The organism is Acidobacteriota bacterium (assembly GCA_039683095.1).
In the GTDB taxonomy this organism is placed as follows: domain Bacteria; phylum Acidobacteriota; class Aminicenantia; order Aminicenantales; family Saccharicenantaceae; genus RBG-16-66-30.
Genome location: JBDKSB010000006.1, coordinates 1 through 57,671 on the forward strand (window position 1 = coordinate 1; position 57,671 = coordinate 57,671).

General features: G+C 65.7%; 42 protein-coding genes and 3 tRNA genes (1 of these 45 running past the window's edge). 13 read left to right on the forward strand and 32 right to left on the reverse strand.

Annotated features, from left to right (window positions below; all coding sequences use genetic code 11):
- The 5 genes from ABFD52_05055 to ABFD52_05075 all read right to left on the reverse strand — a co-directional run.
- On the reverse strand, window positions 1-529 hold a 529-nt coding region (locus tag ABFD52_05055; GenBank protein MEN6560127.1), incomplete at its 3' end, for a zf-HC2 domain-containing protein.
- Between the two features lies 1 nt (window position 530).
- The gene (locus ABFD52_05060; protein ID MEN6560128.1) at window positions 531-1,133 is read right to left on the reverse strand and encodes a sigma-70 family RNA polymerase sigma factor; all 603 of its coding nucleotides are present in this window, start codon (window positions 1,131-1,133) and stop codon (window positions 531-533) included.
- A gap of 64 nt (window positions 1,134-1,197) precedes the next feature.
- The gene (locus tag ABFD52_05065) at window positions 1,198-1,722 is read right to left on the reverse strand and encodes a multiheme c-type cytochrome (protein ID MEN6560129.1); all 525 of its coding nucleotides are present in this window, start codon (window positions 1,720-1,722) and stop codon (window positions 1,198-1,200) included.
- 13 nt (window positions 1,723-1,735) lie between these two features.
- Window positions 1,736-2,524 (reverse strand): cytochrome c biogenesis protein CcsA, encoded by a 789-nt coding sequence (ccsA, locus tag ABFD52_05070; GenBank protein MEN6560130.1) that lies wholly within the window; start codon window positions 2,522-2,524, stop codon window positions 1,736-1,738.
- Window positions 2,521-3,858, reverse strand: a complete 1,338-nt coding sequence (locus tag ABFD52_05075; protein MEN6560131.1) for a cytochrome c biogenesis protein ResB — start codon at window positions 3,856-3,858, stop codon at window positions 2,521-2,523. Before ABFD52_05075 ends, ccsA begins: the two co-directional genes overlap by 4 nt.
- A 239-nt stretch (window positions 3,859-4,097) precedes the next feature.
- Between ABFD52_05075 and thiF the strand changes: the two genes are divergently transcribed.
- Window positions 4,098-4,703 (forward strand): sulfur carrier protein ThiS adenylyltransferase ThiF, encoded by a 606-nt coding sequence (thiF, locus tag ABFD52_05080; GenBank protein MEN6560132.1) that lies wholly within the window; start codon window positions 4,098-4,100, stop codon window positions 4,701-4,703.
- A 144-nt stretch (window positions 4,704-4,847) separates the two neighbouring features.
- Here thiF and ABFD52_05085 read toward each other — a convergent pair.
- A tRNA-Thr gene (locus ABFD52_05085) sits at window positions 4,848-4,920 on the reverse strand.
- An 88-nt stretch (window positions 4,921-5,008) separates the two neighbouring features.
- Window positions 5,009-5,737 (reverse strand): energy transducer TonB, encoded by a 729-nt coding sequence (locus ABFD52_05090; GenBank protein MEN6560133.1) that lies wholly within the window; start codon window positions 5,735-5,737, stop codon window positions 5,009-5,011.
- A gap of 261 nt (window positions 5,738-5,998) precedes the next feature.
- On the opposite strand from ABFD52_05090, the gene smc reads away from it, so the two are divergent.
- The 4 genes from smc to ABFD52_05110 all read left to right on the forward strand — a co-directional run bounded on the left by smc (window position 5,999) and on the right by ABFD52_05110 (window position 14,330).
- Window positions 5,999-9,706 (forward strand): chromosome segregation protein SMC, encoded by a 3,708-nt coding sequence (gene smc / locus ABFD52_05095; protein MEN6560134.1) that lies wholly within the window; start codon window positions 5,999-6,001, stop codon window positions 9,704-9,706.
- A gap of 31 nt (window positions 9,707-9,737) precedes the next feature.
- Entirely contained in the window at window positions 9,738-11,210 is a 1,473-nt protein-coding gene (locus tag ABFD52_05100) for a sodium:solute symporter family protein (GenBank protein MEN6560135.1), read from the forward strand.
- 15 nt (window positions 11,211-11,225) lie between these two features.
- Window positions 11,226-12,290: a histone deacetylase gene (locus ABFD52_05105; GenBank protein ID MEN6560136.1), complete on the forward strand. Its 1,065-nt coding sequence runs from the start codon at window positions 11,226-11,228 to the stop codon at window positions 12,288-12,290.
- 108 nt (window positions 12,291-12,398) lie between these two features.
- A complete protein-coding gene (locus ABFD52_05110; protein MEN6560137.1) occupies window positions 12,399-14,330 on the forward strand; it encodes a DUF6600 domain-containing protein in 1,932 nt (643 codons plus the stop codon).
- A gap of 68 nt (window positions 14,331-14,398) precedes the next feature.
- On the opposite strand, the gene ABFD52_05115 is transcribed toward ABFD52_05110, so the two are convergent.
- Window positions 14,399-16,807 carry a PBP1A family penicillin-binding protein gene (locus ABFD52_05115; GenBank protein ID MEN6560138.1) on the reverse strand — a complete coding sequence of 803 codons (2,409 nt, stop codon included), beginning with the start codon at window positions 16,805-16,807 and terminating at the stop codon, window positions 14,399-14,401.
- 88 nt (window positions 16,808-16,895) lie between these two features.
- Window positions 16,896-17,498 (reverse strand): dTMP kinase, encoded by a 603-nt coding sequence (gene tmk, locus ABFD52_05120; GenBank protein MEN6560139.1) that lies wholly within the window; start codon window positions 17,496-17,498, stop codon window positions 16,896-16,898.
- 175 nt (window positions 17,499-17,673) lie between these two features.
- Between tmk and ABFD52_05125 the strand changes: the two genes are divergently transcribed.
- Window positions 17,674-19,191, forward strand: a complete 1,518-nt coding sequence (locus tag ABFD52_05125) for a Do family serine endopeptidase (GenBank protein ID MEN6560140.1) — start codon at window positions 17,674-17,676, stop codon at window positions 19,189-19,191.
- Window positions 19,192-19,235: 44 nt separating this feature from the next.
- On the opposite strand, the gene thiL is transcribed toward ABFD52_05125, so the two are convergent.
- From thiL to ABFD52_05150, 5 genes are read right to left on the reverse strand one after another with little or no spacing between them, the layout of a single operon-like run.
- Entirely contained in the window at window positions 19,236-20,210 is a 975-nt protein-coding gene (thiL, locus tag ABFD52_05130; GenBank protein ID MEN6560141.1) for a thiamine-phosphate kinase, read from the reverse strand.
- A 25-nt stretch (window positions 20,211-20,235) separates the two neighbouring features.
- Window positions 20,236-22,692, reverse strand: coding sequence for an endopeptidase La (lon, locus tag ABFD52_05135; GenBank protein ID MEN6560142.1), 2,457 nt, complete (start codon window positions 22,690-22,692; stop codon window positions 20,236-20,238).
- A gap of 16 nt (window positions 22,693-22,708) precedes the next feature.
- Entirely contained in the window at window positions 22,709-23,158 is a 450-nt protein-coding gene (locus ABFD52_05140; protein MEN6560143.1) for an Hsp20/alpha crystallin family protein, read from the reverse strand.
- A 12-nt stretch (window positions 23,159-23,170) separates the two neighbouring features.
- Window positions 23,171-23,626 carry a transcriptional regulator NrdR gene (gene nrdR / locus ABFD52_05145; protein ID MEN6560144.1) on the reverse strand — a complete coding sequence of 152 codons (456 nt, stop codon included), beginning with the start codon at window positions 23,624-23,626 and terminating at the stop codon, window positions 23,171-23,173.
- Window positions 23,623-24,651 (reverse strand): lysylphosphatidylglycerol synthase transmembrane domain-containing protein, encoded by a 1,029-nt coding sequence (locus tag ABFD52_05150; GenBank protein ID MEN6560145.1) that lies wholly within the window; start codon window positions 24,649-24,651, stop codon window positions 23,623-23,625. Before ABFD52_05150 ends, nrdR begins: the two co-directional genes overlap by 4 nt.
- 253 nt (window positions 24,652-24,904) lie before the next feature.
- Here ABFD52_05150 and ABFD52_05155 point away from each other — a divergent pair.
- Window positions 24,905-24,978, forward strand: a tRNA-Gln gene (locus ABFD52_05155).
- A gap of 307 nt (window positions 24,979-25,285) precedes the next feature.
- Here the strand turns inward: ABFD52_05155 and ABFD52_05160 are convergent.
- The 9 genes from ABFD52_05160 to ABFD52_05200 form a co-directional block, all read right to left on the reverse strand.
- On the reverse strand, window positions 25,286-25,675 hold the full coding sequence (locus ABFD52_05160; GenBank protein MEN6560146.1) for a S16 family serine protease: 390 nt from the start codon (window positions 25,673-25,675) through the stop codon (window positions 25,286-25,288).
- Between the two features lie 377 nt (window positions 25,676-26,052).
- Window positions 26,053-27,174 carry a beta-propeller fold lactonase family protein gene (locus ABFD52_05165; protein ID MEN6560147.1) on the reverse strand — a complete coding sequence of 374 codons (1,122 nt, stop codon included), beginning with the start codon at window positions 27,172-27,174 and terminating at the stop codon, window positions 26,053-26,055.
- 550 nt (window positions 27,175-27,724) lie between these two features.
- Window positions 27,725-28,678, reverse strand: a complete 954-nt coding sequence (locus ABFD52_05170; GenBank protein ID MEN6560148.1) for an alpha/beta hydrolase — start codon at window positions 28,676-28,678, stop codon at window positions 27,725-27,727.
- A gap of 61 nt (window positions 28,679-28,739) precedes the next feature.
- A complete protein-coding gene (locus ABFD52_05175; protein MEN6560149.1) occupies window positions 28,740-29,993 on the reverse strand; it encodes a hypothetical protein in 1,254 nt (417 codons plus the stop codon).
- 60 nt (window positions 29,994-30,053) lie between these two features.
- Window positions 30,054-31,217, reverse strand: coding sequence for a galactokinase (gene galK / locus ABFD52_05180; protein MEN6560150.1), 1,164 nt, complete (start codon window positions 31,215-31,217; stop codon window positions 30,054-30,056).
- Window positions 31,218-31,219: 2 nt separating this feature from the next.
- A complete protein-coding gene (locus ABFD52_05185) occupies window positions 31,220-32,512 on the reverse strand; it encodes a pentapeptide repeat-containing protein (protein ID MEN6560151.1) in 1,293 nt (430 codons plus the stop codon).
- A 42-nt stretch (window positions 32,513-32,554) separates the two neighbouring features.
- Window positions 32,555-33,667 (reverse strand): metallophosphoesterase, encoded by a 1,113-nt coding sequence (locus ABFD52_05190; protein ID MEN6560152.1) that lies wholly within the window; start codon window positions 33,665-33,667, stop codon window positions 32,555-32,557.
- 33 nt (window positions 33,668-33,700) lie between these two features.
- Complete coding sequence (locus tag ABFD52_05195; protein ID MEN6560153.1) at window positions 33,701-35,554, reverse strand: retroviral-like aspartic protease family protein; 1,854 nt, start codon at window positions 35,552-35,554, stop codon at window positions 33,701-33,703.
- Window positions 35,555-35,616: 62 nt separating this feature from the next.
- The gene (locus ABFD52_05200; GenBank protein ID MEN6560154.1) at window positions 35,617-36,798 is read right to left on the reverse strand and encodes a hypothetical protein; all 1,182 of its coding nucleotides are present in this window, start codon (window positions 36,796-36,798) and stop codon (window positions 35,617-35,619) included.
- A 259-nt stretch (window positions 36,799-37,057) separates the two neighbouring features.
- Between ABFD52_05200 and ABFD52_05205 the strand changes: the two genes are divergently transcribed.
- Window positions 37,058-38,737, forward strand: a complete 1,680-nt coding sequence (locus ABFD52_05205) for a S41 family peptidase (protein MEN6560155.1) — start codon at window positions 37,058-37,060, stop codon at window positions 38,735-38,737.
- A gap of 669 nt (window positions 38,738-39,406) precedes the next feature.
- Here the strand turns inward: ABFD52_05205 and ABFD52_05210 are convergent.
- From ABFD52_05210 to ABFD52_05220, 3 genes are all read right to left on the reverse strand, one after another.
- Window positions 39,407-40,639, reverse strand: coding sequence for a hypothetical protein (locus ABFD52_05210; protein ID MEN6560156.1), 1,233 nt, complete (start codon window positions 40,637-40,639; stop codon window positions 39,407-39,409).
- 133 nt (window positions 40,640-40,772) lie between these two features.
- A complete protein-coding gene (locus tag ABFD52_05215; GenBank protein MEN6560157.1) occupies window positions 40,773-40,964 on the reverse strand; it encodes a DUF2158 domain-containing protein in 192 nt (63 codons plus the stop codon).
- 27 nt (window positions 40,965-40,991) lie between these two features.
- Window positions 40,992-42,107 (reverse strand): hypothetical protein, encoded by a 1,116-nt coding sequence (locus ABFD52_05220; protein ID MEN6560158.1) that lies wholly within the window; start codon window positions 42,105-42,107, stop codon window positions 40,992-40,994.
- Between the two features lie 221 nt (window positions 42,108-42,328).
- Here ABFD52_05220 and ABFD52_05225 point away from each other — a divergent pair, with 221 nt between their 5' ends.
- Window positions 42,329-42,472 (forward strand): hypothetical protein, encoded by a 144-nt coding sequence (locus tag ABFD52_05225; protein ID MEN6560159.1) that lies wholly within the window; start codon window positions 42,329-42,331, stop codon window positions 42,470-42,472.
- 157 nt (window positions 42,473-42,629) lie between these two features.
- Here ABFD52_05225 and ABFD52_05230 read toward each other — a convergent pair.
- The 4 genes from ABFD52_05230 to guaA form a co-directional block, all read right to left on the reverse strand.
- Window positions 42,630-42,705, reverse strand: a tRNA-Glu gene (locus tag ABFD52_05230).
- Between the two features lie 38 nt (window positions 42,706-42,743).
- Window positions 42,744-43,439: a hypothetical protein gene (locus ABFD52_05235; protein ID MEN6560160.1), complete on the reverse strand. Its 696-nt coding sequence runs from the start codon at window positions 43,437-43,439 to the stop codon at window positions 42,744-42,746.
- Between the two features lie 10 nt (window positions 43,440-43,449).
- The gene (locus tag ABFD52_05240; GenBank protein MEN6560161.1) at window positions 43,450-45,189 is read right to left on the reverse strand and encodes a hypothetical protein; all 1,740 of its coding nucleotides are present in this window, start codon (window positions 45,187-45,189) and stop codon (window positions 43,450-43,452) included.
- A 44-nt stretch (window positions 45,190-45,233) separates the two neighbouring features.
- The gene (gene guaA / locus ABFD52_05245; protein ID MEN6560162.1) at window positions 45,234-46,166 is read right to left on the reverse strand and encodes a glutamine-hydrolyzing GMP synthase; all 933 of its coding nucleotides are present in this window, start codon (window positions 46,164-46,166) and stop codon (window positions 45,234-45,236) included.
- A gap of 399 nt (window positions 46,167-46,565) precedes the next feature.
- Here guaA and ABFD52_05250 point away from each other — a divergent pair, with 399 nt between their 5' ends.
- The 4 genes from ABFD52_05250 (at window position 46,566) to ABFD52_05265 (ending at window position 52,389) form a co-directional block, all read left to right on the forward strand.
- Window positions 46,566-47,888 (forward strand): M20 family metallopeptidase, encoded by a 1,323-nt coding sequence (locus ABFD52_05250; protein MEN6560163.1) that lies wholly within the window; start codon window positions 46,566-46,568, stop codon window positions 47,886-47,888.
- Between the two features lie 79 nt (window positions 47,889-47,967).
- Entirely contained in the window at window positions 47,968-48,642 is a 675-nt protein-coding gene (locus ABFD52_05255) for an OmpA family protein (GenBank protein MEN6560164.1), read from the forward strand.
- Between the two features lie 73 nt (window positions 48,643-48,715).
- On the forward strand, window positions 48,716-51,520 hold the full coding sequence (locus ABFD52_05260; GenBank protein MEN6560165.1) for a sugar-binding domain-containing protein: 2,805 nt from the start codon (window positions 48,716-48,718) through the stop codon (window positions 51,518-51,520).
- Window positions 51,517-52,389 (forward strand): polysaccharide deacetylase family protein, encoded by an 873-nt coding sequence (locus ABFD52_05265; GenBank protein ID MEN6560166.1) that lies wholly within the window; start codon window positions 51,517-51,519, stop codon window positions 52,387-52,389. The genes ABFD52_05260 and ABFD52_05265 overlap by 4 nt, the downstream gene beginning before the upstream one ends.
- 64 nt (window positions 52,390-52,453) lie before the next feature.
- Here ABFD52_05265 and ABFD52_05270 read toward each other — a convergent pair whose 3' ends face one another.
- Both ABFD52_05270 and ABFD52_05275 read right to left on the reverse strand, forming a co-directional pair.
- On the reverse strand, window positions 52,454-54,544 hold the full coding sequence (locus ABFD52_05270) for a GWxTD domain-containing protein (GenBank protein MEN6560167.1): 2,091 nt from the start codon (window positions 54,542-54,544) through the stop codon (window positions 52,454-52,456).
- A 105-nt stretch (window positions 54,545-54,649) separates the two neighbouring features.
- On the reverse strand, window positions 54,650-57,671 hold the 3' portion of the coding sequence (locus ABFD52_05275) for a TonB-dependent receptor (GenBank protein MEN6560168.1). Its footprint extends 104 nt past the window's final position; only the last 3,022 of its 3,126 coding nucleotides appear in the window; its start codon lies off the right edge, out of view; its stop codon occupies window positions 54,650-54,652.

The following is a 57,671-nucleotide window of genomic DNA, read 5'->3' on the forward strand; positions in this document are numbered from 1 at the left end:
CCGCGGACTGGACGCGCTTGATCCGGGCGCTCGACGACGAGGCCTTCCGCTTGGCCGGCGGCGGCGGGGGCGGGGGGGGCGGCGGCGGCGGCGCCAGGAACGCGCTGTAGACCTCGACCGTGGGCAGCGCCCCGGTCTTGAGAAGGGGCAGGACGATGAGCAGGATGAGCATCGCGGCGTGCAGCACGACGGAGATCGGCAGCACGAAGGCCCGCTCCCTGGCCTGGCTCATCGGCCGATAGAAGGAATCCTGGAACATCTTGGCCTCCGCGGTACGTGATGCGGGGGCTCCGGCTTGGGCGCGGACGATCCCGGCCCGGACGCGCCCGGGGAAGGAATCCCAGTAGCCCGGTTCCGGCGGTCCCGGCGGAGACATCCCGGCCCTGGTCGAGAGCTGACGGAGGAACTCGAGGTCCCGCCGGCAGGCCGGGCATTTCTTGAGATGCTTCTCCACCCGGGGCCGGTCGGCCGCACGGAGCTCGCCGTCGGCCAGGGCCCCGATGAGTTCCTGGAGTTTGCGGTGTCTCATCTCAAGCTCCCCTTCCCAGGGAATCCGCCAGAAGGTCCTTGAGCTTCTGGCGGGCCCGGTTGAGCCGCGACATGACGGTGCCGAGCGGCAGGTCGAGCGTCCGCGAGATCTCCTCGTAGCTCAGGCTCTCGTGGAACCTCAGGACGAAGACGCTTTTCTGGTCGGCGGGAAGGGATTCCACCGCCAGGTCGAGCCTGGCTTGGAACTCGGCCTGCTCCAGCCGTTCCTCGGGGTCGTCGCCCCGGGCCGCCGCCGGCGCGCGCCGGTCGCCGAGCGGGCCGTCCTCGATCGGCCTCTCCCGGCCCCGGGCCTTGAGGTAGTTCAGCCCGGAGTTGACGGCGATCTTCCTGAGCCAGGGGTAAAGCGGCCATTGAGCGTCGAACCGGCCCAGCGCCAGATAGGCCTTGATGAACGTTTCCTGGGCCAGGTCGTCGGCCGACTGGTGCGCCCCGGTCAGGCGCCGGCACAGGCCATAGATCCTGTGCTGGTACTTCCGGACCAGGTCCTCGAAGGCGTCCATGTCTCCCTGCTGGGCTTTCCTGACGAGGGCGGCATCCTCCGGATGCTCGTTCGGTCTCGCCGGAGCTCCCACAGGTTCATACATCGCGCCGCGGCCCTTATTCCCCTGACATGATACTCTTTTTTTCGGCTTCCGCGCAGGGAGATCGTCACCTGGCGGGCACGGGGTGCTTGATCATGCCCCAGGCCTTTTCGAAGTCGAAGGCCTTTCCGTGGGCGCTCTCGTGGCAAGCCCGGCAGCCGGCCTCGATGGCCGACGCGCTGGGATAAGCGACGAGACCGTTCTCGACCGCCTTGCCGTGGTCCTCCATGATGAAGAGCTTCTTGTAAGCGCGGCCGGGACCGTGGCAGGCCTCGCAGCTCACGCCCTCGGCCTTGAGATCCGGCGCACTGTCCGCGAGCGGGGCGTGGCAGCCGAGGCAAAGGGGGCTTCCGGCCGCGTCGGCGACGCCGGCGCCGTTGGCGATCGAGGCGGCCGCCGCCGTGCTCAGCGCGGCGAACGACCTGGCGTGCGCGCTCTCCTGCCAGATGACGTACTGACGCCCCTGAGGCTCGGACTTATGGCAGAGCTTGCAGGCGGAGGCGCCGGCGTATTTCCGGTCCTGGGCGGCCAGCAGGAGCGCCAGGAAAACGACGGCCAGGACGACGATGACGGAAAGGAGTACCTTCTTCATCGGCGGCTCTGCGTCAGGCGTAGCTGTGGAGACCGGTCAGGAGATAATTGACCCCGAAGTAGGTGAACAGCGCGGCCAGGAAGCCGACGATGGCGATGACGGCCGACCTCTTCCCCTTCCAGCCCATGACGATCCGGGTGTGGAGGTAGAGCGCGAACACGAGCCAGGTGATCAGGCTCCACACTTCCTTGGGGTCCCAGGCCCAGTAGCGGCCCCAGGCCCGGTAGGCCCAGATCATGCCGAAGATGAGCCCGCCGAGGGTGAAGAGGGGGAAGCCCACGGCCACGGCCCGGTAGGCCAGGGCGTCGAAGCGCTCTTTCTTGTCCGGGGCCGGGGTTGCGATGTAGAGGATGCTGGCGACGAAGGCCACGGCGAAGAAGGCCTCTCCGAGCAGGGTCACGGAGACGTGGAGCCAGAGCCAGTAGCTCTGGAGGGCGGGGACGAGCGGCGCCGCCTCCTTGGGCATGAGCGGCGACGAGGCCAGGGCGACCAGGCCGACGACGATCAGCATCAGGCAGGGGCCGAGCCGGGGCGCCCGCGAGGGCCGGGCGAAGACGAGCAGGGCCAGGACGATGGCCCAGGACAGGAACGACAGCGACTCGTACATGTTCGTGAACGGCGCGTGGCCGCTGGCCGCGGTCCGGACGGCCAGCGCCGCGGCATGGAAGAGGAAGCCGCCGAGGGCCAGGACGTAGGCCGCCCTGGATCCTTTGTCCCGCTTGACGAGGAGCGTGACGAAGTAGATCACGAGCGAAACGGCGTACAGGGCGAAGGCGATGGTGAAAAGCGTCGACTCGGTCATTCGGGCCTCCTGATCGCTCCGAACAGGGCGTCGAACTCGGCCTGGAACGGATCCCGGCTCTTGTCCGCCTGGCCGCCGGCGGCCAGCTCGACCCGTCCCTGGGCCTCTTCGAGGACGACCCTGATCTCGCGGGGCGGCCAGTAGAAGGCCAGGAAGAACCCGGCCGTGACCAGGGCGCAGCCGAGCCAGATGAGGCCCACGCCGGGGTCCTTGGCCGCCTCGAGAACGGAATAGGGCGCGGCCGCATAGTCTTTCAGGACGAGCGCGATCCGGGCCGCGGGCCCGTGCCCGAAGTCCGGGTACTTGGCGAAGATCCAGCCGGAAAAGACCTTTTCTTCCCCTTTCCAGGCTTCGGCCAGCGCGGCGGGGTTGTTCGGCGCCTCGGACCGGCTCCGGACCTGGTTCCCCTCGCCGATGACGAAGTCGGGCACGAACCGGCGGACCAGGATCCGGGTGACGTCCTGATCGTTGATCGCGGCCGGCTCGCCGACGCCGAGGGCCACGGCCCGGGCGAAGGCCGGGTCGCCGGGCTTATGGATCTCGAGGCCCAGGCGCGCGGCGTCCCAGTTCAGGCCGTAGGCCGACTGATAGAAAGAATAGCCCTTGTAGCGGAGCGGCTCGTTGACCTTGACGATCCGGGTGAGGACGGCCGCGCCGCCCTCGACCACGGTCACCGTGCTCTTCCAGGCCTTGACCCCGCCCCGGGGATAGTACTCCGTTTCGAACTTATCCAGGCGCACCTGGAAGGAGGCCCGGGGAACGCCGGAGGTCTGGCCCTCCCGAAGCGCCAGGTCGGACCGGCGGCCGCCGAGACCGCTGGCCAGCCCCCCGGCCAGGACGACGAGCAATCCAAGGTGGACGACGTCCGAACCGAACCAGCCCAGGCGTTTCTTCCGGGCCAGGACGACGACCTTCCCGTCCCGGGCGGATTCGTCCAGGACGTAGCGTCGGGCCCGTAGAGCGGCGGCGACCGCGGCCCGGGCCTCGGGGAGCGGCCCCGGCAGCCGGAACCTGACGCCCGGCCGCATGGCCGAGAGCGCCTTGGCGTCCATATCCCGGGCCGGGCCGAAAGCCCGCCGCCACTTGGGGCCGAGCCGGGTCAGGGTGCAGACGACGGTGTTCACGGCGAAGAAGAAAAGGAGGGCCAGGTACCACCACGATTGATAGAGGCCGGTCAGACGGAGCCCGGTGAAGAGCCCCGCGAGGCCGCCGTAGCGGGCGGCGTATTCGGCCGCGCCCCGGTTCTGGGGGATGAGCGTGCCGACGATCGAGGCGGCCGTGATGACGATGATCAGGACGATGGCCAGCTTGACCGACGAGAAGAGCTTCTTCATGGCTCGAACAATCTTAGGTGATTTGGCCCCCGGGCGCAACCTTCGGGCGGGGGGGATGCCGTGACGTCCCCCTTGAGCGGATCGGCCCGGCGGACGTAGAATGGGGCGGGTCGCGCCTGGATAAATTAGAGACGGAGCGCTATCCCCAGGGCGGGGTCAAGGCCTGGAAGAGCACGGTGACCGTGGTCGAGGGCGGCGCGGCCCCGGCGCTTCCCAGCGCGCGCCCTTTTTGCTAATCTATGGCGGTGCGAACGCCCCTGCGGAACCGTCTCATGGCCCGGACCGTCGGGATCGCGGGCGCGGGCGGCCTGGGATCCAACGCGGCCGCGGCTCTCGCCCGGGCCGGGGTCGGACGCCTGGTGATCGCTGACTTCGACGTCGTCCAGGAACCGAACCTGGACCGCCAGTTCTACTTCCTCGACCAGGTGGGGAAGCTCAAGGTCGAGGCCCTGGCGGAGAACCTCCGCCGTATCGACCCTTCCTGCCGAGTGGAGATCCATCCGGTCCGCCTCGACCCCGATTCCGCGGAACGCATCTTCCGGGACTGCGACCTGGTCATCGAGGCCCTCGATTCGGCCGAGGCCAAGGCCATGCTCATCGGCACTCTCCTGACGCGCCATCCGGAGAAGCCCCTGGTGGCGGCCAGCGGGCTGGCCGGCTGGGGGCGGACCAACGACATGGAGGCCAGCCGCATGGGCGGTCTCACCGTCGTCGGGGATCAGCGCACCGGGATCTCCCCGGAGATGCCGCCCATGGCCCCGCGGGTCTTTATCGCCGCCGGCATGGAGGCTAACGAAGCCCTGGAGATCCTGCTGGGGCCGATGCCGGAAGACCGGAATAAGTAAAACCCCGATAATGGTCAACGGGGCCCCGACAGCGAGCCTCCCGGACAGGATGCAACAGGCCGTGGACACAAATCTGGACACCGGCATGTTGATTCAAATGGGCCCAGTCACGCCTAACCCATTCATCATCAGGGATATAACGAGAGCCAGCGAGAGGGATCGAACCTCCGACCTGCTGATTACGAATCAGCTGCTCTACCGACTGAGCTACGCTGGCTTGGAGGCTCGATTAAGTTAATCGAAACGCGCCGTTCTGTCAAATTAGATAGGGGGACACGCACCTGGGGGTACGTGTCCCCGATCGATCACTTCTTGAGGACGAACCGCACGGTCACGGTGAAGGTCACCGGCCGGGGCCGGCCGTTGACCAGGAGCGGCTCGTAGACCCATTGCCGGACCGCGTCGATGGCCGCCGCGTCGAGCAGCTGCACGGAGCGCAGGACGCGCACGGCCGTGACGCGCCCGTAGATGTCGGTCGTGGCCTCGAGGATGACGGTCCCTTCGATCCGGGCTTCCTGGGCGACTTTCGGATAGTCGGGCTCGATCCTGCGGACGAGCCTGGGCGGCTTGACGTCGCCGACCGCCAGCACCGGGGCCGCCGCGGGCGCGCCGACCAGCTGGAAGAGCTCCGCGCCCAGCAGGTTGGCCGGGACGCCCTCGCCGGCGCCGTAATCGACGCCGCCCTCGATGCCGTTCCCGGCGCCACCCTCTCCCAGGCTCTCCTCGACGATGCCTTCGGGGACGGCGACCGGGGCCAGCCGCCAGGTCTCCCCGGCGGGAACCGCCGCCCGCCGGACCCTGACCTTGCCGCCGGGATTCCCGGCTTTGGCCTTCGGCGGCGGCAGCGGGGTCGCCGGCAGGGCCGGGGCCACGATGACGTTTTCCACGCCGATCTGCGGCGGCTTCACCGTTTTCATGAGAGGCAGGGCCACGAGCAGCGCCAGCGCGACCCCGTGGAGGAGCGCCGCCGCCGGCAGCGCGGCCGCCCGGGACCGCCAGTTCCTCTCCGGAACGAACATCGCGTCCTGGAACATCTTCGCCTCCTTGCCGCGAATTCCCGGGAGCTTGTCGCTTCCATCCGGTATACAATCGACGGCGGCGTAAATTCCGATAATAGGGGGGACACGTACCGGAGGTACATGTCCCCTGCCGTCGAGAGGGACGGCCCCGCGCAGGGACGGTCATTATCCTTCGTCCGGAACCCTTTAAAAACGGGAGCGAATCGCATACAATACGCGTTCCGACCGGCCCCGCGGCCGGACCCAATCGACCGAAAGCGTTTCGCCACCATGAGCATGATCATCAAGAAGCTAGAATTGCAGGGTTTCAAGTCCTTCGCCGAAAGGACCAAGATCGCCTTCCATCCCGGCATCACCGCCATCGTCGGTCCGAACGGCACGGGCAAGAGCAACCTCGTCGACGCCATGCTCTGGTCCCTCGGCGGCCACCGGCAGGGCGTCGTCCGCGGCGACCGCACCGACGAGGTCATCTTCTCCGGCAACTCCAAGCGGCCCGCCCTGAGCATGGCCGACTCCGTCCTGACCCTGTCCAGCGAGGACGAGGAGATGGTCATCTCCCACCGGGCCTTCCGGTCCGGCGAGAACGAATACCGGATGAACGGCAAGACCGTCCGGCTCAAGGACATCCAGGACGAGCTGTGGAAGCACGCCATCGGCGAGAAGGATTATTTCGTCATCAAGCAGGGCTCGATCGGCAACTTCGTCACCTCGAAGCCGAACGAGAAGCGCACCTTCATCGAGGAAGCCGCCGGGACGGCCTACTACAAGGACAAGAAGCGCCAGGCCCAATCGAAGCTCGACAGCACCGAGCAGAACCTCATCCGCCTCGAGGACATCGTCATCGAGGTCGAGAAGGCCAAGAACTCGCTCCAGCGCCAGGCCCAGGCCGCCAACCGCTATCGCCGCCTGCGCGAGCGCGTCCGCGAGCTGACCTCCCACCACTACCAGAGGAAGCTCGTCGTCCTGGAAAAGGCCCAGCAGGAAGCCTCCTCCCTCTACGACGAGGCCGCCGCCCGCGAGGCCGAAGCCACCTCCCGCCTGCGGAACGAAGAGAAGGACGCCGCCGCGCGGCGCAACGACCTCTGGGCCCTCGAGAAGGTCCTCAAGGAGGGCCAGGAAAAGCTCTTCGGGCTGAAGTCCAGGGCCGCCCGCTTCGAGAGCGACATCGACCGCGAATCGAAGCGGGTCGAGTTCTTCGAGGAGAAGAAGACCCGGGCCGAGTCCGACCGCAACGAGCTGCTCGAGGACGTCCTCCATCTGACCAGGGAGATCGAGGATCTCAAGTCCCGCCTGGCCGAATTCGAGGGATCGCTCGAGGCGAGCCGCGCCGAGGCGGCCGGCTCCGAGACCGACCTGGCCGCGGCCCGCGAGAGCCGGATCGCCGCCGGCCGGGGCGTCGAGGAGCTGCGGGCCGGCTACCTCCGGGCCCTCCAGTCCCTGACCGAGGCCAAGAACGAGGGCGTCCGGGCCGAAAAGGAGCTGGAACTGCTCGTCCGCCAGGAAGAGAAGCTGGTCGCCCAACTCGGCGACCAGGACGCCGTCCTGAGGGAGAACGCCGAGCGCACCGCGGCCATCGAGCGGGGCATCGCCGAGGCGCGGACCGCCCGCGAGGAGTTCATCGGCCGGGCCGAGGACATCAAGACCGCGCTCGTCTCGGCCCAGTCGGCCGTGGACGAAGCCCGCGGCCGGCTCGAGGCCCTGCGGGCGCGCCGCGAGGAGGCCGCCTACCACCTCCAGGCCCTGCGCAAGATCGACGAGAAGGCCCGCGAGGAGAGCCCGGCCGACGTCCCGGGCGGCCTCGGCATCCTGGCCGATCTCATCCGGACCAGCCCCGAGAACGCCGCTCTCTTCGACACGTTCTGGCGCGAGGGCGCGAGGGCCCGGGTCGTCCCGGCCGAGGAGTTCCTCAGCGGCCTGCCGGCCGGGTTGCGCGGCACCTACCTTCTCGTCCCGGCCGCGGCCCGGCCCGCCGTGCCGGCCGACGTCCTGGAGCGGCCCGGCGTCGTCGGCCAGCTGAAGAGCCTCATCGAGCCCGACGAGCGGCTCCGGGGCCGTCTGGCCGGGCTCGAGGACGCGGTCATCGTCCGCGAGGCCGCCGAGGCCGTGCGCCTCTGGATCGATCATCCCGACCTGAACTTCCTGACCCCCGCGGGGGACCTACTGCTCTCGTCCGGGCTGCTCAGGCTCGGCGAGAAGGCCGACGGCGCGGTCGCCCTGGCCGCGGAGATCCGCCGGCTCGAGGCGGAGATCGACCGGGTCGAGGCCGGGTCGGTCCCGGTCGCGGCCGAGATCGAGGAAAGAACGAAGGCCGCCGACGGCCTCGGAGCCGACCTGGCGGCTGTCCGCGACGAGATCGACCGGACCGAGCGCGCCCTCCAGGACCGCGAGCGCGAGCAGCGCTACGGGATCGGGGAAGGCGAAAGGATCCGGACGACGCAATCCCTGCTCGGCCGCGAGCTCGAGGTCCTGCACGGCGAGAAGGAGAGGCTCCGGGAAGCGCTCCGGGCCGCGAGCGAAGGACTGACACTCAGGGAATCGGAGGTCCAGGGCCTCCGGGAGCGGATCGAGGGCGAGGAGCAGGCCCTGGCCGCCCTCGTCTCCGGCGAGGCCGCGCTCGAACGCCGGTTCTTCGAGACCAAGTCCGGGCTCGACCTGGTCCGGGAGAAGATCAACGGCCTCGGCGACCAGGTCCGGGCCGCCGAGAAGAGGAAAGAGGCGGCCGCGGCCAAGATCCAGGCGCTCGAGGCCGACATCCGGCAGGGCGATGAGGACAAGGACCGCCTGCGCGAGGAGATCGCGGCCATGCGTCAGAGCGCCGCGGCCCTGGCCGGGGAGCGGGCCGCCGCCGAGACCGGCCTGGAGGAGACGGAAGGCGAGCTCGAGAAGGCCCGCGGGGCCCTGGCCTCGTTCGAGGCGGCCCTGGAGAAGAGCCGCGAGGAGGAGGAGGCCGCCAAGAACGAGCGCGTCCGCCACGAGATCCGCAAGGCCGAGGTCGAGCGCGACCTGGTCAACCTCGACGAGACGTGCTGGCAGGAGCTCAAGAAGACCCTGGCCGAGCTCCGGGCCGAGGCCCTGACGGCCCAGGCGCCGGGCGCTCCCTCCCCCGCCCCCGAGGAGGCCGAAGCCGAGGAGCTCGTCGAGGACGAGACCGGGGAGAACGGCGAGACCGACGAGGCCGCCCCCGCGGAAGCGGCGGCGGAGCCGGCCGCGGAGGCCGGCGCCGGCGAAGCCGCCCCGACGGCCGGGGCCGCCGTCAAGCCCCGGCGGGCCATGAAGAAATGGCGGCCCCTGGCCGAGATGACCGACGAGGACGTCGAGAAGGAGCTCGAGGAAACGCGCGAGGCGCTCAATCGCTTCAAGGCCGTCAACCTCATGGCCGAGGAGGAGTTCGTCGAGCAGAAGAAGCGCTTCGAGTTCCTGACCACGCAGCGGCAGGACCTCCGCGATTCCATCACCTCGACCGTCGAGGCTATCAAGAAGATCGACGAGGAGAGCAAGGACCAGTTCCTCAAGGCCCTGGAGCAGGTCAACCAGAACTTCAGCGAGCTCTTCACGGCGCTCTTCAAGGGCGGCAACGCCGAGGTCAAGCTGCTCGAGCCGGACAACCCCCTCGAGAGCGGCGTCGAGATCGTGGCCCAGCCGCCGGGCAAGCGCGTCCAGAACCTGTCGCTCCTGTCGGGCGGCGAGAAATCGCTGACCTCGCTGGCCTTCCTCTTCGCCCTGTTCCGCTACCGGCCCTCGCCCTTCTGCTTCCTCGACGAGGTCGACGCGGCCCTCGACGAGGTCAACCTGACCCGCCTCCTCGACCTGCTGAAGACGATCAAGAACCAGACGCAGTTCATCATCATCACCCACAACTACAAGACGATGGAAGTGGCCGATTACATCTACGGAACGACCATGGCCGAGCCGAACATGACCCGTCTGCTGTCGGTCAAGCTCGCGCGCAAGGGCGGCCCCCTGCCGCCCGATCTCCAAGTCTAGAACCGGCCATCCCGGCCGGAAGGAGGGCGGCATGTCGATCTATCTCGTCATCATCCTCGCCTATCTCGTCGTCCTGACCGTCTTCAACTTCGTCCGGTCGAGGCGGATCAAGAGCCAGGAGCAGTTCATGGTCGCCGGCCGGAGCCTGAAGTGGCAGGTCATGGTCTTCACCCTGATCTGCACCTGGATCGGGTCGGGGACCTTCATCAGCGGGGCCGAGTTCGCCTCGAAGGCCGGCTTCTCCGCGCTGTGGCTGGCCGCCGGCGCCTGGGTCGGCATCATCTGCATCTACTTCCTGGCCGCCAAGATCCACACCTTCGGCCAGTACACGGTGGGCGACGTCCTCGAGGTCCGCTACGGGCCGGCGGCCCGTCTGTTCGGGGCCGTGGCCCTGATCCTGTCCTTCATCTCCATCGTCTCCTACCAGTTCGTGGCCGGCGGCTTCATCCTCAACGTCATCACCGACGGCAAGATCTCGGAGGCGACCGGGACGTTCATCGCCGCCGTCTTCGTCATCCTGTTCACGGCCCTCGGCGGCATGGTCGCCATCGCCTACACCGACCTGCCCAACGGCATCATCATCGTCCTGGCCTGCCTGCTGGCCGTGCCCTTCGTCATCGCCGCGGCGGGCGGGCTGCCCGCGGCCAAGGCGGCGCTGCCGCCCGGCTACTTCGCCGTCGTCAACAGCCAGTTCGGCGCCTACCCCTGGCTCAAGGCCATCGGTTACTTCCTGTCGACGATGTTCCTCCTGCTGGGCGTCCAGAGCATGTACCAGAAGTTCTACAGCGCCAAGTCGGCCCGGGACGCCAAGAAGGCCGTGGCCTGGTGGACGGTCGGGACGATCATCGTCGAGTCGATCGTCGTCGTCATCGCCGTTTTCGCCTACAGCAAGCTCCAGGGCCAGATCGACCTGAGCGTGCCCAAGGCGGGCGGCAAGATCGTGCTCATGGCGGCCCGGCAGATGGTCCCCTTGCCCGTGGGCGTCCTGCTGCTCGCGGCGGCCTGCGCCGTCGTCATCTCCACCGGCATGAACTACCTCCTGTCGAACTCGACGACCATCATGCGCGACATCTACCAGCGCTTCCTGAAAAAGACGCCGGGAGAAAAGAACCTCGTCGCCCTGCAGAAGGTCTTCGTCGTCGTGATCGGCGTGCTGGCCTTCCTGCTGGCCACGCAGCTCAAGTCGGTCCTGGCGATGAGCTTCTTCGCCTACACCATCTACGGCGTGGCCATCACCCCGGCCCTCATCGCCGCCCTGGCCTGGAAGCGGGCGACCAAGGCGGGCGGCCTGGCCTCCATCATCTCCGGGACAGTCGTCTCCCTGGCCCTCTATATCCCGACCACCCTGAAGAACCCGCCCATGCCGGTCATCGACGGGGACCCCTGGGGCATCCCGCTCATCTTTCCGGCCCTGTTCGTCTCGCTCGCTTCCCTGATCGTCGTCAGCCTGCTGACGCCGAAGCCGAAGGCCGAGGAGCTGGGAAAGTTCTTCCCGACGAAATAGGAGGGTGGAGGCGCGATGAAGCCGGGCCTGGTCATCGACGGGCGCTATAGGGACCACGACGCGGGCGCCGGGCACGTCGAATCGCCGGCCCGGATCGGGACGCTCCTGCGGCTTCTCGAGGAGGAGCCGCCGGTCCCCTGCATGTCCATTCCGCCGCGGCCGGCGACCGAAGAGGAGCTCGCCTTCGTCCACGAGCGCGGCTACATCGACCTGGTCAGGTCCACGGCCGGCCAGACCGTCCCCCTTGACGACGACTCCGTCGCCGGCCCGGCGACCTGGGACACGGCCCGGCTGGCCGCCGGCGGCTTCCTCGAAGCGATCGACCGGATCATGGACGGGGCCGCGCCGAACGCCCTGGCCCTGGTCCGGCCGCCCGGCCACCACGCCGAAGCCTCGCGGGCCATGGGCTTCTGCTTCTTCAACAACGCCGCGATCGGCGCCGAGCACCTGGTCCGTCGGCACGGCCTGCGGCGCATCCTCGTCGCCGATTGGGACCTCCATCACGGCAACGGCACGGAGCAGGCCTTTTACGAACGCCGGGACGTCCTGTATTTCTCGACCCACCAGTCGCCGCTCTTCCCCTGGACGGGCGCGGCCCGCTTCTTCGGGAGTGGCGAAGGATACGGCTACAACCTCAACGTGCCGCTCCTTCCGGGCAAGGACGACGCCGATCTCCTCGGCGTCTACCAGGACATCCTGGCCCCCGTCGCCGCGGAATTCCAGCCGGAGTTCATCATCGTCAGCGCCGGCTTCGACATCGCCGCCGGAGACCCCCTCGGCCGGATGCTCGTGACGGCGCGGGGCTTCGGGCTCCTGACCGCGTCCCTGATGGCCATGGCCGAAAGGACGGCCGGCGGACGGCTGGCCCTGGTCCTCGAGGGCGGCTATGACCTGACGGCCCTCCGGGACGGGGTCGGAGAAGTCCTTAGGACCCTGGCCGGAGGGCCCGAAAGGGCGGCCCGGGGCGGAGACGGCCTCCGCGAGAGCGTCTCCCCGTCGCTCCTGGTCGAGCTCGAGGAGCCCCTGCGGATCTTCCGCCGGAAGTGGGACATCCCTCCCCTCCGTGGTGTCCTCGCCTGACGAAAGCGTCCCTTTTTCAGGACAAAACCGGTCCCCGTTCTCCCCTGTTATCAGGCGGGGGCCTTGGCACACTTCTTGCACGATTGAAAGTCGGTTAGGAGAAGGACCATGAAGAAGGCATTGATCATCGCGGCGTCGGTCATCCTGGTCGCGGCGGCCGTCTTCGCCCAGGAGGCGCAGACGCCGACCCCGCAGAACACCCAGGAGATCAAGGACGCCAAATATACCAACGAATCGATCGCCCGCCTGAGCTTCGTCGAGGGCAAGGCCTTCGTCCAGAGGGCCTCGGACCTCGGCTACGAGGAGGGCGCCCTCAACATGCCCGTCAGCGAAGGGGACCGCATCGGCACGTCCGACGGCCGGGCCGAGATCCACTTCGGCAAGGGCAACTACCTGCGCCTCGACAGCGACACCAAGGTCGACGTGTTGAACCTGCCCAAGAAGGACGACGACATCGCGCGCTTCCGCGTCTGGTCCGGCCATGTCTTCGTCGTAGTCGGCACGCTGAAGAAGGAAAAGGGCATCGAGATCCACACCGCCGACTCCTCGTTCTACGTCCTCGACCGCGGCGTTTACCGCGTCGACGTCCGCGAGAACCGGGACACCGAGATCATGGTCTACAAGGGCCTCATCGAAGCCGCCGGCGAAGACGGCTCGACCCTGCTCAAGGCTTCCCAGCGGCTGGAGATCGCCGAGGGCCGCCTGGCCTCGAAGCCGTCGTCCTTCATCGCCGTGGCCGACGACGCCTTCGACAAGTTCAACGAATCCCGCACCTCGATCACCGGGCGGGAATTCGCCAAGGCCAGGCTGCCCGAGGACCTCTCCGACTACGAAGGCGAGCTCGACGAGAACGGCCGCTGGACCTACCTCGCCCCCTACGGCAACGTCTGGATGCCCAACGGCATCGACGCGGACTGGCGCCCCTATTATGACGGCCGCTGGACCTGGCTGCCCCTGTCCGGGTGGACCTGGTGGCCCTACGAGCCCTGGGGCTGGTGCACGTTCCATTACGGCCGCTGGCACTGGGCCATCGACCTCGGCTGGTACTGGATCCCCATGAACATGTGGGGCCCGGCCTGGGTCGATTGGTGGTGGGATGACTACTACTTCGGCTGGGCGCCCCTTAGCTACTGGGGCTACCCCGGCGTCATCATGGACGGCATGTACTACGGCCACTACTACGGGCCGTATTACCCCTACGGTTCGCGGGCCCTCACGGTCGTCCGGCGCGACCAGCTCAAGGACCCGCACATCGCCGCCAACGCGCTGCGCGGCGATTCGCTCAAGGGCTTGAACAGGATCAGCCTGAGCCATCAGACCCTCAGCGTCAGGCCGGCGGGGACGAAGATCTCCGTCCAGCCGCTCAACGGCAACCGCGTCATGCTCCGGAACGAAGGCTCGTCCGGCCTGGCGCGCGACGCCCGGACCGGCGGCCGGAGCGCCGCCGGCGGCGCGGCCGCCGCGGGCAGCCCGCGGGCCATCCGCAACCCCGACGAGCCGTCCAAGGGCGGGGCCGCGACGAAGGGCAGTCCCCAGACGGTCAAGAGCCCGGCCAAGGGCGAACGGTCGTCCGGCCCGTCCAAGTCGTCGGGCTCGGGCGGACGCAGCACCCGCAAGAAGGACAGCGAGCCGGCCGCGTCGGCGCTGTCGTCCACAGGGTACCGGAGCGACCCGTCCATCGCCGGGACGCGCTCGGGCGCGGGCCAGGAGCGCACGGCTTACGGCTATCCGTCCTCGCCCAGCATCCGGGGCCGCATCTCGTACGGCGACGGAGGCAGCGGACGGGCCCGGACCTTCTCCGGCCCCTACTCCCGGCCGTCGTCTTCGAGCGGCTCGTACGCGCGGCCCTATTCCGGCCGGTCGAGCGGCTCGTCCGTCCGGTCGGGCGGCTCCCGGTCCGGTTCTTCGTCGGGCAGATCGAGCGGCTCCTCGCGCTCGGGTTCGTCTCGCGGCAGCTCTTCACGCAGCTCCGGGTCCTCGTCCCGGGGCTCATCGTCAGGTTCCCGCGGCGCCTCGGGCGGAGGCGCCCATAGAAAGTAGCGACCCCTTTCCAACGGGGGGCGTTCCTCTCTTCATGGCCGGTTAGGGAGGAACGCCCCTTTTTTTTGCTAGTGTTCTTCGGTCGCCTTGTCGCTCGAATAATAATCGAAGACGCGAAGGTGGTCGGCCAGCGTGCAGTAGCGCGACGGCTCGGTGCCGGGAAAGAAGACCTCGCGGAACGGATACCTGCAGGCCGGCGTCGCCAGCAGGCCCGTCTTCTTGTCGATCTCGACGAAGACCAGGTTCGGCGGCACCTCGAAATCAGGCGGCGCGAAATCCTCGATCCCCTCGTCCCGGGCTTTCTTGCGGGCGTCCTGGACGACCCGGGAGAAGAAGTCCTGCCAGATGGGCAGGGCCGCGGCCGCACCGGTCTGCTTCTCGCCGAGCGGGATGGGCTTGTCGTGGCCGACCCAGACGCCGGCGCACAGGTCGGGCGAAAAGCCGATGAACCAGGCGTCGGAATAATCGTCGGTCGTCCCGGTCTTGCCGGCCAGCGGCCAGTTCAGGACGCTGACCGCACCGGCCGTGCCGCCCTCCGACTCGACGACGCCGCGCATGAGATAGGTCATCATGTAGGCGGTCTGCGGCGGGACGACCTCCTGCGATTCGACCCGGGCCTCCTCCAGGACGTTGCCGTCCTTGTCCTCGACCCTGGTGATGAAATACGGCGTGTAGCGGACGCCCTTGTCCGGGAAGGTCGAGAAGGCCGAGACCATCTCGAGCAGGGTGATCTCGAAGGTCCCCAGGCTGAGCGACAGGTACGGATAGACCGGCGAGGTGATGCCGAAGCGCCGGCAATAATCGACCCCGACCTGGGGCGAGATGTTGTCGAGCAGGGTGGCCGTGACGACGTTGCGGGACTGCTCGAGGCCGGTCCGGAGCGTGATCGCGCCCTTGTACTGCCGGTCGTAGTTCTTGGGCGACCAGGGCTCGTTGTTCCAGCGGTCGATGAACGTCACCGGCTCGTCCTTGATGACGCTGGCCGGGGTGAAGCCGTGTTCCAGGGCCGCCGTGTAAAGCAGGGGCTTGATGACCGAGCCGGTCTGGCGCGGCGCCTGGACGGCCCGGTCGAACTGGCTGTCGCGGAAGGCGTAGCCCCCGACCAGGGCCCTGATCTGGCCGGTCCGCGGATCGATGGCCACGAAGGCGCCGTTGCGGACGGGCTTCTGCGTCAGCGAGACCACGGCCTCGTTCGCCGCGGCGTCGAAGGACAGGACGTTCACCTGGATGACGTCGCCCTTCCTGATGATGGCGTCCAGGCGGCCGGCCTTGGTCCAGCCGATGTCCTTGGAGGTCATCCGGCCCAGGGAGTTCTTGAGGCGGACCGTGGCCTCGGTCCGGGAGGCGGCCAGGACGATGGCGTCGTAGGCGTCTCCCGGCTCGACGGCCTGGTTCTCCCAGGTCAGGAGCCACTGTTCGTCCAGGGGGGCCTTGGGCGAGGCGACCAGGTCCTTGACGGCCTCGGGACCGGCCGAAAGGAGGTTCGGCTTGTCGGCGCGCCAGCCCTTCAGGCCGTTCTCCGTCCGGCGCAGGCCCGACCGGAGCGCCAGCTCGGCGTAGCGCTGCAGGACCGGGTCGAGGGTCGTATAGACCTTGAGCCCGTCCCGGTAGAGGCCGTCGTAGCCGTAGGACTTCTCGAGATAGCGCCGGACCTCCTCGAAGAAATAGGCGCCGAACTCGGAGCTTGTCCGCCGGAACGGCAGGACGACCATCGGCCTGGCCTTGGCGGCTTCGCCCTCGGCCCGGCTCAGGTAGCCCTCGGCGACCATCCGGTTGAGGACGTGGTTGCGGCGGGCGAGCGTGCCGCTCTTGTTCGAGTACGGGGAATAGACGGCCGGGCCCCGGAAGATCCCGGCGATCATGGCCGCTTCCTCCAGGTCGAGGGCGGACACGTCCTTGCCGAAGAAAAGGCTGGCCGCGGCCTGGACGCCGTAAGCGCCGTGCCCGAGGAAGAAATGATTGCAGTACAGCTCGAGGATCTTGTCCTTGGAATAGAGCTTCTCGATCTGGCGGGACAGGTAGAGCTCCTTGAGCTTGCGCCGCAGGCTGACCTCGCGGTGGAGGAAGAGCGACCGGGCCAGCTGCTGGGTGATCGTGCTGCCGCCCTCGGGCCGCCGGCCGCTCAGGACCTTGAACACGTCGTTCCAGACGGCCCGGATGATGCCGCGGATGGCCACGCCGCCGTGGTGGAAGAAGGTCGGGTCCTCCGTGGCCACGATGGCGTTGACCAGGTTCCGGGGCAGGCGGTCGTAGGCGACCTCGACCCGCCGCTCCTCGGCGAACTCCTTGACCGGCTTCCCGTCGGCCGCGTAGACCGTGGTGATGAGCTTCGGCCGGAAGCTCTCGATGTCGGCGACGTTCGGCAGGTTGTCCCTGATCGCGACGTAGGACCCGGCCAGGGCGCCCAGCCCGAGGGCCAGGCCGGCCAGGAGGAGGATGAGCACGACGCGCAGGACCGTGCCCTTCTTGAATTTCATGATCTTTATCTTCAAGCCGGGGATGTTCATGGCCGCCTTCATGCCATCATAGCAAAACGGCCCCGGCTTGACAAAGGGACGGGGCCCGTCAGAGCAGGGATTCGACCTCGGCCCAGATGGCCCGTCCGATGGCCCTGGCGTCGCCCCGGCCGTCGACGTGGACGATGCGCGGGCCGGCGAAGCCGCGGAACAGGCGGGCGACGCGGACGAGGTAGTCCTCGCGCTCGAACAGCTCGTCCCGGGTCCTCCGGCCGGCGATCCGGGCCAGGCCGGCGGCGGCGTCGACGTCGAGGATAACGACCAGGTCAGGGGGGATGGCGAAGGATTCGTTCAGCCGGCGGATGCGGTCCGGGTCGAGGCCCTTGGCCCCCTGGTAGGCGATGGTCGAGATATAGTACCGGTCGAGGACGACATCCTTGCCGGCGGCCAGGGCCGGCCCGAGGTTCTTCGAGACGTTCTCGCGGCGGTCCCTGACGAAAAGATCGAGCTCTTCCCGGGGAGTCAGGGAATCGGCCCGGAGGGCCTGCCGCCGGATCTCCCTCCCCCACCGGCCCCGGGTCGGCTCGCGGAAGAAGGCGGCCTTCCGGCCCCGGCGGCGGAGGCGCCGGAGCAGGCGGCGGGCCTGGGTCGTCTTGCCGGATCCGTCGATCCCTTCGAAGACGATGAACAGGCCGCGGCGTTCGGGATGCATGGCGAGGGTCATAATAATCCGGACGGGCGCCGAAGGCAACGAAAAACGCGGGTCGCCCCCGCCGGGCCGACGCAACGGTCCCCCGGGGCCGGGCGTTTTATACCCTCCGAGGGCAAATTGATAATTCGCGCCCGATATGCTATTTTTTAAAGGTCACCGAACGGAGGATTTCAGCATGAAAAAATACGCGTGGATCGCCATCTCGAGCTTCGCTCTGGGCCTGCTCCTGGCCGGCTACGTGTTCCTCTACCTGCCCGAGAAAGCCCCGGCTCCCCGGAGCGTCTTCGCCGAGGCGGCCGCCCCGGCCCCCTCGGCCAACCTGTTCGCAGCGCCGGCTCCCCAGGACAAGCCGGCCCTGGACTTCGTCACGATCGTCCAGAAGATCGGCCCGGCCGTCGTGCGCATCGAGGCCGAGCGCAAGGAAACGTCGAGCGTCCAGGGCTTCGGGGAATTCCCGTTCGGCGACGATTTCTTCGACCGGATCTTCCCCCAGCCCCGGCAGCGCCAGCCCGAGACGAACACGGTCCAGGTCGGCGGCACGGGCTTCTTCATCAGCCCCGACGGCTACATCCTGACCAACAACCACATGGTCGAGAAGGACAAGACGACCCGGGTCACCGTGACGACCCTGGCCGGCGACGAATACGACGCCAAGATCATCGGCGCCGACCCGGGGACGGACCTGGCCCTGATCAAGATCAACGCCAAGAACGTGCCCTTCGCCGAGCTCGGCGATTCCTCCCTGGTCAAGGTCGGCGAGTGGGTCCTGGCCATCGGCAACCCCATGGGCCTGGACAACACCGTCACGGCCGGCATCGTCAGCTACAAGGGCCGCTCGATCGACACCCAGAGCTACCAGGACTTCATCCAGACCGACGCGGCCATCAACCGCGGCAACAGCGGCGGCCCGCTCATCAACATGAAGGGCGAGGTCATCGGCATCAACTCCAGCATCGTCACCTCGGGCTTCGGCGGCAGCGGCGGCAACATCGGCATCGGGTTCGCCATCCCGTCGGACATCGCCAGGAAGGTCGTCGTCCAGCTCAAGGAAAAGGGCCGGGTCGTCCGCGGCCGGCTCGGCGTCGGCATCTTCCCGCGGGACCTGACCGAAGGCATGGTCAAGCAGCTGAAGCTGCCCTCCAAGGCGGGCGCCCTGATCAACTCCGTCGAGGCCGATTCGCCGGCGGAAAAGGTCAGCATCAAGCCCTATGACGTCATAATCCAGGTCAACGGCCAGCCGGTCAAGAACGGCGACGACCTGAGGTTCAAGATCGCCGACATCCAGCCCGGCAGCAAGATCAACCTGGTGCTCATCCGGGACGGCCAGCAGGTCACGGCCACGGCCATCGCCGACGAGCTCGAGCCGGAGAAGGAAAAGGGCCAGATCGCCAGCACCGACAAGGACATCGGCGTCTCGGTCGTCGCCCTGACGCCCGCCTCGGCCCGGCGCTACGGCCTCCGGACGACCGAGGGCCTGCTGATCACCGAGGTCCGCCAGGGCAGCGAGGCCGACCGCGAGAACCTGGCCTCGGGCATGATCATCCTCGAGGCCAACCGCAAGAAGATGACCACGGTCCGCGATTTCGAGGACATCCTGAAGAAGTCCGCCAGCGGCGACGAGATCATCCTCCTCGTCCGCCAGGAAACCGAAGGCAGAACGCAGGACTTCATCGCCACGGTCAAGGTCCGCTGAGGCCGGCCGAACGGCCGGCGGCCCGGGCGGCGGGCGCCGCCCGGCTAGCCCGAGAAGTGCTCGAAGCCCCCGGCCCGGAGGAGCTTCCTCCGGCCGCGGGCGTCGACGAGATAGGCCCTCCGGCCCGGCGTGACGCGGCCGATCCGGGTCAGCCGGAAGCGCCGGGCCAGGGCCTCGACGGCGGCCAGCCTGGCCGGCCGGACCGTGAACAACAGCTCGAAATCCTCTCCCCCGTCGAGCGCCAGGGCCAGCGGGTCGAGGGCGAAGCGCTCCAGCGCCGGCGAGATGGGGACGCAGCCCGCCTCGATCTCGGCCCCGACGCCGCTTTCCTCGCAGATGTGAGCCAGGTCCACCGACAGCCCGTCGGACAGGTCGATCATGGCCGAGGCCAGTCTGCGGCCGGCCAGCAGGGCGCCCAGCTCCAGGCGCGGGACCGGGTCGAGGAAGGCTTCGACCAGCGGCCGGACGGGTTTGGCCACGCCCCGGCTGCCGCCCTTCTCGATCAGCCGCAGGCCGCCCGCGGCGTCGCCGAGGGTGCCCGAGACGAAGATCGCGTCGCCCGGCCTGGCCCCGGCCCTCCGGACGGGCTGACGGACCTCGCCGGTCACGGTGACGGAGATCATGACCTTGGCGGCCTGGGACAGGTCTCCCCCGACCAGGGCCACCCCCGCCTCCCGGGCCGCGCTCCGGAGACCGTCCATGAACTGCCGGAGCCAGGCGGCCTCGACGTCGCCGGGCAGGGCCAGCCCGACGAGCGCGTGCCGGGGCCGTCCGCCCATGGCGGCGATGTCGCTGAGGTTGACGTTGAGGGCCTTGCGGCCGAGGAGCCGTGGCGGGTGGTCGGGCAGGAGGAAGTCCTCGTCCTCGACCAGGATGTCGGTCGTGAGCAGGAGCCGCGCCGGCCCGCGGACCAGGGCCGCGTCGTCGCCGATGCCGAGCAGCACGTCGGCCCGCTTCTCGCCGAAGGCCCGGCGGATGCGTTCGATGACCGCGCGCTCGCCGAGGTGCTTTAGCCGCATCGCCTCTTCCCGCGGCCGGACCGGATCAGGCTTTCGCCTTTCTCGTCCCGGCCTTCTTCGCGCCCCTCTTCTTCCCCCGGCCCCGCGGCGCCGGGCCGAGCGGCCCGGCCAGGGCCTCCTTGAAGACCTCCCTAACGTCCTCGACATAGACGAAGCGGATGTCGCGGATGACCTTCTTCGGGATCTCGTAGAGGTCCTTCTTGTTCTCCGCCGGCATGATCATCGTCTTGACCCCGGCGCGCTGGGCGGCCAGGACCTTTTCCTTGATGCCGCCGACGGGCAGGACGTTGCCCCGCAGGGTGATCTCCCCGGTCATGGCCACGTCCCACTTGACCTTGACGTTCGTGCAGACGGACAGGAAGGCCGTGGCGATCGTGACGCCGGCCGAAGGCCCGTCCTTGGGGATGGCCCCCTCGGGGAAATGGATGTGGAAGTCGTTCTGGGAGAAGATCCTGCTGTCGATGCCGAAGTCCGCGGCGTGGGCCCGGGAGTAGCTCAGGGCGGCCTGGGCCGACTCCTTCATGACGTCGCCCAGGGAGCCGGTCAGCTGCAGGCTGCCCTTGCCTGGCATCTTGGTCGCCTCGACGAAGAGTATCTCCCCGCCGACGGCCGTCCAGGCGACGCCGGTGGCGATGCCGACCTGGTCCTTCTTGAGCAGCTGGTCCTTGAAGACCTTCGGCGGGCCGAGGAGGCGTTCGACCGACTGGGCCGTGATCACGGTCCGGCCCTTCTTGCCCTCGGCGACCTTGCGGGCCACCTTGCGGCAGACCGAGGCGAGCTCGCGCTCGAGGTTGCGGACTCCGGCCTCCCGCGTGTAGAGGGAAATGATCTTCTTGACCGCCCCGCCGCTGAAATCGATGAGCTTGGGGCTCAGGGCGTTCTCGGCGATCTGCTTGGGGATGAGGTGCCGCACGGCGATCTGGAGCTTCTCCTCCTCCGTGTAGCCCGGCAGCTCCAGCACCTCCATGCGGTCGCGGAAGGCAGGCTGGATGGGGTCGAGGAGGTTGGCCGTGGTGATGAACATGACCTTCGACAGGTCGTACGGCACGCCGAGGTAGTGGTCGCGGAACTGGTTGTTCTGCTCGGGGTCGAGGACCTCGAGCAGGGCCGACGAGGGGTCGCCGCGGAAATCGGCCCCGATCTTGTCGACCTCGTCCATCATGAAGACGGGGTTCTCCGTGCCGGCCCGGCGGATGCTCTGGATGATGCGGCCGGGCATGGCCCCGACGTAGGTCCGGCGGTGGCCGCGGACCTCGGCCTCGTCGTGGACGCCGCCGAGGGAGATGCGGACGAACTTGCGGCCCAGGGCCCGGGCGATGGACTTGCCGAGCGAGGTCTTGCCCACGCCCGGCGGCCCGACGAAGCAGAGGATCGGGCCCTTGATCGTCCGGGACAGCTTGCGGACGCCGAGGTACTCGAGGATGCGCTCCTTGACCTTCTCCAGGCCGTAGTGGTCATCGTCGAGGATGCGCTTGGCCTTGGCCAGGTCGATGGTGTCCGTGGTCGTCTTGTTCCAGGGCAGCATGAACATCCAGTCGAGGTAGTTGCGGACGACCGAGGTCTCGGCCGATTCCGGGTGCATCTGGCCCAGGCGGGTGATCTGCTTCTCGATCTCCTCCTTGACCTCGTCGGAGACCCGGATCTTGCGCAGCTTCTCCTGGTAGATCCGGACCTCCTCCTGGGTCTCGTTGCCCTCGCCGAGCTCCTTCTGGATGGCCTTCATCTGCTGGCGCAGGAAGTACTGCTTCTGGAGCTTGTCCATCTCGCCCTTGGCCTCGGTCGAGATCTTCGACTGGACGTCGAGGAGCTCGAGCTCGCGGGTCAGGAGCTCGTAGACCTTCTTGAGACGCTGGACGGGGTCGCCGATCTCGAGGATGGCCTGGGCCTCCTCGACCTTGAGCTCGAGGTTCGAGGCCGTCAGGTCGGCCAGGCGGCCCGGCTCATCGACGTTCGAGGCGATGATCAGGACCTCGGGCGGCAGGCTCTTGCCGAGCGAGGCGGCCCGCTCTAGGCCGGAGCGGACGTTGCGGATGAGGGCCTCGCTCTCGAGGCTCTTCTCGGGCTTCTCCGGCTCCTCGAGGACCTTGACCTCGGCGACCACGTGGGCGCCCTCCTCCTCGAAGGTCTGGACGCGGGCCCGGACGAGGCCCTGGGCCAGGATGCGCACCCGCCCGTCGGGGAGCTTGAGCATGCGCATGATCAGGGCGACCGTGCCGATGTCGTAGACGTCCTCCCGCTTGGGATCCTCGACCTCCATGTCCTTCTGGGTCAGCAGCAGGATCATCCGGTTGGTCGACAGGGCGGCGTCGATGGCCGCCTTGGATTTCTCGCGCCCGACGAAGAGCGGGGCGATCATGTAGGGGAAGATGACGACGTCCCGGAGCAGCAGGACCGGGAGCTTGGCCGGCACCTGGAGCTTCTGGCTCTGCTCGTCCAGGATGCCGCCGATCTCGTCGCCGTTCTTTTCTTCAATGCTGGCCATAATATATTCTCCAATTCTAGCCGCCGTTGCGGCGGACCTTTATCTCGACCTCGCGCCGCTCCCGCGGCGGCTTCCTCAGGACGATGGTCAGGACGCCGTCCTCGAGGGCGGCGGAAGCCTGGTCCCGGTCGACCGCGCCGGGCACGACCACGTCGCGCAGGAAGGCCCCGTACTCGCGCTCCAGGCGCAGGTAGCGGGAGCCGCCGGGGGCGGCCAGCTCCCGCTTGAAACCGCTGACCTCGAGGCGGCTGGCGAAGAGCAGGACCCGGACATCCGCGCTGTCGACGCCCGGCAGCTCCATCTCGATGATGAACTCGGTCCTCGTCTCGTAGATGTCGACGGCCGGGCTGGTCACCTCGCCGGGGGCCGGCAGCCGCGGCTCGCCGGCGCGCCGGGCGATGACCGCTGCCCGGACGCTCGTCTCCGCTTTGCGGGGGCGGGCAACGGGCTTGATGCGGCGGACCATGGCGGACGGGGGCTATTTTTCCTTCATGAGGTCCTCGAGCTCGCGGCGGAACTCGGCGACGTCGCCGAACTCGCGGTAAACCGAGGCGAACCTCACGTAGGCGACCTTGTCCAGGTCCTTGAGACGGTCCATGACCAGCTGGCCGATCTCGGCCACCCCGATCTCCTTGTCCGGGCGCTCCTGGAGCCGCGATTCGATCTCCTCGACGATCTCCTCGAGCTGGCTGATCTGGATGGGCCGCTTCTCGCAGGCCTTCATCATCCCCCGCAGGACCTTCTGGGTGTCGAAGGGCTGGCGGGTGCCGTCCTTTTTCACGACCATGTAGGGGATCTCCTCGATCTTCTCGTAGGTCGTGAACCGGCGCTTGCAGGACAGGCAGGCCCGCCGGCGCCGGATGGATATCCCGGTCTTGCTCTCCCGGGAGTCGATGACCTTGCTTTCGAGAAAGCCGCAGTAAGGGCACCTCATTGCGACTCGCTTTCGCCCATCCGCTTGAGCTGGATGACGGTCAGGCCGTCTCGCGCCAATATAGCATAACCCAGGATGCATGTCACGGCGAGCTGGACGGCGTGGAAGACCAGGGTGATGCCCGCCGCCCGTCCCGCCGGCAGACCCATGAGGAGGGTCATGCCGAGCTTGCTGAAGTAGTGGAAGCCGCCGACCATGCCGGGCGTGGGGATGGAAGCCCCGACGGCGGTCAGGAAGACAAAGGGGATGACCAGGAAATAGGGCACGTGGATGCGGTAGGCGAAGAAGAAGACCCAGTAGAAGAGGGTGACCCCCAGCCAGACGGCCAGGGACAGCACGATGTAGAGGGCCAGCTGCCCGCGCGTCCGGAAGAACTTGAGCCCGTCGATGAACTCGCGGAGGATCTTGAGCACGGCCGCGCGGGCCTTGTCCGGCAGGGGCCGGAGGACGAAAGCGACGACCTTGAGGGCCCGCTCGCGGAAGAGGTAAAGGGCCAGGACGAAAGCCAGGATGCCGGCGGCCACGAGCAGGGCCAGGACGCCCAGGACCTTCAGCTGCTGCCCGGCTGCCGCCGAGATCGGCCAGGACGTGGCGAACAGGGGCCGGCAGACCATGAACAGGCCGAGCAGCAGGCACATCGTGGCCATGTCGAAGAGGCGCTCGACGACGACCGTGCCGATGGCGAAGCCGGGCCGCAGGCCCTCGCGACGGGCCAGGTACAGCGGCTTGGCCAACTCGCCCAGGCGGCCGGGAAGGAGGAAATTGACCGTGAAGCCGACGACGTTGCCGGCGACCAGGTTGCGGAAGCGGACGTCGAGCTTCTCCCGGGCCACCAGGATGTGCCAGCGGGCGGCCCTGGTGACGAAGTGGAACGCCGAGAGGGCGATGGCCAGGAGAAAGAGCGGCACGTTGACGTTGACGATCTGGCCGGGGACGTCCTTCCAGGGGACGCTGCGGCCGAAAAAATAGAGCAGGATGAGGGTCAGGACGACGACGAGGGCGATCTTCGCGGCGTTCGATCTCATTTCGAAGCGCCATCTTACCACGATTGGCCCGGTCCCTCAAACCAGGGGACGTCCGGTTCTCCTGAATTGGTACGTGTCCCCCATTCCCGTCCGCGTCCCGTCGGGAATCGTGCGTTACCCATGTATTGTCACGCGCGTCCCCCGATCCACTCTTGCTTTTCCCCCCCATCCCCTTCCGCGGCACCACCTATGCCCTGGTTCCCAGAAAAGGCTTGAAATTTGCCCGGGATTTCTTTAAGATAGTCGTCCCTGCTGGGAAGTCGTCCAACGGCAGGACTCATGACTCTGGATCATGCAATCAAGGTTCGAATCCTTGCTTCCCAGCCAACTCCCCTTCTCCCTTTTCTCCCGAGAATTCAGCGATTTGCGATAAGACCCGACCCTATCTGCGTTTTCAGTCCAGCTCGTCCCAGAAGGTAACGAGGAATAAGCATTTCTGCAAAATCGATCTTCCTGCGATCCGCAAGGTCTTAACCTACTTTCACAGAACGTCTAGTGCCTTGTGACAGGCCGCCATTGGATCGGAAAAGAAAATTGGATCGACTTTCTCGAGCACCTCACCCGAAACTTCCATAAACGCCCGCTTATTTTCTAGTGGTATCAGGGCCTTTCGGGCTCCGTTTTCCATAGCTATCTAGAGTGGTTCAGCAAGCGCGGTCACTGGCTTATTGTTGCCCTGAATACTGAGGTCTCCCAGGACCACTAGGCCTGCAAGAGCCGGCCCCTTCCTCAAAGCAGATACCATAGCCACAAAGATCGCAAGCCCAGCTTCACAAGCAATTCGATTCCCAAGTAAGTCAATTACCTCGACATGTAGGTCCGTCGAATTGAAGGCTGCCCCAAGACCGAGTTGCACGAAATGCCATTGAAGAAAGCCATACGCTCTCGATAGGCACTCTCGAATAGAGCCTTCCACGCCGCGTGCGGTCTTCAACTTGCCGGAACCTGACGATGTACCTACCTCGTTCCGGAAGATGCCGACCTTTCGCTCGCTACTAACAGATGCCGCATATATGCATCCCACGCGAGCGGATCTGTTGGTATAAGTGCCCGACCACCCTCCTCGGGGATACCTATATATCTTTCCTCGGCGGTTTCATGATCGCGGTATGTGAAGGATGTCTGATGGTACTCAAACCTTTCGGGAACTTGAGAGTTCTGAGCCAGAGGCTAAGGTTGTTCGCACCTCGTTCCGTAGCATGGTCCTTTCTTCTTCCTCCCTCAATATGTCAATCGTAAGAAATTCAATCCTACGTTTTCCACAACACGCACATTCGGGAGGATCGCCGCCATTACGAATCAGCGGGTCGGGTGTTCGAGTCATCCCGGGCGCGCTCCTTTTTCCTCTATATGATCAAAAAGAACAGAGGGCTGGAGCGGGATCCTTTTCCGTCACCGGGCCTATTGTTCTATGCGGATAATTGCAATCGCAGCGGGTGAGCCCGTAGCGAACGGCGAGCCGGCCACGGTTGACAATGCCCCCGTCGTAGCGTTGATGGCAAAGGCGGAGACATTGCCAGAACTCAAATTCGCAACATAAGCGAACTTGCCGGAAGGGTCGACCGCGACGGATACGGGCTCATCCCCCGCGACAAAAGGCGAGCCGGGTACGGCCGTCAGCGCACCCGCAGTAGCATTGATGGCAAAGGCGGAGACATCGTTGGTATCTTCATCCGCCACGTAGACGAACTTGCCAGAAGGGTCGACCGCGACAGATATGGGCAAAGTGCCCGTACTAAACGGCGAGCCGGCCGCTTCTGTCAGCGCACCCGTGGCAGCATTGATGGTAAAGGCGGAGACATTGTCAGAACCATAATTTGCCACGTAGGCAAATTTGCCAGAAGGATCGACCGCGACAGATACGGGCCCATCCCCCGCGACAAACGGCGAGCCGGCCACGGCCGTCAGCGCACCCGTGGCAGCATCGATGGCAAAGGCGGAGACATAGTTAGAATCCAAATTCGCAATGTACGCGAACTTACCGGAAGGGTCGACCGCGACAGATACGGGCCTATTCCCCATGACAAAAGGCGAGCCGGCCACGGCCGTCAGCGCGCCCGTAGTAGCATTGACGGTAAAGGCGTAGACATCGTTAGAATTTGCATTCACCACGTAGGCGAACTTACCAGAAGGGTCGACCGCGACTGATATGGGCCAATGGCCCACGTCAAAAGGCGAGCCGGCTATGGCTGTCAATGCGCCCGTGGCAGCATTGATGGTAAAGGCGGAGACAGTGTCAGAGCTAGCATTCACCACGTAGGCGAATTTGCGGGAAGGGGCGACGGCGACAGAACGGGGCAACCCTCCCGCGGTAAAAGGCGAGCCGGCCACGGTTGACAATGCCCCCGAAGTAGCATTGATAGTAAAGGCGGAGATAGTGTCAGAAAAATAATTCGCCACGTAAGCGTAGTACTTGTAGACCGTGGTCGGAGGATTGTGGTCGCCGTCCCCTCCGGCACTGCAGGCCGCGATGCATACCGCCAATAATCCCAATCCGAGAGCCCGTCCCCAATATGCTTTCATGGCAAAACCCCCTTTTTTGGAAAGATGCCCGAGCCCCAGCCCGTTATATATCCCTTTCCTCGCTCGCCGTTCATGCGGCCCAGGCGATAACGAATAGCCGGCCAGGACCTCATGAAAAGTCATCAAGCGCATTGTCGGGAGAGGGTTCTCCCTAAAACTCCAAAGGCTACGGCTCTCGATATACACCCCCTAGAGCCGATATTGGGCGCTATTTGAGTCGATGTCAAGGATCATGCAATCAAGGTTCGAATCCTTGCTTCCCAGCCAGTTCTCCTTCTCGCCTTTATCCCGAGAATTCAACGATTTGCGATAGGACACGACTCTCTCTTCGTTTTCAGTCCGAAACCGTAATTCGTTTGCGTCGGAACGCTCGTCTGTGCTGGAACGTATCTGGCTCTGGGAATGGCCACTGCTACCTTCTGAATTTGACTTCATGAATGGGCTCGACGAACAGTTTTCGCTCGCCGAATCGGGAAGCCAGGTTCCGGGCAACTGATTCGTCCACCGTCAACCGAAGGAGTATGACGTCGGCCGGCTTCCCGACTGACGGTCAGTCGTACTTGTTCACGAACTCGCCCGTCCTGCTCAGGATCTCGGGCCCATGGCGCAGCAGGAAGTGGCCGCCATCCAGGACGACGAGACGGCTGTTTGGTATGCGGCGGGCCACCTGGCGCGCGCCTTCGATCGGCGGCGCGGGGTCGTCCGCAGCGTGCAGGATGAGCGTCGGCGCCGTGATCCGCTCGAACGGGATCTCGCCGACCGTGGGCGTCGAGATCCGGTTGTCGAACATGATCCCCTCGCTGCGTTCCGAGATAGGCAAGGCGTGTTCGAAGACATTGGCGACGAGGAAGTCCTTCTCCTCCCGCGTCAACAGGAATCCTTCCGGCACGAAGATCCTGATCAGGGTCCCTGGCAGCATCTTGACGGCGAGCCAGTAGGCGAAGTCGTATCTGAAGACGAGCGGCGGCGTCGAGGCGATCCGGGCGCCGGGGACCGCCGAGGATAGCAGGATCAGGCCTTTGGTCCGCTCCGGGTAGTCGACGGCGAACCACATGGCCGAGGGGCCGCCGCCGGAGTTGCCGAAGACGAAGACCTTGTCGATCCCGAGGTGATCGGCCAACTCTCGATAAGCCGCTGCCTGCAGGCGGGAGGAAGCGTTGGCCGGTATCGAGGACCTCAGGTAGCCGAACCGGGAAACGTAAAGAAAGCGGCACCCTTTCGGGAATGTCCCGAACTCGTCGGTCAGCGACAGGCCCTGGTCGACGCCGCCCGTCACGCCGTGCGAGATCAGCACCGTCGGCCCCTGGCCGACAAGAAGATATTCGATGTCGCCGTACTTCGACGAATAGATCCGCGTGGGGATGCGGGCGAGCCGGCCGCGCGCCGCGCCCAGGTCGCGGCGGAAGGAGACGTAAGCGACGGCGACGACCGCGAGGGCAAGGATCAGGAGAACGCGGGAGACCCGCTTGGCGACCTGTCTGAACGAATTCCCCGTACGCTCCATGCCGCAACCGCGCCGTCAGGCGCCGATATATCGCGAGCGCAACGCTGTCCGGTCCCCCGCCTCACTTGGCTGGCGGCGTTTTGTCGTCGCCGTGCGGGCGCTTGGCCAGGAGCAGGTTGTCGATCTGCGACTTCCAGTGGTAGCCGAAGTGGAAGGGCAAGGGCGCGACGCCGGTCGCGGGATTCTCGTAGGCCTGCCGCAGGTCCGCCTGCTCCACGTTGGTGAAGTCCTTGACGGGCTTCCCGTACCGGCCGAACAGGCGGACGTTCCAGCCGCTCTCCACGAAATAGCGGTACGGCACGGCCGTGTCGTCCTGGAGCACATACAGGCTCCGGTCCAGGATGAACGTCCTCAGCGTCGAGAAATCCCCCCAATGCAGGAGATAGGAGCCCGACTTGACGAAGGTGGTCACGCGGCCGAGCCCGGCGAAGAAGCGGTAGAGGGGCGTCTCGGTCCGGAAGGCCTTGTTCTCGACGTCGCAGCAGAAGTAATAGACGTTCCGGGCGGCAGCGTCCCCCGGCTTGAGGTAGGCGATCCTGATCCCGTAGGGGCGGTGCGGCCGGGCGGTCATCTTCCCATAAGGGGTTTCGGCCCAGCCTCCGTCCGCGCTCGGCAGCAGGCGCTTGACCTCGACGATGTCGTAGCCGGCCCGGCCCATGAAGAAGGCGATGACCGGCAAGGCCCCGTCCACCTTGCTGCGCGTGTAGATGTCGTTCATCTCGCGGGTGATGAAATAGCCTCGCTCGAGAAAGCCGGAGACGAGCTCGCCGAGATCGGCGAAAAAGGCGTCCCGCCACTTGGCCGAGGCCCGGTCGAAGTCGGGCAGGTTGCCGACCGGCTCGAGGCCCATCAGGATGGTCTCGCCCACCCCGGGGTAAAGGACGTCGGAGGTGACGAAATCGGGCCCGCCGAACGGATAGAACACGGTCCGCGTGTCCTCCCGGGCCTCCTTGAGATCGACCTCCGCCCAGATCTTCATCGGCCCGAGGACCGACCTGTCGAAATCCGCCCAATGCCCGCCGACCAGCTCGGCGAAGGAATTCCAGGCGGACTCCCCCATCCAGGGCGCCGCGGCCGGCGTCCGGTCCGGCAGTCCGGCGATGCGGGAAAAAAGCCGGCTGAGCGCCGGATCAGCCGCGGCCGCGGCCTGGGCCGGGGCCGGAGCCTGGTCCTGGCCCGTCGTGGGCAGAAGCAAGCCGGCCGGAGGCGTCTGCGCGGAGTCCTGCCCGCATCCGGACAGGACGGACAGTGCCAGGACCAGGAGGACGGCGAACGTCCCCCGCGACGCGAGCGAAGCGACGTGTTTTCGGCTCATGGGATATTGCGCCATTATCCGCGTTTCCGGGGGAAAAGTGAAGAGCGCCGGGCCCGCCCGTCAAGCGAGGTCGACGGCGTGGGTCCCGGCCTCGATCCGGACGACATGGATCTTGGGTGCCTTCCCCGCCGCGGCCTCGTAGTCCCTGCCGACCCGGGCCTCGAACTCGGCAACGGCGCCCGCCTCGACCAGGCTGATGGTGCAGCCGCCGAAGCCGGCCCCCATCATCCGCGAGCCCAGGACGCCCGGCACCCGGCGCGCCGCCTCGACCAGCGCGTCGAGCTCGGGCGACGAGACCTCGTAGTCGTCGCGCAGCCCGGCGTGCGACAGGTTCATCAGCCCGCCGAAAACGGCGAAATCGTTACGGGCCAGGGCCGCCGCGGCCTCCCCGACGCGGATGTTCTCGCGGACGACGTATTCGCAGCGGCGGAAGACGACGGGGTCGAGCTCGGAGCGGTGGTCGCGGAGCAGGTCCAGGGTGACGTCGCGCAGGGAGCGGATGGACGGGTCGTATGCCCGGAGGGCGTTGACCCCGGCCTCGCACTGGCCGCGGCGGACGTTGTACTCCGACGAGGCCAGCTCGCGCCGGACCATGGTATCGGCCACGACCACCCGGAGGTCGTCCCGCTCGAAGGGCAGGTAATCGAAGGTGAGCGAGCGGCAATCGAGCTTGAGGACGCTCCTCTCACGGCCGTGGATGTTGATGAACTGGTCCATGATGCCGCAGCGGACGCCGACGAACTCGTTCTCGGCCCTCTGGGCCAGCTTGACCAGGTCCAGCTTGGAGAGCCCGAGCCCGAACAGGGCGTCGACGGCGAAAGCCAGGCCGCCCTCGATCGCGGCCGACGAGGACATGCCCGCGCCGATGGGGATGTCGCCGCCGAACACGCAGCTGATGCCGCCGACGCGGTGGCCGGCCTTGACGAGCTGGTCCATGACCCCCTGGAGATAGTCTGGCCAGCGCAGGGGCGAGCGATAGAACTGGCCGAGCTCGCAGCGGAACTCCTGGTCGAAATCGCGGGAGACGAAGTGGCAGAGCCCGTCGGCGCGGGGGCCGACGGCGAAGACGACCGCCTTGTCCGTGGCGCCGGGCATGACGAAGCCCTCGTTGTAGTCGGTGTGCTCGCCGATTAGGTTGACCCGGCCGGGGGAGACGACGAGAAGGGGCCGGCCCGGGAACTGCCTGCGGAACCTGTCGGCGATGACCGGGACCAGGGCGTTCATGATCACTCCTTCCGGCCGGAGTCTATCACGAGACGGAACGTGAGGGAAGGGCCTAGACGCCGAAGCTCATCTTCTGGCGGATCTCGGCCGCCTTCTGCTCGGCCGGGGCCAGGACGTCCGGCCCGAACCGGGCGGCCAGGTCGGACGGATCGCGGAAGCGCCAGAAGGGCAGGACCCAGCGGTACTTGGGAAAGTGCCGGCCCGCGCCCGGCGCCGCGTCCGCCTGGCCGATCGGCTGGATGGGGATGGACGGCAGGAAATGGACGACCGCGTCCAGGGTCTCGGCGATGCGCCGGTCGCCGCTCAGGTCGGCGACGATGAACCGGGACATGGCGCCCAGGGTCTTGACGATCTCGTTCTTGTCGCCCGAACCGGGCAAGTCGAAGTCCAGGACCAGGGGCGAGTAGCCGCCCTTCCGGAGGGGCCTCCTTGACGGCCGCGAGCACGGCTTTCCGCTCCCCCGGGAAGCGGCCGATGACAAGAGCCGTGTTCAGGGTGACGGCGAAGACCTCGTCGCGCGCCTGACGGTGATGGAGGAGCATGCCGACGAGCTGGGCCGTCTGGAGGCTGTCGACCGAGAGGACCGGCTGCTGGGCCGGCATGATGTCCAGGTCGCGCTGGCTGGCCCCCTCGGTGCGGACCTCCCAGAGCGAGGCGCCGTAGACGGCGCAGTTGTCCAGCACCGCGCCCTCCAGGTTGGCCCGCAGCAGCGTCGCGAAGCAGAGGTTGGCGCCGGCGGCGTTGGCCCGGACGAGAGAGGTCTCCTCGAGCACCGCTTCCTGGAAATTGGCGCCGGCCAGGTCCGCCCCGGTGAAGTCGGCCCCGGTCAGGTCGGACTTGAAGAAGGAGGTTCGCCGGAGAACGGCCTTGTCCAGCCGGCTCCGGAAGAGCGAAGCCTGGCCGAGATTGGCGTCGTTGAGGCAGGCGTCGAGCAGGCTGGCCCCGCTGAGGTTGGCCCGGATGAGCAAGGCCGAGGTCAGGTCGGCCCGGTTGAGGTTGGCCCCGCCCAGGTCGGCCTGGCAGAGGTTGGTCTTGAAGAGGTTGGCCCGGCTGAGGTCCGCCTGGGACAGGTCGGCGCGAAAGAGCCTGGCCCGGGAGAGATTGGCCCCGCTCAGGTTCGTCCCCGACAGGCGGGCCGCGGTCAGGTCGGCCCGGGCCAGGTTGGCCCCGGCGAGATCGATCTCGGACAGATCGGCGCCAGAGAGATCTGGTATGATCCGGGTGTTCTTCCGGCGCCAGTCGTTCCAGCGCTCCAGACGGTCCCGGACGAGTTCGATGTGCCCCGCGTCCGCCATCGGCTTAATTCTAGGAGGACCCCCCGCCCGTGTCAACCGGCCCTATCTGAGGATCAGGCGGATGACGACGATCTCGGAGGCCCCGGCGGTCCGGACCGGGGGCCCCCAGCCCTGGACGCCGCTGGTGACGATCAGATGGGCCCCGCCCCTGTCGAGGCGGCCCCAGTTCAGGTCGAACTGGCGGCGGGTCAGGACATCGACCGGAAAGATCTGGCCGGCGTGCGTGTGGCCGGAGAGCTGGAGGTCGACGCCGGCGGCCCTGGCCTTGTCAAAACCGTTGGGCCGATGGGCGAGCAGGACGACCGGAAGGTCGCGACGGGCGCCGGCCAACAGGCGGGCCGCGGAGGCCCGGACGCCCGAGCCGGAGTCATCCCTCCCGGCCAGGGTCAGCGCATCGTCTATGGTCACGGCCTCGTCCCGGAGGAGCCGGACGCCGGCCCGGTCGAAAAAGCCCTTCTCCCCCGCCCGGTTGTACCGCTCGTGGTTGCCGGGGACGCCGTACGTGCCGTACGTCGAGACCAGGCCGCGGAGGGCCCGTTCAAAGCGGCCCGTGTCCTGGTCCTGCCGGTCGCCTTCGAGCACGTCGCCGCCGATCAGGATGAGGTCGGGCCTACGGGCATTGACCTTGGCCGCGAGCTCTTTCAGAAGGCGGTCCGAGGTCAGGTCCCGGAAATGGAGGTCGGCCATGAAGACGACGACAAGCTCCCGTGGCGGCGCGGAGCGCCGGGGGACCTCGATCCGGTAGTCCTTGACCCGGAGGACCCGGAAGTTGACCGCTCCCAGGGCGACGACGAGGACCGGGACGGCCAGCGAAACGGCCAGGCGCCAGTTCCTGGACCGCCGGGAGCGCATGGCCTCCCGCGAGGCGACGCCGCTGAGCCGCAGCAGGCCGGCGGCCAGGTCGACCGCGGCCACGGCCATGACGATATAGAGCAGGAGCGGCAGGGCGTAATAGCCGGCGAGGACGACGGCCTCGGACCAGGCGGTCTTCCGGCCGTGGGACAGCGTCTCGGCCGCGGGATACGCGACGGCGATGACGAGGAAGGCCGCGGTCCAGAGGTTCTTCAGCCGCCGCGGGCCGATGAGCGACCGGACCCGCAGGCAGGCGTAGAGGACGAACGGCGAGGCCAGCAGCATTTCGTTCTGGAGGTACACGCTCGGCTATTATAACCGCTTAGCCGGGCCCAGTCACTTCTTGCGCAGCTTGAGCACGCCCTTGACGCTGTCGAGGTCGACCTGGAAGTGCGAGAGGAAATCGTTGCCCAGCAGCCCGGCGTTCTCCTCTTCGCCCAGGTCGTAGACGATGGCCTTGACGTTGAAGACCGTCAGGCCCTCGACCTCCACGGAGTCGAGGTCGACCTGGTAGGCCAGATCGCCGCCGGCCACGCCCTGGATGCCGACGACGGGCGTGCGGTTGTCGATGCGGATCTCCAGCGCCGCCGCGGCCGCCAGCGGGATGATGGTCGTCGTGGCGCCGGTGTCGATGAAGAACTTCTGCCGGTGCTTCTTGTTGAGGTAGGCGTAGACGGGGATGAGCTTGTCGCCCGGGGTGAAGCGGATGGTGACCGAGTCCTCGTCGCGGCGCCCCTCCTCGGCGAGGCGCTCGAGGGTCCGGACCTTGTCCGCGAACTCGTCCGGGTAGGGCTTCCCGTCGCGCAGGAGATCCTCGGCCCGGACCCATTTCTTCTCCAGGACGGCGGCCTCGGCCCCGAGCAGGCGAAGCTCGAGATCGGCAGGCGCCAGCCGGACGACCGCGTCGAAGATCTCGAGGCCGCCGGAGCCGCGCTCGTTGAGGATCTTGTGGAGGGACGACTTGGCCAGATCGACCTCGACGCCGTCGAGCGAGCCCGCGGCCGGGGCGTCCCGCAGGTTCGGATCGCGGCGGAGGTCGGCGAGGAGCCGGTGGGCGGCGTCGAAGCCGCGGGCCTCGTTATAGGCGCCCGCCGCGGCCGCGATCAGGGGGATATCGGCCGCGGCGGCAAGGAGGTCCGGGGCGAGGATCCGCGCGGCTTCGGCGGACTGCCCCTGCTTGACCAGGGACGAGGTCAGGGACGACATGAAGGCGGCGATCGCGGCCGGTTTCAGGAAGGTCGGCAGGTCCTCGTTCCGGAGCAGGGCCCGGCCGCGGAAGCCGGCCGCGAGGGCCCCGAGCCGGATCTCGTCCGAGGTCCCCCCGGGAAGGGACAAGGCCTGGACGAACGCCCCCTCGCGCGAGCCCGGCCGCACGGTCGAGGCGAGCTGGGCGGGCGGGACAGTGCCTTTCGGCGCGGCGCCGTCGATCGGGGCCCAGAGATAGCCGCGGGAGGTCCCGCCGCCGAAGGTCCAGCCGACGATCCGGCCCTGCTGGAAGAGCGCGCCGGGACCGTCTATCTCCCGGAAGAGGGCGAAGGCCTGGAACGAGCCCGCCCGTTCGAGGGGGCCGGGCTCGACGGCGAGCGAGGTCCGGGCCCCGCTCAGGGGACGCCATTCGAGGACGGCCGAACCGTCGTACGGGTCCAGCTCGGGCGTCTCGAGGCCCGGGCCGAGGTCGAAGAGGCAGAGGACGAGAGGATCCGGGTCGGTCCAGTCGGCCAGAGCCGGAGCGAGCCCGGAGGGGCCGGGGCTTTCGAGACGGGGGGCGCGGGACCCGAGGAACGTCCAGAGCGGAAGGGCAGCCCAGGCGCCGTCAAAGAGCGCGCCTTCGAGGACCGTCGGGGCGCCCCGGGCGGCTTCGTCGAGAACGAAGCGGGCGGCGGCGAGGGACGCGGAAGACGACGCCGGTTCGGGTTCTCGGGCGGCGGAAGCGGCCCCGGCCGGAGCGCCGGCCGCCGGGGCCTTCTCCCCCGCCGCGGGGGCGGCGGGTGCGGCCGGACGCGCCGATGGCCGGAGTCCGGGCAGCAGGAAATAGGCCGCGACCAGCAGGACGGCCGCGCCGGCAACGGCCAACACGGCCCAGTGGACGGACCTCTTCGGCTTGACCAGGGAGCCCGTCAGGAGCGCCCCGCAGGCCGAGCAGTATCTGGAGGTCTCGGGATTATCTGTCTTGCAGCGTCGGCATTTCATGGCTGGACCCCTGTTTTTCCCTGAAATAGTTTAGTCGGGGGCCGGAGGCGGATTTCGGAGGGCTATTTTCCGCCGGCGATCAGGAATTCGTAGACGCATGATTCATGAATGGAATCTATAAGATACATTCTGTCGCCGGTTATGGAGAAGCCGTTGAAACGGCTTTCCGGGGCCGGGACGCTGAACATCAGCAGGCCGTCGGCGTCGAAGACATCGAACCGATAGCACCGGCTCCAATCGTCGACGCCGGGGAATCTCCCGAACTTGTCGGGCTGGAGGAGGAAGGTCAGCACCCAGAGCCGGTTCTTCCCGTCAATGGCCGCGCCCCCGGCGACCGAAGTGACCGAGGGCCAGGAAAACACATGCTGCACGGAGCCGCTTGCGAACAGCGTGTCCCTCATGACGTTCTTGATCTCATAGGGCAAGGGCCTGTCGGCCGAGAGGCGCAGCGTTCCTTCCGCCGAATACCGATCGATCCGGTTCTGGTGGGCGTAGGCGACAAAGCAGTCGTCGCCCGCGCCCGCCGCAAAATGGACCACGTTGGCGTTCAGCGACATCTCCACATTGTCATAGGGCCTGATCTCGCCGAACGCGCGCGCGACCGACCCGCCCTGGTCATAGACGGACAGAAGATGGCGTTGCCTTGGTTCGGACCAGACGGACGCGTCGCCCGGCAGGACGACCCGGCCCGACGAGAGGACGGCCAGGCCCGAGGTTCGGAAATCCTCGGTGATGCTGCTGCCGTTCGTCGCCCCGGCCTCGACCGGCCTGAAGCTGTCCACAAAAGTCCCGTCGGTCCGGAACCTGGATATCCTGCTGTCCGCGATGTAGATCAGGTCCCCTGCGGGGTTCAGCCTCATCAGGTACGGCGAAACGAGATCGCCCGGTCCGAGGCCTTTCCTCCCGAAGGACGAAACGAGCTCGTAACGCTCGTTGAAGCGCTTGACGGCGCATCCTCCCCTTTCGAGAACGAGGATATCCCCGTTGGGAAGCCGCGCCGCGTCGGCCGGATCATAGAGAACATCCTTGTCCTCGCGGCCTTCGAGAGCGCCGATCTTCCCCAGGAGCTCCAGCCGCGGGGAGGACGAGGCCTCGACCTGCGGGGCGTGATTATGGACGTACTTGATCCCGTCGATGATCTCGACGGTGAATTTCGAGGCATCGCCCGGATTTCCCGGCCTGCAGGCCGTCGCCGCGGCCGACGTCCATAGAGAGAGCGCAACGATAAGCGCTGAACGTTTCACTTCTCCTCCCCTGATAGACGGAACATCATTCTGCAAAAATAACAGCTACTCGTCAAGGAATGTTCCATTGAACGACATATTGGCGCCAACGGGACCATGCCATCCTTCCTTCAAGTTCGATCGTGGACATAGGAAGAGGGCCTTCCGGGAACGAATCCGAGCGTGAAGCGATCATGGCCCTTCCATATCCGCGGCCTTTTTGATATGAACATGAGGAAAGATTATCCAGAGCATTTGCTGTTTTGAGGAGGATCCCCACATGAGAAGACACGCGGCGGTCCTTGCCGCGCTGCTTATCTTCGCCTCGGTGGCTCCGGCCGTCCTGGCCCAGAGCCCCGATGAATTCGTCCAGAAAGCGGGCGCGGCCTATAACCAGAAGCGGTATGCGGAGGCCGCAGCCCTCTACGGAAAGGCCATCGCCGCCGGTTCCAACGACGCCGACGCCGCCTACGGCGCGGCCTGCTGTTACGCCCTTATCGGCAATAAGGACAGGGCCTTCGCCTTCCTGGACATGGCCGGGCAGCTCGGCTGGGACAACGCCGGCCATGCCCGGAAGGACGCCGACCTCGAATCGCTCCGGACCGACCCGCGCTGGGAGCCGGCCCTGGCGATCTTCGAGAAGAACGGCCGATACGCACAGGCCATGTGGAGCTCGCCCGCCTGGAGCGTTCCCTACGCCGCCGAGCTGCCGGAAGACCTCCGCATCGCGGGCCTGTCCAGGTTCTGGTCCGAGGTCAAGTATAATTTCGCCTTCCCCGAGAAGCTGGCCGCCCTGGACTGGGACGCGCTCTACATCAGCTTCATCCCGAAGGTGCGGGCCGCCCGCTCCACGGCCGAGTATTATCATGTCCTCCAGGAGCTCTGCGCGAAGCTCCAGGACGGCCACACCAATATCATCCTGCCCCAGGCATACTGGACGACATGGGCCGGGCGACCGGGCCTTCAAACCCGTCTCGTCGAGGGCCGGGTCCTTGTGAGCGGGCTCTGGGACCCCGAGATCGGAAAGCAGGGCTTGACCAGGGGCATGGAGATCGTCGAGATCAACGGTCTGGCGGCGCGTTCGTACGCGGAGAAATACGTCATGCCGCGTCTATCCTCTTCGACGCCGCAGTATTTGGACATCCTGGCCTATGAGAGGTCCCTGCTGATGGGATCGTTCTCCGAACCGGTCCAGCTGACCCTGGAGACGGAAGACGGTCGAACGATCGAGCGGACCGTCCGGCGCCTCCCGCTGCCGGAGCTGACCAGGCTCGCGCCGGTCCCGAACCCGAAGCCCTTTGAATTCCGCGCGCTGCCGGGGAACATCGCCTATGTCGCCCTGAACAGCTTCCAGGACGATGCGACAGCCGACGAGTTCTTCAAGAGCTTCAAGGAAATCGCCGCCTCCGACGCCCTGATCCTCGACCTGAGGCAAAACGGCGGCGGCAACACCAACGTCGGGTACAGGATCATGGCCGCCCTGGCCGAGGAACCGTTTATCGGCTCCCGCTGGTCGACCCGGGACTACAAGCCGGCCTTCCGGTCCTGGGGCCGCCCCGACCGCATGTACACGGAAGCGGCCGAGAGGGTGCCGGTCGACCCGGACCATCATTACGCCGGGCGGGTGGTCGTCCTCGCGAGCGCCCGGACCTTCTCCGCGGCCGAGGACTTTCTCGTCGCCTTCGACCAGAGCGGACGGGGCACGATCATGGGCGAGCCGAGCGGCGGCAGCACCGGCAATCCCCTCTACTTCAAGCTTCCGGGCGGCGGCGGGGGGCTTGTTTGTTCCAAGCATGACGCCTATGCCGACGGCAGGGAGTTCGTGGGAGTGGGTGTCCGGCCGCAGATCGAGGTTCATCCCACGGTCGCCGACTTCCGGGCCGGCAAAGACACCGTTCTTGAAAGGGCCGCGGCGGAGATCGGAAAAAGCCGGCTAAAAAGAGCAGAGCGCCGGCCTTAACCGATAAGATCCACGATCTCCCGCCCAGCTGAAGAACGATATCAGGATAAGTATCGAAGCAGGGCTTATGGAACAAAGTACTAATCGCCCTCGTCAAGTACCTCGCACACAACTCCATCGCCGACAGGATAAGGCTCCTGGCCGAATTTCAGGGAGATCTATGCCAAAGGTCCCGACCCCTCGGCATGAGGCTGGGCTATAGCAAAAATGTTTTGTCGATCTCCCGAAGCCGCCCATGACGTGGTGGCCGGCGGCGCAAGGCAAGGCAACGGGCTCCGGCAAGAAGTTCGAGGGGAAATTCGGCGCCTCCATGCCGATCAGGGCGCGGGCCGGCTATCCGAAGATCGCTGTGCAATACTTACGGCGGGCTGAGGGAATTCCTGAAGAAGGAACTCGGCCAGGGAAAGTCGTTCGAGGCCGTGGGGAAGGAGCTCTAAATCAGCGGGTCGAGGGTCTCCGAGTTCGTCAACATCCTCGGCATCGAGCGGAAAGGGAAGGGCAAAAGCGACTCGAGCATCTGCGTCGACCGACCGACGATAGGCCCCGATGGCGAGTTCAAGATGGAAGCGCCGCGGAAGGGGAAGATCCAGTAAGCCTAGCCTGCACGAGGCTTAAGCCGGCCCATGGGGGCCGGCCTTTTTATTGGGTGCGGGGATATTCGAGGAAATATTATGATTTAATTCCAGGGGCCGTAAGCCCTGCTTTTAGTTCCGCTATGCGTCTTAGCATATTACGTTCATATGTTTTAAACAACACTAAGGTTTCCTCTCTTGCCATTTCAACCTTTTTTGAAACTTCATTAATCGCCAATTCTGCCCGCCTATCAGCCTTGATGAGTTGGCCAGCCTTCGTTTTGTAGTTATTCCAAGCCTCGGTAAATCTATCTTTTAAGGATGCGGCATTCCCTGAATATTTAGTGCGTTCACTTTCCAGGGCCTCGATAGCCCTGTTGAGACTATTAATCTTTTCTTTATCTAAAGTGGTCTTCAATTCTGATTCCAGATTCTCTATTGCCTCGCCTATCTGCATCAATTGTTTAAAATGATGATTAATCATTTCGAAGCAATCCAGCAATTTTCCTACGTATTCCTGAAGGATATCTTCGACCTTAAGGCCGGATAGGGCTATGTCGATTTGACGGGTTGCTTGGCCGATCTCTATCTTGTCGAGGATTAAATCACGTCTGATCGATATGAGCGAAGGTAATATTGGCGAACCGGCCTCCAAATCTCCCAACAGAATCAGGACATAAGAGATGAGTGCCAATATAACAGCCACCTTGATGTTTTGCGAATCGTATGTGTTTATGTTATTGATCAATGCAATCCAGCATCCAAGCGCTGATACAAAGTAAAACAACATAATTATTGCAGCAATATGCGTTCCTTTCCTTCCCAATGGCCTTCTGGGCTGAGGAATATCTCGATAACCGAGCCTCATCGCCAAAATAAAGACGATTGTATAAAAACCCAATAGCACTAAAGTAGATATCTCTGAAATCAATGGAATAATTCGAAATAAGCAAATGGCTATAAAAAGTTGGAGTAATGTATGAAGAAGATATACAAAGTGGGTAAAGTTTGCACTCCCTCCGCCCAAACCATATCTGAACCTTGGCTCCTTGAGAGGATTATTGTGCTGTCGAGAAAATAAAAGTGGAAGGCCTTTTGCGAAATCAACTGTTAGAACGATAGTCAAATACACGAGTCCGATCTGCAGCCAGTCAATATTCTTGTAGGGCGCCTGTTTGATTAGGAGCCAAGTGAGAGTTGCGAGCGCACCGAGAAAAGCCCAAGACGACCACCCGGGCCGCTTTCGTTCTGATTCGATTTGGGCTGCCTCACAATTAATCAGGTCAATTAGTAGTTTCTTTTTTGCATACTGCGTATCTTCTTCATTCATTATTCGACCCCTTACGAGATTCGAATCGTCGGAAAACGCAAACGAAAAAGACTACCTTCTGCTCCCTCCGATGCACTTGGCACAGTTATCAAACGCCTCGGAGTGGGCCTGCACCACGGTTTCAGATGCCCGTTTATTTATCAGCACTTGATTTAACGAGTTCGAGTTGATGCTCCAAGAAAACTGCTCTCTCGAGTTTGTTATCTTTCGAAAACCACTCGCAAAGAGCTCCTTCTTTGTTATTGAAAATGTCGATAGTCTTAACTGTCATCGGCAAGCCGCCTGACTTCAATATAACAACATCGCCTTCCTTGATACTTCGCATTTCTTTCTCCTTTTAGGCCGTAGCCGTTTATTGTTTACTCTTTTCTTCCGGCTCGTCTGGTTCGGTCAGACAAAGGATCGGCTTCTCGCGTGGCGGGAGTTCTCTTATTATTGCAGCACGTTCTCTTAATCTTAGGGCGTCCTCTCTTTTCTTTTGTTGTTCTTGCACGTCCTTTTCCGACGCATCGACTTTTGGTTCTGCAAATTCAGCAGGAGGCGTAACTTCAAAATCAACACCCTGGTCTAGCCGCTTAATAAGATAGTTAAGCGCCCCAAGAAGAGCGATTCTGAGTTCTGGATCCTTCGTTTTTTCAGTCTTCTTCCCATAATCTTTGATTAATTTGTCGGCAATCTTTTCGAGATCTTCTGATACGCGCTCCTTTTCATATGTTTCTATGGGCGCGAGGACTTTAGCAGGAACCTTCTTTTCTTTCAGTTCGAGTCGATATTTCTTAATCTGGAGTATGGCCAGATAGAGTAATACGATATCCTTTATTGCGTCGACAATGCAGTTCGCAACATCCGGTAAAGCATTCAAGAAAACATCAAGACTATCGTTGGAGACCGCCCGGATTGTAGGGCTCGATGCATCATTGGCCGCAAGAAGGCCGAAGGTCTTCATATGCCTGTTGAGTTTAACGATCTCTTTTTGCAGCCCGTCAAGATTGTTATTAAAGAGGCCAGAAGGAAAGAGTATGCCCACTTCATACTCATTTTCACGGGTAAAATCACAATAAATCTCCATGTCCTCCAGTGTGTCTTTAATAATCTTAGCCTGGTTATAAAATTTGATAGTATTCTCAACGTGCTTTTGTACTTCGGTTATCGCTTGCCCAGGCATTGATATATTGGTTTCAATAATGTGTTCGAGCTTTAGCACGAGATTGTCCCCGACAAAGTCAGTTGCCTTTATTGAATCGAGGAAGGCTTTCTGGCTGGGAGAAAAACTATTACACGAACTTGTCTTTAACACATCCTTTAAAGCCTGATCGGCCTTTTTAAAGGCGTCGGCATTCGGCTGGTTTGGCTGAGTGATATTTTGAGAGAATGTTCTGTGGAAGGCCTGAAGAAGTGGGATGAGATTCAGTTTTTCATTATCGCCGACTACATCCCACATTATGGAATTGAATCGTTCAAGGTTCATGCCCATCCTCCTTAAGCTATTAGATTGATGCTAAGACGCTCCATATATCTTGTCAAGCGCTTTGAAACCGCCCTTCCTCTGCCCTTCTCTCACCACTTGGCACGCTTTCTGCCCCTTACCCAGCCAAGGGCAAGGCCTGGCAAGATCTCCCCGCCCGAGGGCCAAATATAACCATTACATCCGTGTAATTTCGTGGCATAAATAACTTCGTGGAGGCCCGAATGAGGAACGAAAAGTTGATCACAGCGCCATCCCCCAAGCTTGCGGCCTTCAAAACTGAGCAGAACTTGAGGATCTGGCTGCACGATGAATACTGGGACAATCGCAAGACGCTCGAGGAGATCGGCAAGCACCCTGATATATAGGCTTCGCGAGATGGCCGCCGACATCGACCGCAAGGTCGAAATCCTCAATGTCCTCATCGACCGGGCAGTCATCAGAGGCGGGGAACTCCATATGTTCTGGAAAGAGCCCTTCGCCGCGTTGGCCTTGTTGGGCGAAGGGGTTATAACTTGTCAGACTTGGCAGGGCCACGGGGATTCGAACCCCGGTCTGATGGCTGAGAACCACCTGTCCTGGGCCTCTAGACGATGGCCCCGCAAGGGGCAATAAAAATAGCAGAATCCCCCCGGGGTGTCAACCGCGAACGGGGCCGTTTCCGGCCGCCGCCGGGGCGTCTTCCTTCGGAAGGCGCTTGAAGACAAGCGCCAGGCAGATCATCGCGCCGGGGAACGTCACCGCCCACAGGCTGGCGATCCAGATCAGGGGATGGACGTACATCTGGAAGGCCAGGAAGGGGACGAGGAGCCCGTTGGCGGCGAGAAATAGCCGGGTCGTCCGCTCGAGCCGGCCTCCGGCGAAGACGGCCGCCGCGAACAGGGTCGAAAGGCTCATGAAGCTGTAGCCGAGTATGTCGACCGCGTAGAGGAAGGAATCGAAGGGCTTGAAGAGCAGGAACTCGATCCCCGCCGTCTCCCCCCGCAGGAGATGGGGCACGACGATCGTCAGCTGGGTGAAGTAGACGATGCCGATGAGCGAGGCGTAGGCCGTGGCGAAGGCGATCCCGACATGGCTCCAGACCTTCCGGGCCTTCGGCGCGCAATGATGGACGCAGACCATCGTCACGACGAAGGCGAAGGCCAGCAGCAGCGACGGCGTCAGGAGCAGGATGAGGCCCTTCGCCGTGCTTGGGCTCTCCGGGCCGCCCTTCGATCCCAGGATGCCGAGCCATTCGGCGAGCTGGGCGACGACGTAGGCCAGGCTGAAGACCGCGGCCAGGACCGCGGCCCGGAACCCGAGCCGGCCGACCGAACGAGTCGCGCTGCCGTCCATCATCGGTCTCCTATCGCCGCCCGGCCAGGAGCATCTTGGCCGCCGTCTCGCCGCCGTTGAGGCGGTAGAGCATGGGCACGGGCCGGTCCAGGCCCTCGACGAACTCGGGCGCGTTCTCCCAGCGATAGTTGAGGATGTTGGCGTAGTCGGAGAAGTGCTGCCAGCGCCGGCGCGGCAGGTCCATGACCATGTGGATGTGATTGGCCGGCACGCCCATCTTGGCCTGGTTCGCCGGGACGTGGTCGAAGGTCAGGAAAGTGTGCGGCCAGGTGTAATCCGAGGCGTGGCAGATCCGCTCGGCCAGGGGCGCGGGGAGCTCGATCGACTGGACCTCGTCCTGGACCATGGTGTATAGGCCGGTGAGATCCGAATAGCCGAGGCGGCCCGCCAGGCCCTTGAGGCCCTTGGGCGAAAGGTAGCCCACGGAGAAGCCCAGGCCGGGGAAATAGAACTCGACCGCCTTGAACAGGAACCACTTGTCGGCATAGTCCAGCGACGCGGCGCCGGAGTTGTTGCCTTCGATGAAGCCGCGCTCCATCCAGGGCTCGCCGGCGCAGGCCTTCAGATCCAGGCCGAGGGCCCTGGCATTGGCCCCGACTTCCCAGGGCTCGTAAACCTTGCGGAAGTCCATGAACAGCGTCGGCCGGCCGCCGGAGAGGTAGCAGTAGGCGATCATCGTCATCAGGCCCTGGTTGTCGTTCTCCGTGGCGAACGGGACGACCGCCTTCCGCCCGGTGTGGTCCTCGCTCGAGTTGAAGAGCGTCTCGGCGATGTCGGCCGTGGTCATCGGCAGGCCCCGGCGGTCCGAGCCCCAGGCCAATTGGTTCGTCCAGCCGCCGGCGACGGCGTTCAGGTCGCGCATGTAGTTGCGGATGATGAGGTAGAGGGCCAGGCCCTCGTCGAGCTTGGCCCTGTCGGCCGCGGTCAGGGCCGGGGCCTTGGCCTTGGCGGTATAGATGTCGCGCCCGGTCCGGACGATCTCCTCGGTGTCGGCGAAGATGCGGTCCTTGAACTTGACGTTGACGGCCCAGTCGCGCAGGGCCTTGAGCTCCTCGGGATCGTAGCCGCCCTTCTTGCGGAGCATGTCGGCGAAGAGCTTCATGGACTCGCGCGTGCTCTCCAGGCCGAAGATGCGCCGGACGGCGTGGACGTGGTTGAGGGCCGTCTCCATCTGCATGGAGTCGGTGTCGATGGACACGAAGCGGCGGCCCCGGAGGGCGACGCGGGCGAGCACGGCGTAGGCCAGGTCCACGACCTCGTCCTTCGTCCGGGCGTCGAACTCCGGATTGAGCCCGGTCTCGGGCATGTTGCCGATGACCATGGGGCAGAGCCGGCCCGTCTGGGCGTAGGCGCCGACCAGGGCGTCGATGCCGACGACGCCGGGCTTGGGGGCGTTGTTGCCGCCGACGCAGGCCAGCGGGATCGTCGGGGGGAAGTGGGCGGTCAGGGCCATGGCCGTCTTGCCCGGGAAGAACCAGGTATCGGGGGTCATGATGACGGCTTCGACGCCGGCCGCCTTCATCTCGCGCGCCCCGGCGTCGGCCGTGCTCTCGCTGTCGACCAGCTTGGAGCAGACGAAGACATTGGGGGCGGAGCCGTCGGGCAGGCGCAGGCGCTTGGCCAGCAGCCCGGCCGTCATTCTCCCGATGTTGAAGGCCCGCGTCCGCGAGTCCTCGTCGACACGCGGGTCGCAGGGAACGAATACGCCCAGGGTGGGCGCGCCAGGACTGGCCTTTCCGACGAACGGCATGATCTCCCTCCCTCTCCTGCGGACGGCGCGCGGCCGGCCCGCCGTCAGATGTATTCGATCGTGGCCGGCGGCTTCGAGGTCAGCTCGTAGGCGACGCGCGTGACCTCGGGCAGCTCGGTCGTGATCCTCTTCGAGATCTTCATCAGCGTCGCCCAGGGCAGGGGCGACGGCTCGGCCGTCATCGCGTCCTTGCTCTCGACGGAACGGACGATGACTATGTTCCCGAACGAGCGCTGGCCGCCGACGATGCCGGTGCCCTTGTCCTCGAGGAGGACGGCGAAGGCCTGGAAGGGCTTGTGGGCGGCCACCTCTTCCTCGACGATGACCGTGGCGGCGCGGACCAGGGCGACTTTCTCGGGCGTCACCTCGCCGATGATGCGCGTGGCCAGGGCCGGGCCGGGGAAGGGCATGCGGTTCCAGATCGATTCGGGCAGGCCGAGCTCCTTGGCGACGAGGCGGACCTCGTGCTTGAAGAGCTCCTTGAGCGGCTCGACGACCTTGAAGCCGAAGCCTTCCTCGGGATCGATGCCGATCTGCTCGAGGATGTTGTGCTGGGTCTTGAAGCCCTTCTGGGTCTCGATGATGTCCGCGGCGATGGTGCCCTGGATGAGGAAGCGGGCCTTGCTCTTCAGGACCTCCTGGCCGAAGGAGCTGTAAAAGGCGTAGCGGAAAGCTTTGCGCTTCTCCTCGGGATCGGCCTTGCCCTTGAGGGCGGCGAAATATTCCTTCTTCTTGTCGGCGATGTCGACGTGGATGCCGAGGTCGCCGAAGATCTTGGCGATCTCCGCGGGCTCGCCGGCGCGCATCAGGCCGTGGTCGATGAAGACGGACTTGAGCTGCGGGCCGAGGGCCCGGTGGGCCAGGACCGTGCAGGCGGAGCTGTCGACGCCGCCGGACAGGGCCGAGATGGCCTTGCCGTTGCCAACGGTCTTCTTGATCTCCTCGACCTGGTTTTCGATGAACTTCTTCACATTCATGGGGCTGGCCTCCATAATTTGGATGCCCCATCATATCAAAAAAAGAGGGGCCGGGCCTAGATTTTTTAGCGTCGGGCGAGGGCCGGGCTTGACCCCCTCCGGAGGCCGGCCTCACCCCCGCGTCGGGGCCGATTCACCTCGGAGACCGCCGCGGGCGGCGATTGACCGCCAGACCCGGCCCTGGGAGAATCGGCCCATCGCAAGGAGGGCCCCATCCAAGGCTATTGCGAAAAAATGGGGCAGGATACGGGGATTCCTCTCCAGGCCCTCCTTGCCCTTTCTCCTCCTCCTCGATGTCGCTCCCGCCTCCCGAGAGGCGGGAGTCTGTCTCCGGCGCCCTTTGCATCCGCTCCCCCATTTCGGCTACCATAGCCTTCCATGATCACCGAGGAGGAATCCATGACCCGCCGTCCCGTCGCCGTTCCGCTCGTCGTCCTGGCCGTTGTGCTGGCCGCCGCCGCGCCGCTGCGGCCGGCCGCCTATCCTTCGACGCCCCTCGAGAAGAAAGTCCAGGCGCTCGCCGCCAAGCTCGCGCCCGAGCTCGTCGCCATCCGCGAGGACATCCACGGCCATCCCGAGCTCGGCCTCCAGGAGACGCGCACCTCCGGCATCGTGGCCGACTATTTCCGCAAGCTCGGCCTCGAGGTCCGGACCGGCTACGCCAAGACGGGCGTTATCGGCATCCTCAGGGGCGGCAAGCCCGGTCCGGTCGCGGCCTTGCGGGGCGACATGGACGCCCTGCCGATCACGGAGGAGACCGGCCTGCCCTTCGCCTCGAAGGCCACGGCCGTCGTCGGCGGCCGGGAGACCGGCCTCATGCATGCCTGCGGCCACGACATCCACACGACCGTCCTGCTCGGCGTGGCCGCCGTCCTCGCGGCCGTCCAGGCCGACCTGCCCGGCACGGTCGTCTTCGTGGCCCAGCCGGCCGAGGAGTGCTGCGGCGGGGCCTCGATGATGGTCGCCGACGGGGCCTTCCGGGATATCGTTCCCCAGGCCTTCTACGCCTACCATGTCGACGACACGCAGAAGGCCGGCCGCCTCGGCTACGTCTCGGGGTTCATGTCGGCCAACGTCGACGGCTTCACCCTCGAGATCGAGTCGCAGGGCTGCCACGGGGCCGCGCCCTGGCTGTGCGTCGATCCGATCCTGGTCGGGGCCCAGATCGTCACCGCCCTGCAGGCCGTCGTGTCCCGGGAGACGAACGTCGAGGACAACACCGTGATCACCGTAGGCTCCTTCCACGCCGGCTCGGCCCCCAACATCATCCCCCGCTCGGCCCGGCTGGAGGCCACGGTCCGCAATTACGGCGACGACCGGCGCAAGGTCCTGCGGGACAAGATCACACGGGTCATCGCCGGGATCTGCCAGGCCGCCGGGGCGAAGTACGACCTGGCTTACGAATTCGGGACGCCGTCGGTCTACAACGATCCGGCCCTGGTCCGCGAGGCCCTGGCCGTGGCCGGGCGCGTCCTGGGCTCCAGGGACGCCCTGGTCGAGCAGAAGCCCGAGATGGGCGGCGAGGATTTCAGCGCCTACGGGGCGATCGCCCCGGCGGTCATGTTCAACCTGGGCGTGGTGCCGGCGGACCGGGAGTCCACGGCCCTCCACTCCCCCACCTTCATGGCCGACGAGGCCGCCATCCCCATCGGCGTCGATCTCATGGCCAACATCATCCTCGACCACCAGGCCAGGGCCGCCAGGGCGCCCAGGACCAAATAGCCGGGTTGAACCGCCGGGCCCGGACGGCTAAACTAGGGTTGGCGGCCGTCGCCGCCCGGCAAAAACAGGAGGATCGACCATGAAAAGAACCCTCGTTGCCTTCCTCGTCTTCAGCCTGACGCTCGTGAGCTTCGGCTGCGCCAGCTGGAGCAAGACGGCCAAGGGCGCCACCATCGGCGCGGCCGGCGGCGCGGTCGTCGGCGGCATCGTCGGCAAGATCGCCGGGAACACCCTCCTCGGCGCCATCGCCGGCGCGGCGGTGGGCGGCGCGGCCGGGGCCTACATCGGCCGGCAGATGGACAAGCAGGCCGCCGAGATGCGCCGGGACCTCCAGGGCGCCAGGGTCGAGCGGGTCGGCGAGGCCATCAAGATCACCTTCGACTCGGGCCTGATGTTCGACACCGGCAAGCACGACCTCCGCGCCGCCAGCCAGGATAACCTGACCAGGCTGGCGGTCATCCTCAACAAGTACCCCGACACGAACATCCTGATCGAGGGGCACACCGATTCGACCGGCACCCGCGAGATCAACATGCCCCTTTCCGAGAACCGGGCCAAGGCGGTGGCCGCCTACCTGGCGACCCGCAACGTCCTGTCGTCCCGCTTCACCGTCCAGGGCTACGGCCCCGACCAGCCCATCGGCGACAACGCCACGGTCGACGGGCGCCAGCAGAACCGGCGCGTCGACCTGGCCATCATGGCCAACGACAAGATGAAAAAGATCGCCCAGGCATCGGTCAAGGGCGCGGCCTGAGCCCGTCCGCAACCGTTTGGCCGGGTCCGGGGGTTCAGATATAATGGATCCATCCTCGAACTCGGGAGGCGTCATGACTACCCAGCGCGCTCGTTCCCTCAAGATCGTGTCCGGATCGGCCGCGGCCCTGGCCGCGCTGGCCCTGCTGGCCGTCTGGCCGGCCTCCGGCCTGGCCCAGTACGGGTCCACGATGCAGGACCGGCCCGAGCCCCGGGCCAAGATGCCGATGGCCTTCGAGACCTCGGTCAACCTCGGCGACCTCTGGTACATCCAGTCGTCCGAGAAGGTCAAGGGCGCGGGCGAGGAGATCTCCAGCCCCGGCTTCAAGATCGATTCCTGGTACCCGGCCGTCGTCCCCTCGACGGTTCTCGGCACCCTCGTCGAGAACAACGTCTATCCGGACATCTTCTTCGGCCGGAACCTCGAGAAGGTCCCCGCGGCCCAGTTCGACGGGCCCTGGTGGTACCGCCGGGAATTCACCGTGCCGATCGGACCAGGCCTGACCCGCAAGACGCTCGAATTCGACGGCATCAACTACCGGGCCAACGTCTGGCTCAACGGCAAGAAGGTCGCGGACGCCGCGACGCTGTACGGCGCCTACCGGCGCTTCGCCGTCGACGTGACCTCGGCCCTGACGGCGGAGAAGAACGTCCTGGCCATCGAGGTCATCCCGCCGAGGCCGGGCGAGCCCACGATCGGCTGGGTCGACTGGAACCCGGCCCCGCCCGACCGGGCCATGGGCCTCTTCCGGGAGGTCCGGCTGAGGGTCACGGGCGACGTTTCGATCGAGAACCCGTTCGTCGTCACCAAGCTCGACCTGGCGGCGTTCAAGGAGGCCCGGCTGACCGTTTTGGCCGAGCTGGTGAACCACGCCGACGCCGACGTCTCCGGCACGCTCCAGGGCCGGATCGAGGGCCTGCGCTTCACCCGCGAGGTCGCCCTGCGGCCCCGCGAGACCAGGAGGGTCGAGCTGACCCCGGAGACCACCCCCGAGCTCGTCATCAAGGACCCCCGGGTCTGGTGGACCCACGATTTGGGCAAGCCCGAGCTCTACACCCTCGGCCTCTCGTTCGTCATGAAGAAGGGGTCGCCGGAAAAGGAGGCCCCGCCGGCTGCGCCGGAGAAGGGCCGGGAGAAGCCCAGGGAGCGGGACCTGCGGCGGATGCCGGGCCTGCCCCGCGTCCTGCCTTCCGACGCGCGGACGGTCCGCTTCGGCATCCGCGAGGTCGCCGATTACCGCACCGATGACGGCTGGCGCGGCTTCAAGCTCAACGGCCGCAAGATCCTCATCCGCGGCGGCGGCTGGGCCGACGACCTGCTGCTCGACGTCAAGCGCCGGAAGCTGCAGGCCGAGGTCCTCTACGCCCGCCACATGAACCTCAACGCCCTCCGGCTCGAGGGCTTCTGGGGCACCAGCCAGGACCTCTACAACCTCTGCGACGAGAACGGCATCCTGATCATGGCCGGCTGGAGCTGCCACTGGGAGTGGACCGATTACCTCGGCGGCCGCGCCGACGAGCCCTACGGCGGCCTGGTCACGCCGGAGCTCATCGGCCTCGCGGCCGAGTCCTGGAAGGACCAGGTCCTCTGGCTCCGCAACCACCCGGCCATCTTCGCCTGGGCCGAGGCGAGCGACATGATCCCCCACCCCGATCTCGAGCGGCGCTACATCGCGATCATGAAGGACATCGACCCGACCCGGCCGACCCTCGTCTCGACCAAGGACAAGACGAGCGAGATCACCGGCTTCTCCGGGGTCAAGATGCGCGGCCCCTACGACTACGTGCCGCCGGTCTACTGGTACGTCGACAAGGCGAACGGCGGCGCCTACGGCTTCAACACCGAAACCGGCCCCGGCCCGCAGGTCCCGCCGCTCGAGAGCCTGCGCAAGATGATGCCCGAGGACAAGCTCTGGCCCATCAACGACGTCTGGGACTTCCATTGCAGCCGCGGCATGTTCAAGGACCTCAAGCGCTACAACGAGGCCATGGACCGGAGGCTCGGCCCGCCCCGCGATCTCGATGACTACCTGCGCAAGGCCCAGTTCCTGAACTACGAGGCCATGCGGGCCATGTTCGAGGCCTTCGTCGCCAACAAGCCCAAGGCGACGGGCGTTATCCAGTGGATGTACAACTCGGCCTGGCCCAAGCTCTGGTGGCAGCTCTACGACTATTCCCTGCAGCCTAACGGCGCCTTCTACGGCGCCCGCAAGGCCGGCGAGCCCGTCCACATCCTCTACAATTACGGCAGCCAGGAGATCGCCGCCGTCAGCAGCTCGGCCGAGGCCGCCCCGAAGCTCAAGGCGACCATCAGGGTCCTCGACCTGGACCTCAAGGACATCATCGCCAAGACGGTCGAGTTCGGGCTGGCGGCCGACGAGGTCAAGATCCTCGACGTCCTGAGGCTGCCCGCCGACCTGCCCCCGGCCTATTTCCTCGACCTGCGCCTGTACAAGGAGAAGAACCAGCTCGTCGACGCGAACTTCTACTGCCTGTCGGCCAAGCCCGAGACCCTGGACGAGGCCAACTCGACCTGGTACGTGACGCCGATCAAGGACTTCGCCGACCTGACGGCCCTGAACAACCTCAAGCCGGTGACCCTCAAGGTCGGAAAGAAGGCCGCCAAGGACGGCCCCCTGACCAGGATCACCGTCGAACTCTCGAATCCCTCGACCGACCTGGCCCTGATGGTCGAGATCCGCGTCGTCCGCGACGCCTCGGGCGAGCTGGCCCTGCCGGTCTTCCTCGACGACAACTATGTCACGCTCCTGCCGGGGGAAACGCGCAAGATCTCCGGCCTCGTTTCGACGGAGGACCTGGCCGGCGAGAACCCGGTCGTCAAGGTCCGGGGCTGGAACGTCCTGGCCGCCGAGAAATGACGGGTCTCTCCCGGTCTCGGGCGACGGAAGCCGGGCGGAGCCGGGCCGCCGGCCTCCGGGCCGCGGTCAGGGGGGCGGCGCTGGCCGCGGTCATGGGCACGGCCCTGGCTGCCGCCTCGTGCCGGAGCGGGCCGCCGGCGGCCGGCTCTGACCCGTGCCGGACCTTCCTCTGCGACCACGACGGCATAATCCGCGGCGGCACGGCCGCGCGCCGGCTGTCGCTCATCTTCACCGGCGGGTCGTTCGCCGACGGCGGCGAGGTCATCCGCCGGACCCTGCGGGAGGAAGGCGTCAAGGCCGCCTTCTTCTTCACCGGGGACTTCTACAGGACGCCGGAATTCGACGGGACGATCCGGGGGCTCATCGCCGACGGGCATTACCTCGGCGCCCATTCCGACAAGCACCTGCTCTACTGCCCCTGGGAGGACCGGGAAAAGACGCTGGTCGGCCGCGACGAGTTCCGGGCCGACATCGAGGCCAATTTCCGGGAGATGGCCCGCTTCGGCATCCGGCGGGAGAACGCCCGCTTCTTCATCCCGCCCTACGAGTGGTACAACCGCGACATCGCCGCCTGGGCCCGGGGGATGGGCCTGGCCCTCTTCAATTTCACGCCGGGCACGTCCTCCAACGCCGACTACACGACGCCGTCCATGCCCGAGTACCTTCCGTCGCAAACGATCTACGACCGCATCCTGGCCTACGAGGAAAAGGACCCCCGCGGCCTCAACGGCTTCCTCCTTCTCGTCCACATCGGGACCGACCCCGAGCGCACGGACAAGTTCTACCTGCGCCTCGGCGATCTCATCAGGGAGCTCGAGAAGCGCGGCTACGAGTTCGTCCGCATCGACGAATTATTGCGCTTGGAATAGCGGGGAAATACGGCCGCTCAGCTGACGCCGGAAACGCTTAGGCCGCCGAGCCGGGACTCGGGAGCTACTTTTTCTTGATCGAGTCGACGAGCGCCCGGAGCTTGTCCTGGCCGGGGTTGATCTCGAGCGATTTCGTCCAGGCCGCGAGGGCCTCGGCCGTGTTCCCGAGCTGGTAGTGGCAGGTGCCCAGCCAGTTCAGGATATCGATGTTGGCGCCGAAGCGGGCCAGGTAGTCCGCATAGTGCTTGATCGCCTCCTGATATTCGCCGAGGGCGTGACAGGCCTGGCCGTAGAGCGCCGGGACCTCGGGCGCCGGGGCCTCGGCGCCCGTCCAGGGCCCGAGGACCTCCTTGACGCGCCGGTAATCCTTCAACCGGAAGAGCGCCTGGGCGTAGGCCACGGCGATGTCGGGCCGCCGCGGGGCGCGGGCCTGGGCCGCGGCCAGCCTGGCCCTGGCGGTTTCCAGGTCGCCCAGGTTCATTGCCTGGAGCCCAGTGGCGAAAAGGTCCTCCCCGCCCTCAGGGGCCGCGCCGACGCTGGAGACGACGCGCGGCCGGGGCACCGCCGGGGCGGGCGAAACCTCGAAGTTCTCCTTGGCCGAGGCCATCTCCCGCCCCTGGCCGTCGAGGAGGGTCACCCGGGCCTGATAATAGCCGGGCGGGAAATCCGCGAGGGGCTGGGGCTCGATCACGGTCTCGCCGGCCGGGCCGGCCGCCAGGCGCGCGGTCCTCGTCCGGAACGGCTTGTCCTCCCGGAGGAAATCGTAGCGCAGCGAGGCCGAGCTCCGGAGCGCCTCGGTCGCCCCGTAGACCTGGAAGAAAAGGATGAGCCGGTCGGCGGAGGCGAAGGTCTTCTGCGCCTGGCACAGGAGCTGGGTCTGGCCGGCCTTGAACGGCACGCGCTCGCCGGCCGCGCCGGACGGCCGGCTCTCGGCCCCGTAGGCCAGGAGCAGCGGGCTCAGCCGCGCGCTCCCGCCGGGCTCCGGGACGTCGATCGTCTGGGACGAGCCGGTGAACTCCTTGGACAGGACGTTCTTGACCAGGATGTCGAAGTTGTAGCGGCCTGGGAGGAGCGGGAAGGCGTCCTGCACGGACAGCGATTGGGCCCGGACGCTCTCGAGCTCGGCGGCCGTCAGGCTGACCGGGAAATCCTTGTCGAACTGGTAGACCGTCCTGCCGGTCCCGTCGGAGACCCGGCCGGTCAGCCGGAAGCGGACCTCGTAGCCCCCGCCGGACTCCTCAGCGGTGATCCGGGCCGGCTCGATCGTGTAATTAACGAAGCTCGCGCCGTCCGGATCGCGGATGACCTGGACCAGCATCTGGCCGGCGACGTAGTTGGCCGTGTACTCGACGTCGACGAAATCCTTGTATTTCAGGATGGCGTCGGCGTAGGCGGTCTCGACCTTCTTCTGCGGCGCCGCGTAGATCTGGGCCATCAGCCGGTTCGAGGCCAGCGATTCGCGGCCCGGGTAGACGGTCTCGCCCGGGATCAGGCTCAGGGTCTGGGGCGCCAGGTTCGGGGCCAGCTCCTTGAGGGCCTTGTAGGCGGCCTGATCGGAGGACGAGGCCCCGGTCCCGCGGGCCGAGTCCCGGTAGCCGCCCATCATGTCGGCGACCAGGCTGCCCGGGCCGTCCCCGGCCGGCGAATAGAGGATGAAATCGCCCGTGCCGTTGCGCTTGAAGAAGATGACGTTGAACCCGGCCGGCAGGCCGAGCGATTGATCGCCGAGATAGAACCAGATCTCGACCGGGTAGACGCCGTTGATGTCGGTGAACGCCTCGACGTTCTTCGGCGGGCCGAGGAGGATGTAGATGCGGCCGCGGTCAGTCTTCCAGCCGGGGACCGGCGTTGACCGTCCGTAGACGGAGTTGGCGTAATTCAGGCGCTTGTAGTGCTCCTCCTCGTACTCGTTGCGCGGCGTCGCCGGGTCGGGGTCGCGGTGCTTCCAGAAGGCCTCGACGAAGATGTCCCGCTCCCTGTCGGTCTGGAGCTTGAGGAAGACCTCCCGCTCGTGCTTGGTGATGAGGTACGGGACCTCCTCGTTGAGCCACTTGTCGTAGCGGTCCGGCAGGGACGGCTTGGGCTGGCCGGCGGCGGGGGCGGCTGAAAGGGCGAGGAGGAGCAGGAGGGCGGCGAGACGCTTGGTCGCGATCATGGGCACCTCGCCCCTACTCTAGCGGATTCGCAGGCTTTCGACAATCAAAAGAGAGCCCGGAGGGCGCCGGCCCTCCGGGCTCCGAGGTTCTGTGCGCGCGGGCCCCTAGAACTCGTACAGGAAGCTCAGCCGGAACGATCGGGGCGCGACGATGCCGCCGACCTTGCCGAACTCGTACTGATAATCGATGGAGGTCGGCGTGTTGGTGTTGAACAGGTTGAAGACGTCGAGGACGACGTGGACCGCCCCGTACTTGGCGATGGGGATGGCCTTCTCCAGCCGGAAGTCCAGGATGGCCTGGGTCGGCAGGTAGAGCGGATGGTCCGATCCGACGATGTACCCGGTGCCAGCGCCGATGACGCTGTTAGCCGGGTTGCTCCACTCCGAGTGGACAGGGATGTCCACGAGCTCCCAGACCGGGCGGCCGGTGTGCAGGCGGAAGCGGGCGCCCAGATCCACCTCGACGCCCGGGACGGTGTACGACCCGGACAGCTTGAACTCGAACTTGGGGGTGAACGGCAGCGGGCCGGTCATGTTGTTGATCGTGTAGTTCAGCGAGCTCATCCAGTTGTTGTCGGTGACCATCGGGCCTTCGAAGTTCATGTCCTGGGAGTAGATGCGGTTGGCCATGCCCTTCGAATGGGAGTAGAGCAAGGAGCCCAGCATCTGCCAGCGGTGCGCGTAGCGCTTGTTGAAGACGAGCTGGTAGCCCTGGAAGTCGCGCTTGGGCTTGATCCCGTCGAATGACCTCATGTTCTCGACCCGGTAGTCGGAGTTCTGTCCGATCCAGTGGATGTCGGAGCCGTTGACCTCGCCGTCCTGGTTGTAGTCGAGCCACTTGATGCTGTAGAGCTCGACCGTGTTGCCGTCGAGGTCGGTGAACGGCACGCGGTCATAGGGCCAGTAATCGCCCGCGGCCAGGTCGAGCGCCGGGACGCCGGTCCGCAGGACCGGGATGTTGGCGAAGATATCGGCCGAATGCTTGAGGATGAAGGTGCCGCTGACCGAGAAGTCCTTGAGGATCTCCCGCTCGAGGCTGACCGTGAACTGGTCGGTGAACTGGTCCTTGAGGTTCGGGTCGGTGTTCAGCCTCCAGGAGAAGCGGTCCGACGGCGCGTAGCTGACGGTATCGTAGGGCTCCAGGCTGCCGACCACCCGGGCCGCGGCCCGGGTCTCGTTCGTGTCGATCAAGCCGTCGCCGTTGAGGTCGGCCTGGTCCCAGGGGACGCTGTAGAACTCGGTGGTGCGGGTGACGAGCGGGGCGTCCGGGCCGTAGCGGCGGAGGTACTCGACCGTGATCGGCAGATAGTAGCGGCCGTAGCTCATCCGGGCGATGGTCTTGGCGTCCTTGGTCAGCTGGTAGGTCAGGCCGAGGCGCGGCGACCAGGTCCTGAAGTCGAAGATATTCGGCGTATCGTCCCGGACCCGGAGGACCGTCGGGTGGCCGATGTCCGTGGGCGTGGTCAGGGGCGCGTATTCGAAGCCGTGGCCGTACTTCGTCGTCATCCGGTCGTAGCGCAGCCCCAGGTTGACGGTCAGCCGCTTGACCGGGTTCCACTGGTCGTCGAAGAAGAAGGCCAGCGAGTCGGACGTGGCCACGGTCAGGAACGGATTGACGGCGTCATGGTAGTTGTAGAAGATGAGGCCCGTGTCGCCGTACCAGCTCTGCATGTACCCGACGTTCTGGGTCCAGCGATAGGGATAGAGGAAGTTGCAATAGTTCTGGAAGTAGCCGTTCAGGGTGTTGCTGCGGCCCTTGGTGAACTGGGCCCCGAACTTGATGTCGTGCTCCCCGAGGAAGTTCTCGGCGTAGTGGGAGCCGTCGACCTGGATGGTCTGCCGCATCGACTTCCAGCCCTCGATGTAGGGGAAGGCGCCGTTGATGCCGTAGGTCGCCCATTTCCACCAGTTGATGTAGCCGGGGTGGTCCGGGGCGTCCGAGGGGACGTGCGGCGTGTCGTTGGTCCAGAATCCCAGGTACTTGGCCGTGATGATGGTCGTGCTGGTCGGCAGGAACTGCCACTGGCCCGAGACGGTGTCGTTCCCGGTCGCGACGCCGTAGGTCATCGAGGTGTCCCACTGGGGCTCGCTGCCCCAGCTGCCGCCGCTGTAGTCGCTGTTCTCGTGGTGGTACGAGATCCAGGCCCGGTGCTTGGTGAAAGGCTCGGCCGAGACCTTGAGGTCCCAGTACTTCGAGTTGCTGGGGACCGGGATGCTCCAGCGGGCCCGGTGGCTGACCGCGTTGTAGTAGTCGAAGCCGCCGTAGAACCAGATCTTGTCCTTGACGACCGGCCCGCCCAGGGTGGCGTTGATCTCGTAGTCGCGGTCGCCGGACACCGGCGCGCCGTAGAGATTGTTGGCCGGGGAGTCAGGTTTGGTGATCCAGAGCCAGCTCTTGCCGTAGGTCTCGGCATCGCCCGGCATGTTCGAATGCCGCCATTTGACCGGCTCGAAATAGACGCCGGCGTTGCCGTGGAAGCTGTTGCTCCCGGACTTCGTCAGGACGTCAATGGCCGCGCCCGAGAAGCTGCCGTACTCGGCCTTGGATCCGAGGGCGACGACGCGGACCTCCTCGACGGCGTTGTAGTTGACCTTGACCAGGGAGCCGAAGGACGAGCCGCGGGGGTTGGTGGCGTTGACGCCGTTGACCAGGAAGACGTTCTCGTTCGACGAGCCGCTATAGGCCGTCGGGCTCGGGAGCCAGCCGGCGTTGCTGCCGTGGTCGAACATGCCCGGCGTCGTCAGCGACAGGTCGTAGAACGCGTCACGGCTGGTCGGCAGCCGGCTGATCATCTGGTTCTCGAGCTTGGAGTCGATGGCCGAGCTCTTGGTGTCGATGATCGGGCTGGCCGCCAGGACCGTGATCTGCTCCTCGATCGAGCCCGGCTCCATATTCAGGTTGACCTCCATGGCGCCGCCGGCCGAGATGCCGACCTTGTCCTGCACGGTGGTCTTGAAGCCCGGCAGGCTGGCCGCGATCTTGTAAACCCCGACCGGCAGGTTGAGGAAGACATAGGTGCCCTTGGCGGAGGTGACCGTCGCCCGCTTGCCCGAGATCAAGGCCGGACTGGTGATCTCGACGGAAACGCCCGGAAGCGGCTCTCCCGAGGCCTCCGTGATCGTGCCC

What these genes read in the sequence shown, in the direction of transcription:
- guaA (MEN6560162.1), bottom strand. Translation starts at nt 46,166, where the DNA reads ATGAATGTGAAGAAGTTCATCGAAAACCAGGTCGAGGAGATCAAGAAG.
- ABFD52_05220 (MEN6560158.1), bottom strand. Translation starts at nt 42,107, where the DNA reads ATGAACCTTGAACGATTCAATTCCATAATGTGGGATGTAGTCGGCGAT.
- ABFD52_05265 (MEN6560166.1), top strand. Translation starts at nt 51,517, where the DNA reads ATGACGGGTCTCTCCCGGTCTCGGGCGACGGAAGCCGGGCGGAGCCGG.
- ABFD52_05170 (MEN6560148.1), bottom strand. Translation starts at nt 28,678, where the DNA reads ATGGAGCGTACGGGGAATTCGTTCAGACAGGTCGCCAAGCGGGTCTCC.
- ABFD52_05260 (MEN6560165.1), top strand. Translation starts at nt 48,716, where the DNA reads ATGACTACCCAGCGCGCTCGTTCCCTCAAGATCGTGTCCGGATCGGCC.
- ABFD52_05150 (MEN6560145.1), bottom strand. Translation starts at nt 24,651, where the DNA reads ATGAGATCGAACGCCGCGAAGATCGCCCTCGTCGTCGTCCTGACCCTC.
- ABFD52_05115 (MEN6560138.1), bottom strand. Translation starts at nt 16,807, where the DNA reads ATGAAATTCAAGAAGGGCACGGTCCTGCGCGTCGTGCTCATCCTCCTC.
- ccsA (MEN6560130.1), bottom strand. Translation starts at nt 2,524, where the DNA reads ATGACCGAGTCGACGCTTTTCACCATCGCCTTCGCCCTGTACGCCGTT.
- ABFD52_05270 (MEN6560167.1), bottom strand. Translation starts at nt 54,544, where the DNA reads ATGATCGCGACCAAGCGTCTCGCCGCCCTCCTGCTCCTCCTCGCCCTT.
- ABFD52_05235 (MEN6560160.1), bottom strand. Translation starts at nt 43,439, where the DNA reads ATGGACGGCAGCGCGACTCGTTCGGTCGGCCGGCTCGGGTTCCGGGCC.
- ABFD52_05240 (MEN6560161.1), bottom strand. Translation starts at nt 45,189, where the DNA reads ATGCCGTTCGTCGGAAAGGCCAGTCCTGGCGCGCCCACCCTGGGCGTA.
- ABFD52_05210 (MEN6560156.1), bottom strand. Translation starts at nt 40,639, where the DNA reads ATGAATGAAGAAGATACGCAGTATGCAAAAAAGAAACTACTAATTGAC.
- ABFD52_05060 (MEN6560128.1), bottom strand. Translation starts at nt 1,133, where the DNA reads ATGTATGAACCTGTGGGAGCTCCGGCGAGACCGAACGAGCATCCGGAG.
- ABFD52_05140 (MEN6560143.1), bottom strand. Translation starts at nt 23,158, where the DNA reads ATGGTCCGCCGCATCAAGCCCGTTGCCCGCCCCCGCAAAGCGGAGACG.
- ABFD52_05195 (MEN6560153.1), bottom strand. Translation starts at nt 35,554, where the DNA reads ATGAAATGCCGACGCTGCAAGACAGATAATCCCGAGACCTCCAGATAC.
- ABFD52_05215 (MEN6560157.1), bottom strand. Translation starts at nt 40,964, where the DNA reads ATGCGAAGTATCAAGGAAGGCGATGTTGTTATATTGAAGTCAGGCGGC.
- ABFD52_05100 (MEN6560135.1), top strand. Translation starts at nt 9,738, where the DNA reads ATGTCGATCTATCTCGTCATCATCCTCGCCTATCTCGTCGTCCTGACC.
- ABFD52_05250 (MEN6560163.1), top strand. Translation starts at nt 46,566, where the DNA reads ATGACCCGCCGTCCCGTCGCCGTTCCGCTCGTCGTCCTGGCCGTTGTG.
- ABFD52_05105 (MEN6560136.1), top strand. Translation starts at nt 11,226, where the DNA reads ATGAAGCCGGGCCTGGTCATCGACGGGCGCTATAGGGACCACGACGCG.
- tmk (MEN6560139.1), bottom strand. Translation starts at nt 17,498, where the DNA reads ATGCATCCCGAACGCCGCGGCCTGTTCATCGTCTTCGAAGGGATCGAC.
- ABFD52_05090 (MEN6560133.1), bottom strand. Translation starts at nt 5,737, where the DNA reads ATGTTCCAGGACGCGATGTTCGTTCCGGAGAGGAACTGGCGGTCCCGG.
- thiF (MEN6560132.1), top strand. Translation starts at nt 4,098, where the DNA reads ATGGCGGTGCGAACGCCCCTGCGGAACCGTCTCATGGCCCGGACCGTC.
- ABFD52_05075 (MEN6560131.1), bottom strand. Translation starts at nt 3,858, where the DNA reads ATGAAGAAGCTCTTCTCGTCGGTCAAGCTGGCCATCGTCCTGATCATC.
- ABFD52_05125 (MEN6560140.1), top strand. Translation starts at nt 17,674, where the DNA reads ATGAAAAAATACGCGTGGATCGCCATCTCGAGCTTCGCTCTGGGCCTG.
- thiL (MEN6560141.1), bottom strand. Translation starts at nt 20,210, where the DNA reads ATGCGGCTAAAGCACCTCGGCGAGCGCGCGGTCATCGAACGCATCCGC.
- lon (MEN6560142.1), bottom strand. Translation starts at nt 22,692, where the DNA reads ATGGCCAGCATTGAAGAAAAGAACGGCGACGAGATCGGCGGCATCCTG.
- ABFD52_05065 (MEN6560129.1), bottom strand. Translation starts at nt 1,722, where the DNA reads ATGAAGAAGGTACTCCTTTCCGTCATCGTCGTCCTGGCCGTCGTTTTC.
- ABFD52_05175 (MEN6560149.1), bottom strand. Translation starts at nt 29,993, where the DNA reads ATGAGCCGAAAACACGTCGCTTCGCTCGCGTCGCGGGGGACGTTCGCC.
- ABFD52_05165 (MEN6560147.1), bottom strand. Translation starts at nt 27,174, where the DNA reads ATGAAAGCATATTGGGGACGGGCTCTCGGATTGGGATTATTGGCGGTA.
- nrdR (MEN6560144.1), bottom strand. Translation starts at nt 23,626, where the DNA reads ATGAGGTGCCCTTACTGCGGCTTTCTCGAAAGCAAGGTCATCGACTCC.
- ABFD52_05255 (MEN6560164.1), top strand. Translation starts at nt 47,968, where the DNA reads ATGAAAAGAACCCTCGTTGCCTTCCTCGTCTTCAGCCTGACGCTCGTG.
- ABFD52_05225 (MEN6560159.1), top strand. Translation starts at nt 42,329, where the DNA reads ATGAGGAACGAAAAGTTGATCACAGCGCCATCCCCCAAGCTTGCGGCC.
- galK (MEN6560150.1), bottom strand. Translation starts at nt 31,217, where the DNA reads ATGAACGCCCTGGTCCCGGTCATCGCCGACAGGTTCCGCAGGCAGTTC.
- ABFD52_05110 (MEN6560137.1), top strand. Translation starts at nt 12,399, where the DNA reads ATGAAGAAGGCATTGATCATCGCGGCGTCGGTCATCCTGGTCGCGGCG.
- ABFD52_05185 (MEN6560151.1), bottom strand. Translation starts at nt 32,512, where the DNA reads ATGGCGGACGCGGGGCACATCGAACTCGTCCGGGACCGTCTGGAGCGC.
- ABFD52_05205 (MEN6560155.1), top strand. Translation starts at nt 37,058, where the DNA reads ATGAGAAGACACGCGGCGGTCCTTGCCGCGCTGCTTATCTTCGCCTCG.
- smc (MEN6560134.1), top strand. Translation starts at nt 5,999, where the DNA reads ATGATCATCAAGAAGCTAGAATTGCAGGGTTTCAAGTCCTTCGCCGAA.